This window comes from Martinezella sp. CNPSo 3964 (assembly GCF_057784375.1).
Genome location: NZ_JBXSOW010000001.1, coordinates 1304398 through 1344976 on the forward strand (window position 1 = coordinate 1304398; position 40579 = coordinate 1344976).

General features: G+C 59.9%; 39 protein-coding genes and 1 pseudogene. 9 read left to right on the forward strand and 31 right to left on the reverse strand.

Going from position 1 to position 40579, the window contains the following annotated elements:
• Positions 1 to 88 precede the first annotated feature (88 nt).
• The 3 genes from zwf (at position 89) to edd (ending at position 4270) form a co-directional block, all read left to right on the forward strand.
• The gene (gene zwf, locus AC13Q5_RS06385; RefSeq protein WP_075855727.1) at positions 89 to 1564 is read left to right on the forward strand and encodes a glucose-6-phosphate dehydrogenase; all 1476 of its coding nucleotides are present in this window, start codon (positions 89 to 91) and stop codon (positions 1562 to 1564) included.
• A gap of 15 nt (positions 1565 to 1579) precedes the next feature.
• The gene (gene pgl / locus AC13Q5_RS06390) at positions 1580 to 2278 is read left to right on the forward strand and encodes a 6-phosphogluconolactonase (protein WP_075855728.1); all 699 of its coding nucleotides are present in this window, start codon (positions 1580 to 1582) and stop codon (positions 2276 to 2278) included.
• Between the two features lie 168 nt (positions 2279 to 2446).
• Positions 2447 to 4270, forward strand: coding sequence for a phosphogluconate dehydratase (edd, locus tag AC13Q5_RS06395; protein WP_488501128.1), 1824 nt, complete (start codon positions 2447 to 2449; stop codon positions 4268 to 4270).
• Between the two features lie 41 nt (positions 4271 to 4311).
• Here edd and AC13Q5_RS06400 read toward each other — a convergent pair whose 3' ends face one another.
• A complete protein-coding gene (locus tag AC13Q5_RS06400; protein WP_244557948.1) occupies positions 4312 to 5142 on the reverse strand; it encodes a DUF3313 domain-containing protein in 831 nt (276 codons plus the stop codon).
• Between the two features lie 79 nt (positions 5143 to 5221).
• On the opposite strand from AC13Q5_RS06400, the gene AC13Q5_RS06405 reads away from it, so the two are divergent.
• The 3 genes and pseudogenes from AC13Q5_RS06405 (at position 5222) to AC13Q5_RS06415 (ending at position 6035) form a co-directional block, all read left to right on the forward strand.
• Positions 5222 to 5407 carry a hypothetical protein gene (locus AC13Q5_RS06405; RefSeq protein WP_488501129.1) on the forward strand — a complete coding sequence of 62 codons (186 nt, stop codon included), beginning with the start codon at positions 5222 to 5224 and terminating at the stop codon, positions 5405 to 5407.
• 31 nt (positions 5408 to 5438) lie between these two features.
• Positions 5439 to 5630 (forward strand): annotated as a pseudogene (locus tag AC13Q5_RS06410) (TetR/AcrR family transcriptional regulator); the annotation flags it as partial.
• A gap of 51 nt (positions 5631 to 5681) precedes the next feature.
• Positions 5682 to 6035 (forward strand): hypothetical protein, encoded by a 354-nt coding sequence (locus AC13Q5_RS06415; RefSeq protein ID WP_488501179.1) that lies wholly within the window; start codon positions 5682 to 5684, stop codon positions 6033 to 6035.
• Between the two features lie 46 nt (positions 6036 to 6081).
• On the opposite strand, the gene AC13Q5_RS06420 is transcribed toward AC13Q5_RS06415, so the two are convergent.
• From AC13Q5_RS06420 to AC13Q5_RS06445, 6 genes are all read right to left on the reverse strand, one after another.
• Entirely contained in the window at positions 6082 to 6435 is a 354-nt protein-coding gene (locus AC13Q5_RS06420) for a hypothetical protein (protein WP_075855754.1), read from the reverse strand.
• A 191-nt stretch (positions 6436 to 6626) separates the two neighbouring features.
• Positions 6627 to 7715, reverse strand: a complete 1089-nt coding sequence (locus AC13Q5_RS06425) for an ABC transporter ATP-binding protein (RefSeq protein ID WP_075855732.1) — start codon at positions 7713 to 7715, stop codon at positions 6627 to 6629.
• 21 nt (positions 7716 to 7736) lie between these two features.
• A complete protein-coding gene (bglA, locus tag AC13Q5_RS06430; RefSeq protein WP_488501130.1) occupies positions 7737 to 9389 on the reverse strand; it encodes a beta-galactosidase BglA in 1653 nt (550 codons plus the stop codon).
• A gap of 37 nt (positions 9390 to 9426) precedes the next feature.
• Complete coding sequence (locus AC13Q5_RS06435; RefSeq protein ID WP_488501131.1) at positions 9427 to 10581, reverse strand: carbohydrate ABC transporter permease; 1155 nt, start codon at positions 10579 to 10581, stop codon at positions 9427 to 9429.
• Between the two features lies 1 nt (position 10582).
• Positions 10583 to 11599, reverse strand: a complete 1017-nt coding sequence (locus AC13Q5_RS06440; RefSeq protein ID WP_488501132.1) for a carbohydrate ABC transporter permease — start codon at positions 11597 to 11599, stop codon at positions 10583 to 10585.
• Positions 11600 to 11723: 124 nt separating this feature from the next.
• Positions 11724 to 13085 carry an ABC transporter substrate-binding protein gene (locus AC13Q5_RS06445; RefSeq protein WP_457877682.1) on the reverse strand — a complete coding sequence of 454 codons (1362 nt, stop codon included), beginning with the start codon at positions 13083 to 13085 and terminating at the stop codon, positions 11724 to 11726.
• Between the two features lie 311 nt (positions 13086 to 13396).
• Here AC13Q5_RS06445 and AC13Q5_RS06450 point away from each other — a divergent pair, with 311 nt between their 5' ends.
• Positions 13397 to 14425: a substrate-binding domain-containing protein gene (locus tag AC13Q5_RS06450; RefSeq protein WP_488501133.1), complete on the forward strand. Its 1029-nt coding sequence runs from the start codon at positions 13397 to 13399 to the stop codon at positions 14423 to 14425.
• On the opposite strand, the gene folD is transcribed toward AC13Q5_RS06450, so the two are convergent.
• From folD to AC13Q5_RS06570, 24 genes are all read right to left on the reverse strand, one after another.
• Positions 14422 to 15321 carry a bifunctional methylenetetrahydrofolate dehydrogenase/methenyltetrahydrofolate cyclohydrolase FolD gene (gene folD, locus AC13Q5_RS06455; protein WP_488501134.1) on the reverse strand — a complete coding sequence of 300 codons (900 nt, stop codon included), beginning with the start codon at positions 15319 to 15321 and terminating at the stop codon, positions 14422 to 14424. The genes AC13Q5_RS06450 and folD overlap by 4 nt on opposite strands.
• Positions 15322 to 15438: 117 nt before the next feature.
• On the reverse strand, positions 15439 to 17355 hold the full coding sequence (locus tag AC13Q5_RS06460; RefSeq protein ID WP_488501135.1) for a GumC family protein: 1917 nt from the start codon (positions 17353 to 17355) through the stop codon (positions 15439 to 15441).
• 99 nt (positions 17356 to 17454) lie between these two features.
• Positions 17455 to 18294: a WecB/TagA/CpsF family glycosyltransferase gene (locus tag AC13Q5_RS06465; protein ID WP_488501136.1), complete on the reverse strand. Its 840-nt coding sequence runs from the start codon at positions 18292 to 18294 to the stop codon at positions 17455 to 17457.
• 252 nt (positions 18295 to 18546) lie between these two features.
• Entirely contained in the window at positions 18547 to 19074 is a 528-nt protein-coding gene (locus tag AC13Q5_RS06470) for a hypothetical protein (RefSeq protein WP_075855143.1), read from the reverse strand.
• Positions 19071 to 19439 (reverse strand): hypothetical protein, encoded by a 369-nt coding sequence (locus AC13Q5_RS06475; RefSeq protein ID WP_075855144.1) that lies wholly within the window; start codon positions 19437 to 19439, stop codon positions 19071 to 19073. Before AC13Q5_RS06475 ends, AC13Q5_RS06470 begins: the two co-directional genes overlap by 4 nt.
• Before the next feature lie 14 nt (positions 19440 to 19453).
• On the reverse strand, positions 19454 to 20050 hold the full coding sequence (locus tag AC13Q5_RS06480; protein WP_075855145.1) for a rod-binding protein: 597 nt from the start codon (positions 20048 to 20050) through the stop codon (positions 19454 to 19456).
• Between the two features lie 134 nt (positions 20051 to 20184).
• The gene (locus AC13Q5_RS06485; RefSeq protein WP_488501137.1) at positions 20185 to 20601 is read right to left on the reverse strand and encodes a hypothetical protein; all 417 of its coding nucleotides are present in this window, start codon (positions 20599 to 20601) and stop codon (positions 20185 to 20187) included.
• 130 nt (positions 20602 to 20731) lie between these two features.
• Positions 20732 to 21484, reverse strand: coding sequence for a flagellar biosynthetic protein FliR (fliR, locus tag AC13Q5_RS06490; protein WP_075855149.1), 753 nt, complete (start codon positions 21482 to 21484; stop codon positions 20732 to 20734).
• Positions 21481 to 23568, reverse strand: coding sequence for a flagellar biosynthesis protein FlhA (gene flhA, locus AC13Q5_RS06495; RefSeq protein WP_075855151.1), 2088 nt, complete (start codon positions 23566 to 23568; stop codon positions 21481 to 21483). Before flhA ends, fliR begins: the two co-directional genes overlap by 4 nt.
• Before the next feature lie 148 nt (positions 23569 to 23716).
• Positions 23717 to 23983 (reverse strand): flagellar biosynthesis protein FliQ, encoded by a 267-nt coding sequence (fliQ, locus tag AC13Q5_RS06500; protein WP_075855152.1) that lies wholly within the window; start codon positions 23981 to 23983, stop codon positions 23717 to 23719.
• A gap of 29 nt (positions 23984 to 24012) precedes the next feature.
• A complete protein-coding gene (flgD, locus tag AC13Q5_RS06505; RefSeq protein ID WP_075855154.1) occupies positions 24013 to 24519 on the reverse strand; it encodes a flagellar hook assembly protein FlgD in 507 nt (168 codons plus the stop codon).
• A complete protein-coding gene (flbT, locus tag AC13Q5_RS06510; RefSeq protein WP_075855156.1) occupies positions 24507 to 24959 on the reverse strand; it encodes a flagellar biosynthesis repressor FlbT in 453 nt (150 codons plus the stop codon). The genes flgD and flbT overlap by 13 nt, the downstream gene beginning before the upstream one ends.
• Positions 24956 to 25303 carry a flagellar biosynthesis regulator FlaF gene (gene flaF / locus AC13Q5_RS06515; RefSeq protein WP_075855158.1) on the reverse strand — a complete coding sequence of 116 codons (348 nt, stop codon included), beginning with the start codon at positions 25301 to 25303 and terminating at the stop codon, positions 24956 to 24958. The genes flbT and flaF overlap by 4 nt, the downstream gene beginning before the upstream one ends.
• A 37-nt stretch (positions 25304 to 25340) precedes the next feature.
• On the reverse strand, positions 25341 to 26390 hold the full coding sequence (locus tag AC13Q5_RS06520; RefSeq protein WP_488501138.1) for a flagellar hook-associated family protein: 1050 nt from the start codon (positions 26388 to 26390) through the stop codon (positions 25341 to 25343).
• A 3-nt stretch (positions 26391 to 26393) separates the two neighbouring features.
• Positions 26394 to 27884, reverse strand: a complete 1491-nt coding sequence (flgK, locus tag AC13Q5_RS06525; RefSeq protein ID WP_075855161.1) for a flagellar hook-associated protein FlgK — start codon at positions 27882 to 27884, stop codon at positions 26394 to 26396.
• Between the two features lie 24 nt (positions 27885 to 27908).
• The gene (locus AC13Q5_RS06530) at positions 27909 to 28106 is read right to left on the reverse strand and encodes a hypothetical protein (protein ID WP_488501139.1); all 198 of its coding nucleotides are present in this window, start codon (positions 28104 to 28106) and stop codon (positions 27909 to 27911) included.
• Between the two features lie 290 nt (positions 28107 to 28396).
• Positions 28397 to 29068 carry a transcriptional activator Rem gene (gene rem / locus AC13Q5_RS06535; protein WP_075855164.1) on the reverse strand — a complete coding sequence of 224 codons (672 nt, stop codon included), beginning with the start codon at positions 29066 to 29068 and terminating at the stop codon, positions 28397 to 28399.
• A 279-nt stretch (positions 29069 to 29347) separates the two neighbouring features.
• The gene (locus AC13Q5_RS06540) at positions 29348 to 29971 is read right to left on the reverse strand and encodes a lytic transglycosylase domain-containing protein (RefSeq protein ID WP_425298701.1); all 624 of its coding nucleotides are present in this window, start codon (positions 29969 to 29971) and stop codon (positions 29348 to 29350) included.
• The gene (gene fliK / locus AC13Q5_RS06545; protein ID WP_488501140.1) at positions 29883 to 31511 is read right to left on the reverse strand and encodes a flagellar hook-length control protein FliK; all 1629 of its coding nucleotides are present in this window, start codon (positions 31509 to 31511) and stop codon (positions 29883 to 29885) included. The genes AC13Q5_RS06540 and fliK overlap by 89 nt, the downstream gene beginning before the upstream one ends.
• Position 31512: 1 nt before the next feature.
• Positions 31513 to 32817, reverse strand: a complete 1305-nt coding sequence (gene motC, locus AC13Q5_RS06550) for a chemotaxis protein MotC (RefSeq protein ID WP_075855170.1) — start codon at positions 32815 to 32817, stop codon at positions 31513 to 31515.
• A gap of 3 nt (positions 32818 to 32820) precedes the next feature.
• Entirely contained in the window at positions 32821 to 34251 is a 1431-nt protein-coding gene (locus tag AC13Q5_RS06555) for a MotB family protein (RefSeq protein WP_457878290.1), read from the reverse strand.
• Entirely contained in the window at positions 34248 to 34880 is a 633-nt protein-coding gene (locus tag AC13Q5_RS06560) for a hypothetical protein (protein WP_488501141.1), read from the reverse strand. Before AC13Q5_RS06560 ends, AC13Q5_RS06555 begins: the two co-directional genes overlap by 4 nt.
• A gap of 243 nt (positions 34881 to 35123) precedes the next feature.
• Positions 35124 to 36104, reverse strand: coding sequence for a flagellin N-terminal helical domain-containing protein (locus tag AC13Q5_RS06565; protein ID WP_075855176.1), 981 nt, complete (start codon positions 36102 to 36104; stop codon positions 35124 to 35126).
• A gap of 256 nt (positions 36105 to 36360) precedes the next feature.
• Positions 36361 to 37281 carry a flagellin N-terminal helical domain-containing protein gene (locus AC13Q5_RS06570; RefSeq protein ID WP_488501142.1) on the reverse strand — a complete coding sequence of 307 codons (921 nt, stop codon included), beginning with the start codon at positions 37279 to 37281 and terminating at the stop codon, positions 36361 to 36363.
• A gap of 454 nt (positions 37282 to 37735) precedes the next feature.
• Between AC13Q5_RS06570 and AC13Q5_RS06575 the strand changes: the two genes are divergently transcribed.
• Positions 37736 to 39223, forward strand: coding sequence for a pyridoxal phosphate-dependent decarboxylase family protein (locus tag AC13Q5_RS06575; RefSeq protein WP_488501143.1), 1488 nt, complete (start codon positions 37736 to 37738; stop codon positions 39221 to 39223).
• Positions 39217 to 40467 carry a tetratricopeptide repeat-containing protein gene (locus AC13Q5_RS06580; protein ID WP_488501144.1) on the forward strand — a complete coding sequence of 417 codons (1251 nt, stop codon included), beginning with the start codon at positions 39217 to 39219 and terminating at the stop codon, positions 40465 to 40467. Before AC13Q5_RS06575 ends, AC13Q5_RS06580 begins: the two co-directional genes overlap by 7 nt.
• The last annotated feature ends 112 nt before the right edge of the window (positions 40468 to 40579 follow it).

Genomic DNA, 40579 nt, shown 5'->3' on the forward strand with positions numbered 1-40579 from the left:
CCGAGTCTGAATTTTGCGATGCACACTGGCCTTTTTAAATCGATTAGATTAAAAGGGGCCTCAACCAAGACCGATTGAGAGATAGCTCATGAGCAGCCAAATCATTCCCGTTGAACCATTTGATTATGTCGTTTTCGGCGGCAGCGGTGACCTTGCAGAGCGCAAGCTCCTTCCCGCTCTTTACCATCGTCAGGTCGAAGGTCAGTTTTCCGAACCGACCCGCATCATCGGCGCTTCGCGCAGCGCGCTTTCCAACGAAGAATACCGTAAGTTTGCCGACGCCGCTCTCAAGGAACACCTGAAGAAGGGCGAATATGACGACGCCGAAGTCAAGAAGTTCCTCGCTCGCCTGTTCTATGTGCCGGTCGACGCCCGCAGCGATGCCGGCTGGGATCAACTGAAGAAGCTCCTGGACGAAGGCAAGGAGCGCGTGCGCGCCTTCTACCTCGCCGTCGCGCCGGGCATTTTCGGTGATATCTCGCAGAAGATCCACGATCACAAGCTGATCACCAAACAGACCCGCATCGTCGTCGAAAAGCCGATCGGCCGCGACCTCGCATCCGCCCTGCAGCTCAACGACACGATCGGCAAGGTCTTCAAGGAAGAGCAGATCTTCCGCATCGACCACTATCTCGGCAAGGAAACCGTGCAGAACTTGATGGCGCTGCGCTTTGCCAATGCCCTCTATGAGCCGCTCTGGAACGCCAACCATATCGACCACGTGCAGATCACGGTGGCGGAATCGGTCGGTCTCGAAGGCCGTGCCGGCTATTACGACACCGCCGGCGCGCTCCGCGACATGGTGCAGAACCATATCCTGCAGCTGCTTTGCTTGACGGCGATGGAAATCCCCTCCTCCATGGATTCGGAAGCCGTTCGCGACGAGAAGCTGAAGGTTCTGCGCGCGCTGAAGCCGATCGACGCTTCGAACGTCGAGCAGGCGACGGTTCGCGGCCAGTACCGCGCCGGCGCTTCGGCCGGCGGCCCGGTCAAGGGCTACCTCGACGAGCTGGAAGGCGGCGTTTCCAACACCGAGACCTTCGTCGCCATCAAGGCCGAGATCGGCAACTGGCGCTGGGCCGGCGTTCCCTTCTACATCCGCACCGGCAAGCGTCTTGCCGGCCGCGTGTCGGAGATCGTCATCACCTTCAAGCCGATCCCGCACAACATCTTCGATCAGGCCGCCGGCCGCATCGTCGCCAACCAGCTCATCATCCGCCTGCAGCCGGACGAAGGCGTCAAGCAGTCGCTGATGATCAAGGACCCAGGCCCGGGCGGCATGCGCCTGCGCAACGTCTCGCTCGACATGAGCTTCGCGTCCGCCTTCAACGTCCGCAATCCGGACGCCTACGAGCGCCTGCTGATGGACGTCGTCCGCTCCAACCAGACGCTGTTCATGCGCCGCGACGAAGTGGAAGCGGCATGGGAATGGGTAGACCCTATCCTCAAGGGTTGGGAAGCAACCGGACAGCAGGTACAGGGCTACACCGCCGGCACCTGGGGTCCGAGCCAGGCCATCGCGCTCATCGAGCGTGACGGCCGCACCTGGCACGACGATATCTAATCTGGGACGATAATGATGACAGCGAACATGCATGCTTTTGCCAATGGTGCCGAACTCGCCGGCAAGCTCGCGGACAAGGTAGCCGAGACCCTCTCGGCCGCCATCGCGACACGCGGCTCCGCAAGCATCGCGGTCTCCGGCGGCTCGACGCCGAAGGCCTTCTTCCAGGCGCTGTCATCGCGCTCGATCGACTGGGGCAAGGTAACGGTCACCCTCGTCGACGAACGGTTCGTGCCGGCTGACAATCCGCGCTCGAACCATCTGCTCGTTCAGGAAAACCTGCTGAGGGACAAGGCGGCAGCCGCCAAGTTCCTCCCGCTCTATCAGGCTGCGGCTTCCGTCGAGGAAGCCGCAGTCATCGCCACGGAAGAAACCAAGGCTGTCGGCCATCCCTTCGATGTCGCCATCCTCGGCATGGGCAATGACGGCCACACGGCGTCGTTCTTTCCGGGCGGCAGCAACCTCAAGACCGCACTCGATCCGAACACCCCGCGCGGCATCATCACGATGGAAGCGGAAGGTGCCGGTGAGCCGCGGCTGACATTCACCTTCTCCAGTCTTCAGGATGCCCGATTGCTGGTGCTCCATATCGAGGGAGAAGGAAAGAAGGATGTTTTGGCCAAGGCCGAAGCGTCCGGCGAAGAAACCGAGATGCCGATCCGCGCCATGCTGCGCCGGGCGGCTTCGCAGGTCGAAATTTATTGGGCTCCGTGACACGGCCGTCGGGCCTCGTCATCGAACCCTGAATGACACAGCAACATGTGCTGCGCCATGTGCCCTAGCGGGCGCAACGGCAGAGCATTGACTTTTGGACCCCGCGCCACGCCCGCTACCGAGACAGATCTTCGGGCATTGCGCAGAACAGACGGAGGCAGATCGACCATGGCCGCTGACGCCCGCATTTCCAAGATTACCGCACGCATCGTCGAGCGCTCGAAGCCGACGCGCGAACGCTATCTGGACCGCCTGCGCAATGCCGCAACCAAGGGCGCGCAACGTTCCGTGCTCGGCTGCGCCAACCTTGCGCACGGCTTCGCCATCTGTTCCCCCTCCGAGAAAGACGCACTGGCGGGAGACCAGGTACCCAATCTCGGGATCATCACCTCCTATAACGACATGCTCTCGGCGCATCAGCCCTTCGAGACCTATCCGGCCATTATTCGCCAGGCGGCGGCAGAAGCGGGTGGCATCGCCCAGGTTGCCGGCGGTGTGCCGGCCATGTGTGACGGTGTCACGCAAGGACAGCCGGGCATGGAACTCTCACTCTTTTCGCGCGACCTGATCGCTATGTCGGCAGCCGTCGGCCTGTCGCACAACATGTTCGATGCTGCCGTCTTCCTCGGCGTCTGCGACAAGATCGTGCCGGGCCTTGTGATCGCCGCCCTCTCCTTCGGCCATCTGCCCGCCGTCTTCATTCCTGCCGGTCCGATGACCTCGGGCCTGCCAAACGACGAGAAATCGCGCGTGCGGCAGCTCTATGCCGAGGGCAAGGTCGGCCGCGCCGAGTTGCTCGAGGCGGAATCGAAGTCCTATCACGGCCCCGGCACCTGCACCTTCTACGGCACGGCGAATTCGAACCAGATGCTGATGGAAATCATGGGCTTCCACATGCCCGGCGCTTCCTTCGTCAATCCCGGCACGCCACTGCGCGAAGCCCTGACCCGCGAAGCGACCAAGCGTGCACTTGCGATTACCGCCATGGGCAATGAATTCACGCCGGCCGGCGAGATGATCGACGAGCGCTCGATCGTCAACGGCGTCGTCGGCCTGCATGCGACCGGTGGCTCGACGAACCACACGATGCACATCGTCGCCATGGCGCGCGCCGCCGGCATCGTGCTCACCTGGCAGGATATTTCCGAGCTTTCCGACATCATCCCGCTGCTCGCCCGCGTCTATCCGAACGGGCTTGCCGACGTGAACCATTTCCATGCCGCCGGCGGCATGGGCTTCCTCATCAAGGAACTGTTGAAGAAGGGGCTGCTGCACGACGACGTGCGCACCGTCTACGGCCAGGGCCTCAACGGCTATTCCATCGACATCAAGCTCGGCGCCGATGGCAATGTCGTGCGCGAGCCGGCACCGGACAAGAGCCACGACCCGAAGGTGCTGGCAAGCATCGACGCGCCGTTCCAGAGCAATGGCGGCCTGAAGATGCTGCGCGGCAATATCGGCAAGGCAGTCATCAAGATCTCCGCCGTCAAGCCGGAGCGCCACATCATCGAAGCGCCCGCCGTGATCTTCCACGACCAGCTGGAGATGCAGCAGGCCTTCAAGGACGGCAAGCTGAACCGCGATTTCGTCGCCGTCGTCCGCTTCCAGGGACCGAAGGCCAACGGTATGCCGGAGCTGCACAAGCTGACGCCGGCGCTCGGTGTGCTGCAGGATCGCGGCTTCCGCGTGGCGCTTCTGACCGACGGGCGCATGTCTGGCGCATCGGGCAAGGTTCCGGCCGCAATCCATGTGACGCCGGAAGCTGTTGACGGCGGCCCGATCGCTCGTATCAGGGAAGGTGACATGATCCGCATCGACGCGATCGCCGGCACGCTTGAGGTACTGGTCGATGCTGCCGATATGGCCGAGCGCGAGCCTGTGGTCGTCGATCTCTCGGAGAACGAGTTCGGCATGGGACGCGAGCTCTTTGTTCCTTTCCGCCACGCGGCAGGGCCGGCGGATCAGGGCGCGAGCGTCCTGTTCCGCCACTGAGGTTGCCCGCCGAATACTGGCAAGGCTGCATCGAAGGCTGATTAAGGAGCCTTCGATGCCATTGTTTCTGCATTTGCCGGAGCCTTGTCCGTCCATGCCGGCGGGAGGCCGAGGCGTGCTCCCACGAAGCCCTTCACGCCCGGTGACTTCCCGAATACCTTGCAGGCATCATACTTGGGTGCGCGGCCGACGAGCGCGGCCAGCTTCGCCCGGGAAGGGAACGAGGGCGTCGCTCCGAACGGTGTCTTGCCCTTGACCAGCATCTTGCTGAAATCGCCTCCGAATTTGGCGGCGAGGCTATAGGCATCCCCTTCCTTGGAGATGGTGCCCGAATCAAGAAATGCGTTTGCACCGCGTCCCCAGATCATGACAGCCCTCTGCACGCCTTGGGGATTGAGCGCCTCCGCCTCGAGGGAGAGGCTGCCCATGCCGATGGGAATGCGGGGAACAGGAACGGGTACACCCGGCAACAACACACTCTTGCCCACGGATGCGACCTTCGAGACACCGACAGCCGTCGCATTCGTCGCCTTGACCTGCGTCACCACGGCGCGAACGGTCAGATCGGCCGGCTCGGACAGGCCGACGACGACGAAGCGTTCACTCAATCCGGAGCAAAGCGCCCTGTCGACGGCATTGGTCACGAGGTTACGCTGCTCCGGCGTGAAAGCGGCACTTTCAGCTCGCATCGAAAAAGCCGTCGGAATGATCTTCACCGTCTTCGCCGCAAGAACATCGTCCCTGCTCACCCGAAGAAGTGAATGCGCGACCAGCCCGTCCGATCGGGTCAAGCCGTCATAGGAGCGCAAGGACCCTGCCCGATCCAGCGGCGCCGCGGCGCAGCCCGTCAACAGGCTCAGCAGAAGAGCCATCGACCAAATATTGGGCCTTAAGCGGCTTTCGGCAGCATATGAACCATATGTCCTACTTTCATCGTGATTTGAGATTGTATTGGCTGGCATTGATATTTGTGCTCCTGCACCGGGTTACGAACATTCAGCATCAACATTAAATATCGCACTTAGTGTAAAAATTAATATTGGCTACTTTGCGGCAACCGATGGGCGAGACGAACAAATTGTTTCGCTGGGAATAGAGGTCGCCGGAAAGGAACCCCAGGGCATGCTCATGATTTGAGTGGCGGTACGACTCGTGCCACAATGGACTGATGCAAGATGCACCCCCAAAGCCGGAAGGCCTGCGCGAGCAAAAGCGGCGCCTGACATTTCAACGCATTGCGGAAGCCGGAATGAGATCCTTTCTGACGAAGGGATATCAGGAAACGACGATCGACGAGATTGCGTCAGCGGCTGGAATTTCCCGGCGAACCTTCTTCTATTACTTCAAAAGCAAGGATGACATTCTTCTGGCGCATCAGCGCAGATACATGGACGCGCTTCGGGCGAGCATCATGGAAAATGCATCAGCCGGGCGACCGGTCGCGGTTGTTCATCAAGCGATCCGGGGACTTGTGGCCCGTCTTGAGGTGGAAGCACCGCGGCTTCTTGAGACAGCCAAGCTGCTCCGTCAAAGCGAAATCCTGCGGTCCCGCTCGCGAGGCAACTCTCTGCAACTCGAACAAATCGCCTATCAAGCCCTGTGCGAGCTGTTCCCGACGAAGGACCAGGACGGGCTGCGGCTGGTTTCGATGATTGCAGTGAGCCCTTTGCGCCTGTCGGTCGACAAATGGCTGCAGGAAGATGGCAGGCTGTCGCTGATTGAGTATCTTGAGGATGCGCTCGAAAAATGGCGGACGGAAATTTGATCCGTCAGCCGAGTGATCGCTCCAACATGTTTCCTGTGGCCGTTGATCAGGCCCTGATATCAAGCACGCGGTTCTTGTGGGCCGGATGCGTGCTGTAGACGAAGATCTTGTTCATTTCCTTCTCCGTGAGGAGACGCAGGAAACGGACCTCGACCGTATTGTTGGAGAAGACCTTCATCAGCACGCAGCCGACTTTGGTGATGCGGGCGTCGGGAATATCCAGATAGAACTGCTTCGGCAGATTATACTGGGTGAGGATCGCGAGAACCGCACTGCTCTGCGAGATGCGGATAATATCGCAGCGGCGGGACGCAAGGTTCATCACGCCTTTCTCGGTGTATTCAAGGCGCGCCGCGTTCATCGTATCTTCCATGCGGAACCGCACTTCGCGGTCATACATGAAGGATTCTTCTTTGTTGAGAAAATGCTGACCTGAATTAGCTCTGCCGAACGCGGCCATCTTAGTAAACCCCTGGGGTATATTATGATGGTAAGACTAGCAGCGGGTCTTTAACAGAAGGTTTGAACGCGCCGGCCCAAGATGAATTTTATTGTTCATTTTTACTTGAGCCGGCGACATCCCGTAAGCGGCTACTTGCGATAGGAATGACCGCTGGCGTCGAAGAGATGCAGCTTCTGCCGGTCGGCCGTAAAGCGCATCTTCTGGCCGCGATGGATATCGGCAATACCGGGGATCTTGACGATGATCGGCTCGCCATCGACCAGGCCTTCGATATAGAGCTGCGTCACCTCGCCGAGCGCCTCGACGATGGAGACCTCGCCTTCGAAGAGATAATCGTCACCGGTCGCAAGACGCAGGTCTTCCGGACGCACGCCAAAGCTCGCCGTCTTGCCCTTTTCGGAGGTCTCGGTCGGCACATCCAGCGTCACGGCCTTGCCACCCGTCAGCGTCACGGTCGTCGTCGCGCCTGTCTCGGTCACTGTCGCCGGAATGATGTTCATGGCCGGCGAGCCGATGAATTTTGCGACGAAGAGATTGGCCGGGCGCTCGTAGAGCTCAAGCGGCGCACCGACTTGCTCGACACGGCCGGCCGACAGCACGACGATGCGGTCGGCGAGCGTCATGGCCTCCACCTGGTCGTGGGTGACGTAGATCATCGTCGTCTCGGGCATCGAGTCGCTGAGCTTGGCGATCTCGATGCGGGTCGCGACACGCAGGGCTGCATCGAGGTTCGACAGCGGCTCGTCGAACAGGAAGACCTTCGGGTTGCGGCAGATGGCGCGGCCGATGGCGACGCGCTGGCGCTGACCACCCGAGAGCGCCTTTGGCAGGCGCTCCAGATATTGGGTGAGCTGCAGGCTTGCCGCCGCCGCGCGGACACGACGGTCGATCTCCTGCTTGCTTTCGCCTGCAATGCGCATGCCGAAGGCCATGTTGTCGTAGACGGTCATATGCGGATAGAGCGCGTAGGACTGGAAGACCATGGCGATGCCGCGCCGCGACGGCGGCACTTCATTCACCTTCTGCCCGGCGATCATCATATCGCCGGCCGTGATGCTTTCCAGTCCGGCAATCATCCTGAGCAAGGTGGACTTGCCGCAGCCGGAGGGGCCGACGAAGACGATGAACTCGCCCTCGTTGATCTCCAGATCGATGCCGTGCAGCACATGCACGCTGCCGTAGGATTTCTTGATATCCTTCAGAACAAGTCCCGTCATTATGCTCCCTCCTCCCAAAGGTCAGGCAAGACGCGCGAAGTAAGCGCCCCAGGCCGGAATATCGATCTTGTTGCCATAGTTGTTGCTGGTAAAGCCGTGCCCCGTCAACGCCTGCCAATTGCCTTCCGGCAGGGTCGCAAGCGCCTCGACCGGGCTCATGTTGAAGACGCAGAGAATGGTCTCGCCGGCGTAAGTGCGGGCATAGATCAGAACATCGCCTTGCGGCTCCGAAAATGCGATCTCGCCTTTGGCGAAGGCCGGATGCTGCTTGCGGAAGGCGAGGAAGCGGCGGTACTGCTCCAGCACCGAATTTTCATCGCCCTGCTGGACGCTGACGGCGCGCAGGATGTGTTCGACCGGCACCGGCAGCCATGGCTTCACCGTCGAGAAGCCGCCCTGTGCGACCTGGCTATCCCAGACCATCGGCGTGCGGCAACCATCGCGTCCCTTGAACTCCGGCCAGAACTGGATGCCGTAGGGGTCCTGCAGATCCTGATAGGCAAGATCGGCTTCCGTCAGCGCCAGTTCCTCGCCCTGATAGATGCATACGGAGCCGCGCAGGGTGAGCAGCAACGCCGCATAGAGCTTGGCGAAGGCATCGCGGTCGGCGACCAGATTGCCCCAGCGGCTGACATGGCGCACGACGTCGTGGTTGGAGAAGGCCCAGCAGGCCCAGCCTTCCGGCGCGGCGACGGCGAAATCCTTCATGACCTCTTCGACGCGATCGGGCGAAAGCGCATCCGGAGCCAGGAATTCGAAGGCGTAGCACATATGCATCTTGTCGCCGCCGGAGGTATATTCGCCGACAATTTCGAGGCCACGCTGACTGTCGCCGACTTCGCCGACGGCGGCAATGGCCGGATATTCGTCGAGCACGGCGCGGAAACGCTTGAGGAACGCCAGGTTCTCGGGACGGTTCTTGTCGTAGAGGTGTTCCTGGAAGTTATAGGGATTGACCGCCGGCGCGGTGGAGGCATTGCGGCGCGACGGGTCCAGCGCCGGATTGTCGCGCAGTTCCTTGTCGTGGAAATAGAAGTTGATGGTGTCGAGACGGAAGCCGTCGACGCCGCGGTCGAGCCAGAAGCGCACGACGTCAAGCAGCCGGTCCTGCACTTCCGGATTGTGCAGGTTCATATCCGGCTGCGAGGTCAGGAAGTTGTGCAGGTAATATTGCATGCGGGTCGGATCCCAGGCCCAGGCCGAGCCACCGAAGATCGACAGCCAGTTGTTGGGCGGCGTGCCATCCGGCTTGGCGTCGGCCCAGACGTACCAGTCCGCCTTCGGATTGTCCTTGCTTGAGCGGCTTTCGACGAACCAGGGATGACGATCGGAACTATGCGACAGCACGAGATCGATCATCACCTTGATGCCGAGGCGATGGGCTTCCGTCATCATGGCATCGAAATCGGCCAACGAGCCGAAAATCGGATCGACATCCTCGTAGTTCGAAACGTCATAGCCGAAATCGCGCATCGGCGAGGTGAAGAACGGCGATATCCAGATCGCATCGACACCGAGCGCGGCGACATGCGGCAGGCGGGCGGCGATCCCCTTGAGATCGCCGATGCCGTCACCGTTGGAGTCCTGATAGGAGCGCGGATAGATCTGATAGATCACGGCGCCGCGCCACCAATCCTTGTCAACTGCCGATACCGATTGAGGAGCAATGCTCATGCTGAGTGGGTCCTGTGTATAAGTGCGTGTTCTTGAATCAGCCCCCCTTCACCGACCCGGCGAGCAGACCACGCACGAGATAGCGCTGCAGACCGAAGAAGACGAGGAGCGGAATAATAATGGTGACGAAGGCCGAGGCCGTCAGGATTTCCCAGTTGCCGCCGCGCGAGCCGAGCAATGCGTTCAGCGCCGCCGTGAGCACGAGGTGATCCTTGTCCGTGCCGAGGAAGACCATCGCGATCAGGAGGTCATTCCACACCCAGAGGAACTGGAAGATCGCGAAGGAGGCCAGCGCCGGGAAGGACAGCGGCAGGATGATCTTGACGAAGATGTCGAAATCGCTGGCGCCATCGACGCGGGCGGATTCGATGATCTCCTTGGGCAGACCGGCAATGTAGTTGCGCAGGAGATAGATGGCGAGCGGCAGGCCGAAGGCGGTGTGCGCCAGCCAGATGCCGGGATAGGTCTTCGACGGCACGCCGAAGATCTGGCCGATCTCGTTATAGATGCGCAGAAGCGGGATGAGAGACATCTGCAGCGGCACGACAATCAGGCCGACGACGAGCGCAATCAGGATCGCACGGCCGGGGAATTCCATCCAGGCCAGCGCATAGGCCGCAAAAGCTGCGATCAGGATCGGAATGACGGTCGCCGGGATCGTCACCGTCAGCGAATTGATGAAGGACTGGCCGATGCCCTCGCCGCCCAACACGCTGCGGTAATTATCGAAAGTGAATTGCGGTGGCGTGGCAACTGTGAGGTAGACGCGCTTGGCGCGGGCATCGGATTCGAACGCGCCGTTCTTCTGATAGCGATAGCTGCCATCGGAATTGATCGTCAGCGTTTCGCCGTTCTCCAGCGCGGCGGGAGAACCGGCCTTGTAGGCGGCCGGTTCTTGCACGCGCAGACCGAAGGACTGGATCTGGCCGCCGCCTTCGACGGCAAGCGTGCCTGAAATCACGAAATTTGCGCCGTCCGGCTTGGCCTTGTCCGGGCCATCGAGACGGGCAGCCGTCGTGCGCGAGGAGCCGGCGAATGCCGTCCACCAGCCGGAAACGACGATCTGGTCCTTGTCCCGCAGCGCGGTGACGAAGATGCCGAGCGTCGGCAAGAGCCAGAGGAGAACGATGAGCAGCACCGCGGCATGAACGAAGATGCGGGCGGGACCGATGCGACCGAGATTTCCAATCATGTCAGCGTCCCTTCGTCTCAGCGTTTGCACGACGGATGTTCCAGATCATGATCGGCGTCACCGCGACCATGATGACGAGCGCGATGACGGCGCTTCGACCGCTGTCGCCGCCGCCGCGGAACATCCAGTTGAACATCAGGTTGGCGAGCACCATCGTGTTCCACTGGCCATTGGTCATGGTGAGCACGATGTCGAACACCTTGAGCACGAGGATCGTGATCGTGGTCCAGACTGTGGCGATCGTGCCCCAGACCTGCGGCACCATGATCTTCCAGAAGATCTGCCAGCCGTTGGCGCCGTCGATGACGGCAGCTTCGATGGTTTCTTCCGGAATGCCGCGCAGTGCCGCCGACAGGATGACCATGGCAAAGCCGGTCTGGATCCAGATCAGCATGACCATCAGGAAGAAGTTGTTCCAGAAGGGAATGGTGATCCAGACTTCCGGCGTGCCACCGAAGAGCTGGACGACCGCATTCAGAAGGCCGATCTGCGCATCCGTGCCGCCGCGATATTCATAGATGAACTTCCAGATGACCGAGGCGCCAACGAAGGAGATCGCCATCGGCATGAAGATGACGGCTTTGGCGATATTGCCCCACCAGATGCGATCGGTCATGACGGCAATCACGAGGCCGAAGAAGGTGCAGGCTGCCGGCACGACGGCGAGCCAGAGGATGTTGTTGAAGATCGACTGGCGGAATTCGGTATCGTTGAAGGCCCAAACATAGTTCGCGCCGCCGACGAACTGATTGCCGTCAGGTCCGTAGAAAGACAGGATGAGCGTCGCGACCACGGGATAGACGAGGTAGACGACAAGCAGGAAAAGAGCAGGCCCGAGGAACAGCCAGGGGCGGATCAGGCCGCGGCGACGAAGGTTGACGGCCGCCCGATGGACGTCGTCGCCCTCCCTTGCCGGGAAAATCAAATCCAAGAGCTTGTTGGAGAACCAGAAATAAGCGGCGCAAACGGCGACGCCGAATATCATGGCGCCAATCGCCGACACGATCTGCGAAATCATTCATTCCTCCCCGAATTTACCTGCTTTGGTCCACCAGTCCGACATCGGCCACGCATGAGGGCGGGCCGTCATATGCTGTGTGGCGCCGCCGGCGAGCTGCCGGCGACGCTCAGGCTATGATGTCTTACTTGATGGCGTCCCAGGACTTCTGGATTCCGTCGGCAACATCCTGTGCGGACTTGCCGCCGACGAAGTCCACCATGCCGGTCCAGAACGAGCCTGCGCCGATCTTGCCGGGCATCAGATCCGAACCGTCGAAGCGGAAGGTGGTGGCCGTGGTCAGGATTTCGCCTTCCTTGCGCAGCGTGTCATTGGCGTAGGCCGCCGTGTTGACACCCTTGTACGGCGTCAGGAAGCCGGACTGCGCCATCCAGACTTCCTGGGCGATCGGCGTCTGCAGGAACTGGACGAAAGCGCGAGCGGCCTTGGAGTCCTTGGTAATGGCGGCCAGCGTACCTGCGCCCTCTACCGGCTTGCCGAGTTCAGGATGCGCTGCATAGGGCGGGAAGTAGAAGAAGTCCGCATCCTGACCAAGCTTCGTGCCTTCCGGGAAGAAGGACGGGATGAAGGATGCCTGCTTGTGCATGTAGCACTTCGGCGGAACCGAGAAGAGACCCTTCGGGCTGTCGCGGAAGTCCGTCGAGGCAACAGCCGCGACACCGCCAGCAACATATTTCGGGTTCTTCGCGAACTTGCCGAATTCCTCGATGGCGGCAACGACCTTCGGATCGTTGAACTTCAGCGAGTTATCGACCCAGTGATCGTAATCCTGCGGCGTGTTCAGGCGCAGCATCAGATCTTCGACCCAATCGGTCGCCGGCCAACCGGTGGCGCCACCCGAACCGAGGCCGATGCACCAGGGGGTGCCGCCGTCCTTGACGATCTGATCCGAAAGCTTGATCAGGTCCTCCATGGTCGTCGGAACCTTGTAGCCGGCTTCCTCGAAGTTTTCCGGAACGTACCAGACCAGCGACTTCAGGTCGGCCTTGTAGGGGAAGGCATAGAAGGCGTCCTTGCCGTCCTTGCCCTTGTAGGTGCCGTAGCCGACCCAGCTGTCGCCGGCGCCGTAATTCGTCTTGACCCAGCTCGCGAGATCATCGCCGAGCGGCGTGAGGTAGCCCTTGCTGGCGAGATTCGCGAAAAGGCCCGGCTGCGGCAGGATGGCAACGTTCGGTGGCGAGCCGGCCTGCGTGTCGATGACGATCTGCTGCTCGTAATTTTCCGAGGACGAATATTTGGCGTTCACGCCGGTCGCTTCGGTGAAGTAGTTGAGGACGCTGGTGAAGAGAGCCTCGTCCTCGCCACGCCAGGGGCCGAAGATGGTCAGCGTCTCGCCCTTCAGGTCGGCATGCGCCGCCTTGAAGTCGTCGTAGCTCTTCCAGTTGAACTTGGAGTCCTGACCGGGCTGGAACTTCAGATCGGCGGCCATTGCCGTGCCGGCCATCAGAGCGGCGGCAGCGACGGTCATCAAAAACATTTTTTTCATGCGGTTGTCCTCCCAAATAACGAAACCCATGAGCCCAGGCACCGTTTTGTGCTGTGCGCCCCATTCCTCAAAGCGCTTTGGCTACTTCTCTCATCCATTGAGAGCGGGATAAAGTCAAGCGATTTTCAGATTCTGGCGGGTATACACAGCAATTCTCGCATTGCAGCATAGAATGCGTGTCGATTTTTTGCTAATTATCTTGTCTCTCGCACTTCTCCTGCTACATAATTGAAAGCGCTTTGAAAGCCTGAGACTTTTCGGGAGGTTGTCTCGGCATCGTAGCGGCGTGCAGTTGGAGGAGCCGAAATACCGTGAATCTGAAACAGCTATCGCAAATGCTCGGGCTGTCGCAGACGACAGTCAGCCGGGCTTTGAACGGATATCCGGAGGTCAATCGCGAGACCCGCGAGCGTGTTCTCAAAGCGGTTCGGGAAACCGGCTATCGACCGAACAAGGCAGCCCAAAGACTTGCAACCGGCAAGGCCGGCTCGATCGGGCTTGTGATGCCGACCTCCCCCGGCACCTCCTCGGACGTGCATTTTTCGGAGTTCCTAACGGGGCTGGGGGAAGAAGCCCTGCGGCACGACTTTCATTTCGTCCTGACGCCGGCGGATCCGAACGATGAGGTCGGCGCCTTGCGGCGGCTGGCAGCCAGCGGCAATGTCGATGCGCTGTTCGTCAACTATATGCGCGGCCACGACCCGCGCCTGGAGATGCTGAAGACGCTCTCCATGCCGTTTCTCGTCCACGGACGTTCGATCGGCTCGGAGCCGGACTATCCCTTCCTCGACCTCGACAATGAAGCCGCTTTCTACGACGCCACGAAGCTGCTGCTGCAGCTCGGACATCGGCGCTTCGCTCTGCTGAACGGCCCGATCTACCTCGATTTCGCGATTCGCCGGAAGAACGGCGTGGATGCAGCCCTTGCCGAACGCGGCCTGGCGCTCGACGAGGCCTGCACCAGCCATACGCCGATGACGGACGAACAGGGCCTGCTCGTCATGGAACGCATCCTGCAGATGGACAGGGACAAGCGGCCGACGGCAGTGCTCTGCTCCAGTACCGTGCTGGCGCTCGGTGCCGTTCGCGCCATCAATCAGGCAAAGCTCAGACTAGGCGAGGACATCTCGATGATCGCCCACGACGACGTGTTGACATTGCTCAAGCCGGAAAACTTCACCGTGCCGCTGACGACCACCCGCTCGTCGCTGCGGGCGGCGGGTGGTCGCATCGCCGAGCGGCTGATCGGCGAAATCAAGCATACGGAGACGTATCCAGCCCAGGAATTGTGGAAGGCCGAATTGATCGTGCGTGCTTCGACCGGCGTGGCTCCGGCTTAAAACTTCGGCGGCTTTCTGCCAGCTGAGCGATGGGCGGCGATGACGGTATTGGCCATCAGCATGGCGATGGTCATCGGACCGACACCGCCCGGGACCGGCGTGATGGCTGCGGCGATGTCTGAGACCTCAGCATAGGCGACATCGCCGACAAGACGGCTCTTGCCCTCGCCCCGCTCCGGCGCATCGATCCGGTTGATGCCGACATCGATGACGGTGGCACCTAACTTCACCCAGTCCGCCTTCACCATCTCCGGACGTCCCACAGCCGCCACCAGGATATCGGCGCCCCTTGCCACCGAGGCGAGATCCTTCGTCCGCGAATGCGCCGTCGTAACAGTCGCATTGGCATTGAGCAGCAATTGCGCCATCGGCTTGCCGAACAGGTTCGAGCGGCCGATGACCACGGCATTGAGCCCCGACAGGTCCTCGCCATGGATGGAGCGTACCAGCAGCATGGCGCCGGCCGGCGTACACGAGATCAGTCCGGTTTCGAGATCGCCGGTTGCCAGCTTGCCGGCATTGACGACGTGCAACCCGTCGACATCCTTGTCCGGCCGGATCGACTGGATGATCGGATCCGAATTGAGATGCTTCGGCAGCGGCAGCTGCACCAGAATGCCATGGATCGACGGATCTTCGTTCAGCGACTGCACCAGGCTGGCGAGCGCTTCCTGCGTCGTCTCGGCCGGCAGCGTGTGCTGCACCGACTTGAAGCCGCATTCCTTGGCCATCTTGCTCTTGGAGTTCACATAGGCGTGGCTGGCCGGATCGTCGCCGGCGATGACAACCGCAAGCCCGGTCTTCACGCCGGTCTCACTCTCAAGCCCTGCCGCCGCCACCTTCACAGCCTCGATCACCGAAGCCGCTGCAACCTTGCCGTCGATCACTGTCGTCACGCTGGTCTCCCGATCATGAATTCGGTGGCAATCTACAGGCCATCAGCCCGACGGAATTGCCTGCCAACGCCCTATGGTGTCTGAAAGCGGTAATTGCAAGGGAAAAGGATGAGGCGATCAGCCACGGTCTTGATGCCGGCGCACCGCGTAGGTTTCGACCTTGGCGCGCAGTGATGCGAGTTCCTGGTGGATACGGCCCCACTCATCCACAATATCGAGCTGACTTGCATCATCAGCAACAAGAGCAGCCAACGGTTCAGGCGCGGTCGCCGGCAATGACGGGAGCTCCATAGCATCGCCATGATGCAACGCGCGGGCTGCCGGCATGATGCTTTCGTCGGCCTCCTGGTCTTCTGCCATCTCGACACCAGCAAACCATTTGCGCAGGAATACGACGCAAGATGCCAGGCCGATGCCTGCGAGGAAGCCGGCTGCCTGATTGCTCGCGAGATGATCGTCCAGCGGCGCGGCGGATGCGACGGCCTGGGACAGTACCGTCAGCGGCGGCCTGGCTTCAGACACCGTCATGGCAGCATTCTGCTGGTCAGCCTCATAGCGGCTCTGTGCTGTCGCGACAGCATCCTGCAGCTGTGCGAGACGGCCGAGGTCGACATCGCTCCCCACCTGGCTGGCGGCAGTCATTCGCGCCGAGAAAGAGGCCTGTTTCTCAAGCGCTGCTTTCACGTCCGCTTCGCTGCTGACGGCCAGCCTCTGCAACTGGCTGCGCATATTGGCTGCGAGATCATCGACGGTGGCCTGTTGCGCAAGCAGGCGAGGATGGCGCGGGCCGAGCTGCACGGAAAGTTGCGTAAGCTGTGACTTGGCGGCGTTGTAGCGGTTGCGCAGATCATCAAGCCCTGGCGACGAAAGATCGCCTGACAATGCGCCGGTCAGTACCGATGCCGGCGTAGCCGATTTGACGGCTGCGAGACGGGCCTTGGCGGTGCGTACCGCCAGATCGGCTGCCTTTATCTGCACATCCAGCTGCTGACGCTGCTGTCGGAGTTCCTCCGCCGCCGCAATCTTGTCTTCGCCATAGCGTGCCTTGAATTCGGCAAGGGCGGCAGAGGCGCGATCGAGTTCCTTGCGGCTACGATCAGCCGCCGTTTCGACCCCAAGCGACGTACCGGCCGCCTTAGCAACAGCGGGATCATAGAGGGTGGCGAGAACAAGCCGGTTGGCAATATCGGCCGATCTGGCGGGATCGCCCGACGTAACGATCAGGCGCAGCAGACCCGTCTGACTATCGATATCGACGGCGACGTCTTTGCGCAGCGTTGCCTGTGCGCGCGACGGCGCGTCGGATGCGTTGCCGCTGCCGGAGAGCAGCTCGACGGCAACCCCGAGGGCGCCTGCGCGACTGCCGGTAAATTCCGGATCGCGGTCAAGCTTCATCCTGGCGACAATGTCGGACAATACGGACGGAGCAATGACACGCTTCGCCGCGACATCCAACAGCGCCTGACGCCCGTGACCTTCGCCGTCCGCATGGAGAATAGCCTGCGACACATAGAGCGGCGGCGGGGCAAGCAAGGTTGGAATAGCCGCTCCCGTCAGCGCGGTTGCGGCAATAAAACAGAGAGCGCCGAGGCTGACGGACCAACGTCGGGCTCGAGATGTGTATTCAACGACGACGGGGGCGGCAACCCGTCGCGGAAGCTCCGGCATGCCTTCAAGCAGATCGGGCACGAATTCCAGCAGATCGGGCGTGGCCTCCGATGCCAGCTCCGGCATCCCGCGGCGTTCTGGGCGGTAGACATGTGGGGCATCTTCCGCCTGGTCCGCCGCCGTCCCGATCTCCAGCGGTCTTCTGCGACCAGACACCGGATAGGGATCGCCATTCAACCGTCTGCGCAGAATGTCACGCAGTTCCGTATCACGCGGGTCGTCGGAATTGGCAGCGCGTAGGTCGACTGCGCTACCCAGGCCATCATCTTCGCCGTAGGTGGGGACATGCCGACCAGATCGCCGCGAAACCTTTGGGGTTTCCGCGTCGTCGAGGTGGAATCCGGTCCTGGCTTTGCTTTCAAACATGGCGGGTTATCTCGCGCACATGGTCTAAGACCAATGCAAATGGTTAACCCACTCTAAAATTTCATGCCAAAGAAAGAGTTAACGCCGCACCCGCAAATGCTAGCTTGCTAATTTGTCCGGCGGCGCGATGCGTCGCTGCGGCAACGGATGCGGCTCGGCGCGAAGGACACGCCCCTTGCGACCGAACTGATGCCTGAGGACCTGATAGAAGAATAGCGGTATGCCCAGCATGTAACGCCGCCAGAGCCTATTCGGCTCAAGTACCAGACGGAACAACCACTCGCTGCGTATCGCGCGCACGAGCCTTGGCGCCCGCGGCACCGTCTCGGAAATGAAATCGAACAAGGCGCCAACGGTCAGGACGAGGCGCGCATGCTGCGGGCCGACATGTTCGGCAACCCATTTTTCCTGCAGCGGCGTGCCCATGCCGACGATCAGCACATCGATCTTCTGGCGGCTGATTTCCGCAGTCACGGCATTGCTCCGCACCGGATCGAAGAAACCGTCCGATACGACGACAAACTGGTGCCACGGCGCATGCTGGCGCAATTTCTCCGCTGCCTTTTCGACGACAGAGCGCTTGCCCCCTAAGAGACCGATCCGCCTCGGCCGCTCCATGAATGTCAGCAGCGCGGGCACGAAATCCGTACCATTCAGATTGGCAGGGAAGGGTTCTCCATGAGCGACGCGCGAGGCGATGTCGAGGCCAACACCATCGGGAAGGACCAGATTGCGCTCAAGGACATTGCGGTAGCTGTCGTCGCGCAGCATGACCAGCATGTTGTGAGCATTGACGAAGGAGATCGAGGTCTGTCCGACCGGCAGGGAAGCAAGCTCGTTGACGAAAGTCAGCGCGTCATCCCAGCCGAGATCGCACACCGGCAGATCGAAGATCATGCGGCGTGACGCGACGACGGCAAAATCGGCTACCTGGTTCAATCCAACACCTCCTGCCCGGCATCGCTGACGCGTATGATGCCGGTACGCACAAAGCTCATGCCCCTCACCGTTCATCGGTGCGGCGACTGGGAGGCATGATCTGGAGGTCTTTATAGCAAGACAAATCCAACTTTCCGTTAGGAAGGAAGATTGGATTTGCTGGAAGTTGTCAGAGATCCGTTAAGCATATCGGGAAACGTAAGATATAACTTACGTTACCATATGAATCGGAATCTTGCGGCAGGAGCGATATTACTCGACCGGCACTTTGTCCTTGGCCGCATCCTGCACGATCTTGACGGGCTTGACCGTTCTCTTGCCCACGCTTTCCCCACCATGGGTTTCTTCCTTGGAAAGGTAGTCAAGCTGTTCGATCAGCACGTCGGCGACATAGTCCCCACCGAGCCGCTCGTTCATCCGTTTCTTGAGATCGCTGCGGAAGGCGGCAACATCGAAATTCTGCGTGTGGGCGATATCGATCGTCTTGTTGCCGACCAACAGCGAAAAGAGTTCGTCTGTCGTCAGCTCCGGCAGAGGTATCTGAAACGTATTCGCCTTGCCCTTTTCCATCATGAAGGAAATGCGCGTCAGGAAATAGCCGGTCACCTGGCCGTTGGCGATGACGGGAACGTTGATGGACTCGCCCTTGACCAGCTCCTGCTGCGCCTTCTTGGCGTCATCAGGACTGATCGCGGGCGCCGTCGCCACTTGCACCGAAAAATAGACCGAGGCCAATGTTACAGCGCAGACCCACAGGCCGGTGATAACGAGCTTGATCATCCGGCCTCACGGACGCGGAATTGCTCCTGCGAATAGGTGCCGTCGGCATCGGCGTTCTGCACGGCATTCTTCAGGATTTCGGCAACGGCGCGCACGGCCTCGAGATGCGCCTCGACGCGGCGGGCATTCAGAACCAACTTCTTCTTCAGGTCATGCAGCTGCTCGATATGGGTAGCGGCGAGATCGGCCGGATCGGTATCGCGAAACAGCATCGACAATTCGTAGAGGCAGCGGCTCTTGTGCGCGTTCGATACCTTGAGATCGAATTCCGGGTCGGTGCCGATCCGGTTGTTCTCATTGTCGATGATCATCTCCAGGCGGCCAAGGACAGACTTGATCCGATAGTCCTGCGACATCATTTCCATGTTTGTTACCTCGCTCATGCTTTCTGGGACGTCAACGAATTCTGGTTGGTGATGCTGGTGTTGCCGTCATTATCGGCATCGGCGGCGGCCAGCGTCTTGCGCTGGAAATCGGTAATCGCGCTGAGCGCCATCTTCTTGTCGTTCTCATCGGTCGCGGAGTTGATGGCGCCGGTATTGCGCATCTTGTCGACCTGTTCCTTGTACATTTTTTCGGCGATGCCCACGCCGCCGTTCTTGGAGATCGTGTCGCCCAGCTGCTCGGCCATCATGCCCTTCCAGATCTCGCCGGCGGAGCCCTTGCCGTAGAGCGTCTCGCTGCTCGGCAACATGTTCTTCACGAAGTTCTGCAGCACCATGGACTCGAACTTGCGATAGGCCTGCGGGACCTTGGTCCCGGCCACATGCGTATTGGCATTGGCGAGGCCCGCCTGTGTAGCGGCGCTGTTCATCGCATCCACCGTCGCGCCGAAACCATTGCCGTTTTCGGCCAGGCTGGTGGCGGCGAAAGCGGCTCGATTGGCGGCAAGCTTGGCCTGTGCGACCTCGACATCGGCGGGATTGGCCGCTTTGACGACATCGAGGACCAGGTCACTCGGAGGCGAAATAGCCACGTCACGTCTCCTTCTGCTCTCGCATATCCCGAAACCGCGCGGTTCAGCGCTGATATTGGGGCATGGCGAATCAAACTGTCAGAGCAGATCGGCAACCCAACGATGCGAATCCTGCTCCATGATCGCGATGATTATTATTTTTGAACCTTGCTGGAGGCTGGCGTTGCGCCGGCGAAGTGCTGATCGATGATATCGTAGACGGCATTGTCGTCCGATTCTCGCAATTCGAGCTCGCGGGCATCCTTCATGTGCTCCTCCAGCCTGTCGGCCTTGGTGCGCTCCTGCTGGACCTTCATCTGAATGAGCGTCTGGATGCTTTCCAGCTGCTGGTCGCGGATCATCAGGCGGCCGTAGCGTTCGGCGTAGTGGATCGAGAATGCCATGTGCACGGGGTCGACTGAGCCGATGGCAACCATGACCCGCTCCATCGCTTCCGTCACTTCCGAGCGCTGCCGGGTCGTATCGGCAAGCTCGTTTTCCGCCATCCGTTCCAGGTGGCGCTGCACCACGACCAGGCGCTTCAGTTTTTCGGACCGGTTTTTCTCCACCATCGCCTACCTACCCGCCGGCTGCTTTCGCCGGCTCTGCCCGAACCGGGCTTCGTCATCTGTCCGCCCGCGGATCCCTTTGTTTCCTCGCATTCCCGACGGAAAACCGCTGCGCACTTTTCCTGGAATTGCCCTAATGCCCATTGAAGACCGTGAGGAACGCACTGGAAAACTGACTGACCAGGGCCGCGATGCTGAGATAGAGCATGAACAACCCTCCCATCAGCAGATACGGCGTGGAAATGAAATAGATCGGGATCTGCGGCGCCAGCTTGTTGATGAAGCCGATCGAAATCTGGAACATCAGGCCGTAAAGCACGAAGGGGCTTGCCAGCCGCAGCATGATGAAGAAGGTCGTCTCCAGCGTATCCGTGATCGAGATCAGCGCGGCGCGCGGTTCGATATGGCCGCCGAAGGGAATGACCGAATAGGAATCGACCAGCGCCTGCAGGACATAATGGTGAAAATCCATAATGAAGAGAATCATCAGCCCGCAAAAGCTGATGAGGCTGGTAAGCGACGTTTCGTTCGATTCCTCGATGATATCGGCACCGCCAGGCGCATTGAAGCCGATCATCATCGATATGACCGTGCCGGTGAATTGCAGGCCCAGCGTATAGATCCTGGCCATCATCCCATACATCAATCCGATGACGGTTTCCGTGAAGATGAGGCCGATATAGGTCGCATCGCCCTTCGATACCTGCGGGTAGATCGTGTTCCAGAGCAACGGCAGGATCGCCATCGTCAGAGCCGCGGAAAGCAGCAGCCTGAATTGCGTGGGAACACGGCCGGAGGAAAATCCCGGGAGGACCATCATGCAGCCGCCGATGCGGCAGAAGGCGACGAACAGCGCCAGAATGGTCCCCTGGGGGTCAGTTATCATGAAATCGAACCTAGAATCTTGATCTCGATCCCCTTGGCCAATTCCACATGCGACAGGACCGGAAGGGTCGCGAACAGGCGTTCGATGATCATGCGCACATAGGAGCGCGTTTCCGGCGACGTGACAAGAACGAAGGGCATGCCCCGGTCCATGTATTCACGGATAACTTTGCCCGCCTGCTCGCTGAACTCTTCGAGGCTGCGCGGATCGATATCGAATTCGACGATTTCGCCCTTCTGGTCGCGCTTGAGTGCCTGGTGGAAGATGAGGTCCCATTTGCTGCCGAGTCGCAGCACGCGCAGCACGCCGTTGTCGGCGAGATCGCCGCAGAGTTGCTGCGCCATGCGTACGCGCACATGCTCGACGATCTGCTCGGTCTTGCGCACATGCGGCGCGAGCTCGGCGACCGCTTCGAGAATGAGATGCAGGTTGCGGATCGAGACGCGCTCGGCGAGCAGCAGCTTCAATACCGCCTGCAGGCCGGAATAGGACATGTGCGACGAGCAGATTTCGTCGGCGAGCTTCTTGTATTCCGGGTCGAGCCGCTCGATCAGGATCTTCACGTCCTTATAGGACAGCAGCGCCGGCAGGTTGTTGCGAATGACTTCGCTCATATGGGTGAGCACGACCGAGACGTTGTCGATCGGCTGGAAGCCCTCGCGCTTCAGATCTTCGGTGAAGGCTTCGAGGACGGAAACAGCCGGCATGCCGAAAGCGGGTTCGCGAATCTCGTCGCCCGGAACCGTCGGCTTGCGGCCGGAGCCGGTAACGACGAGCACTTCGCCGACGCGCAGCATATTGGAAGCGATCGTCGTACCGTGGATGCGGATCTGATACGACTTGTCGGCAATCGCCATGTCGTCGATCACCTTGATTTCCGGCACGACGAAACCGTATTGCGTCGCGAACTTCTTGCGCATCTTGCCGACGCGGAAGGCCAGCTCCTGGTGGGCGCCGAGCAAGCGGGTGGAAACGATCTTGCCGAGGGCCAGCTCGATCTCGGCGGTCTTCAGAACCGACTTGACCGAATCCTTTTCCATTTCCTTCGTCTGCATCACCTTCTGCTCTTCGGCATCGCGGCGAAGCTTGTTCTCGGCTTCGATCTGGCGCGGAATGAACCAGGCGCCGGCGGCCATGAGGGTGCCAAGGAGGAGGAAGGGAAAGAAAGGCATGCCTGGCATGATGGCCAGGATGCCCATGAGGACCGCCGAGACGGCGAGCGCGCGGGGATAGCCACTCAGCTGATTGACGACGGCCTGGTCGGTGGAGCCCGAGGTGCCGCCGCGCGAAACGAGAAGGCCGGCAGCGAGAGAGACGATGAGCGCCGGCATCTGCGAAACCAGACCGTCGCCGACGGAAAGCTTCACGAAAACGTCCGCGGCCTGGCCGATCGGCATGCCGTGACGGAAATAGCCGATGATGATGCCGCCGAAGACATTGATGCAGGTGATCAAAAGGCCTGCAACTGCGTCACCGCGCACGAACTTCGAGGCGCCGTCCATCGCGCCGAAGAAGGAGCTTTCCTCTTCCAATTCGCGGCGGCGGCGCTGCGCCTCCTTCTCATCGATCAGGCCGGCAGAAAGATCGGCGTCGATTGCCATCTGCTTGCCGGGGATGGCGTCCAGGGTGAAACGCGCGCCGACTTCCGCGATACGCGTTGCACCCTTGGTGATGACGATGAAGTTGATGGTGATCAGGATCAGGAAGACGATCAGACCGATGACGAAGTCGCCCGACATGACCAGGCTGGAGAACCCGGCGATGACGCCGCCGGCCGCATCGTGCCCTTCATAACCGTGCGAAAGGATGACGCGGGTCGTGGCGATGTTCAGCGCCAGACGCGTCATCGTGGCGATCAGCAGGATCGTCGGGAAGGACGAGAATTCCAGTGGTTTCTTGATCCAGAGCGCCACCATGAGGATCAGCACGGAGAAGGCGATCGAGAACGCCAGACCAAGGTCGATCAGGAACGGCGGGATCGGCAGGAACAGCACGCACAGGATGACCATGATACCGAGGGCAAACCCGATATCGCGTATGCTGGGATTGGCTTTGGGAAGTGCTATTGCGGGTGGTTGTGCCATCGACCGGTTCCGTCTCTTCATGAGAGGAGGCAAACGGCTGACCCGCCTGCCCTATTGGAACCGACCTCTAAAGGTCGAAGCTTGCGCGAGCATGGCCGTTGCCATCGATGCGCATGATCCGGAGGCCAGAACGACCTTCGGATCTATTTTAGAAACCCGATTGGATGCGGGAGAAAACGAGATTGGTGAAGATCGAAATCTGTGCGCCGACGAACGGCGCCGAGATTCCGATCGTGACCATGACGGCGACGATCTTTGGCACGAAGGTTAATGTGGCCTCCTGCACCTGGGTCAGCGCCTGGATCAAGGCAATGACCAGACCGACGACCATGGCGGCAACGACTGCCGGTCCGGAAGCCACAAGCACTGTCCAGATCGCAGCCTGGAAAATATCCAATGCATCGGCTTCATTCATGGCATGTCCACTCCCGGTTCAGCAGCTCCTCATGAGCTGCTGGTCGAATTCGTGCTCGACGAATCGCTGCTGGTGCTACTATCGCTCGACGTGGTCGGCTGATCAATGGTCGTGCCCGCCGGAGCGATCGTTACGCCGGCCTGGATCAGAATCTTGTCGCCGGCATCGGTCTGGGCAATGATACCGTCCGTGTAGACGGTCACTTCCTTGATCGTTCCCGTCGTCTTGCCGTCGGCGCTCATGATCTGCTTGCCGATATAGTCGGAAGCCTGCGAGATCCACTGGTTCTGCAGCACCGTTTCCAGATGCGCGTTCGTCTGGATCTGCTGCTCGACCTGGGAGAAGCTCGCCAGCTGCGAAATCTGCTGGCTGGCGTCCATCGGTGACGTCGGGTCCTGGTTCTGCATCTGCGCGATGAGAAGCTGCAGGAAGTCGTTATAGTTCAGGCTTGCGCTCGCCGACGCAGCCGCAGCACTTTGCGAGGAGCTGGTGCTGCTGGTGCTGGTGCTGCTGTTGACGGCACTTACCGTTGCCATGGAGCAATCTCCCGACGAATGTGCTCGATCGTCGCGGCAGGCATTTCCTGGTTGTTCAGAATATTGTCCTCAACCGGGTAGAGGCCACGGATCGCCTTCAGCGCATCGAAGGCGCGGCCGGTGGCGACGAGGCCGTCGATGCGCTTCAGCTCGGCCAGCACTTCCTCGTTGTGGAAGCACGACAGCAGCATGACGATCGACTTGCGGAACATCACCGTCGACTGTTCCTTACCTTCCGGATTGATGAGAATCATCTGCGCGATGAAATAGAGCTGACGCAAGGGCGTCGTCGCGTCCTCGGGCTGGAGCACGTGGTTCTCGAGCAGGAATGTCACATCATTCAGGAATTCCAGAGCAACCTTGCGATCGACGCGCAGGACGGCTCCGTTGATAAAGATCTTTTCCCCGGCTTTAAGCGATATGCGAAGCGTACTTTTCATTTAAGTCCATCCCTGATGATGGTGGTGACATCGATGATGCCTTGATAGTTTTCCGACTGGCGCCGCCTGATCCGTTCGCATTCCTTCAATATCCAGATGGCGATCGAAATCAGATTGGCGCGCAGTTCGACGTTCAGCTGGTTCTCCGGGCTTTTGAGGTCCTCGACAAAGCTTACCCATAGGCGTCGCGTATAGAAGAGAGCCTCGATCGCTTCACGGCCGTATTTCCCCGCATCACGGGCCGCAGAGAGAAGAGCTACCGACCGGTCCAGAACTTGTCGTTCTCGTTCCTTGGCGTCGGCCACTGCATCCTGCATGACTTCCGCATATGAGAACTGATACATTCATGCATCCTTCCTGGTCATTACTTCCCTTTGATCATCAAAGGTAATTTACAAGGCTTAACTGTTGGATCTTGGAAACAATCGTGTAAGCCGTTTCGAGCTGTGTTTGGAGACTGTTGACCTTGGTCGATGCCTCATAAGGGTCAACTCCGGTCAAGTCGCCGATACTGGTATTGAGAATGGTCTTCTGAGAGTTCAGCGTCGTATTCGCATCCGACAGCCGTGACTGAGAGAGACCAAGCTGGCTTGCCTGGCTGTTCAATCCGTCGATCGACTGACGCGTATAGCTGATGGCCTGCTGCGTGACGACATTTACCGCGCTTTGATTGAGGCCGGGTGGCGTACCCATCAGTGCGTTGGTCACGCTGGTCGCCAGCGCCAGATACCGCATGCCGGATGAATTCGAGTTCGTCGAGGTTTCGATGACTTCCGAATTATTGATGCGGCTCGTCATGTTCTGATCAGACGCACTCGACCAGCTCGACCAACTGCTATCGGACGTGAACATTGGCGCGACGGTATTGGTGATGAAATCCGTCATCTGGTCCGCGGATATGGTATCTGCGGTTACAGGCGGCGACTGACTTGCCATGTAGGTCGCAAGCTGTGACTGAATGCCCGCGTTCGTTGTCGAGGAATTGTCCGTCATCGGCTGGACGTCGGTATTGGTTCCGGCAAAGAGATACTCGCCATTCACCATCGTATTGGCCGATGCAATGACGCTCGACAGGGTCGATGTCGCGGTCTGCTGCGCCAGGGCGACGCTGCTACCATCGGTGTTGCCGCTCAGCGCCACAAGCTGATCCATCAGGTTCTGCGCCTGTGTGCCCATGCCCGTCAGGGCGGTTTGGGACGTCGTCATACGCTGGTTCGCGATGGAATTGCTGCTGAGAATGGAATCGATGCGCGACACTTCCCGCGTCAAATTCACGTTCAGCGACGTGCTGCTGCCAAGCGCGACCCCGATGTCAGCATAGACACCCGTGGTCGCCTCCGTCGAAGCGCTCGTCATCTCATTCTGCGCCTGACGAATCGTCTGGCGCATGGCGTTCTGAATGGCCGTGCTCGAAATGAAAGAAAGTTTCATGGCTTAGCTCGCAATATCCAATACCGCTTGAAGCATTTCATTGACTGCGTTCAATATCTTCGTTCCAGCCTTGTAGGACTGTTCGATATCCATCATCAGCGTCAGTTCTTCGTCGAGATTGACGCCCGTCGCGTTCGAATAGGCGCTCGAGGAGCGCGAAAGAGCAGCAGAGGTATTTTCCCCTGCGGTCGTTGCCGTGCTGCGCTGACCCTCGAGCCAACCGATGGAGCTCGCTGAATAATCCATGAGCGTGGCACTGGTGTCGGAGCCGGCCGTAGGATCGAACGCCATTTTCGTATTCATGCCAGTGATGTAGGCATCAAGCTGGGTGGAATATCCACTGTCACCGCTGGTATTCTTGGTGTAACCGGTTTCGCCGGTAGTACTATCGTTGTTAATACCACCATCACGCAGCAGTGTTGGATCACCACCTTGGGACGTGATTAATTTCGAATTAACGGTTATCGAACCAGCCAAACCCGTAACCGCGGTGGCATCAGTCGGAACAGTGCCGCCGCTCCAGGTAAACAGACCGGGCAGGGTCGGTTTTGAAGAATCGCTATTCGTTTCAGCGAAGACCGTAACCAGCCCTCGAGCCATTTCATCCAGCTGCTTCTGATAGGTCGGCGCGACATCATCTCGGACCTGGAGCGATGCCTGAAGAGTGCCCTGTGCGGTCGTATTCGCACCCTGGCCCGGGGTCAGCGCAACGCCATCAATGTAAACGCTGTTGCCTGTCGTGTCTGCCGTATAAGTCGTCGTCGGCTGAAACGTCACCGTGCGCGGAATGGTCTCGAACAGGGTCGTCCCGCTCGTGGTGTAAAGCGCCATATCGTTGTTGCCGCGCGTCACGGTTGTCACGCCGACAATCTTCGAAATCTGGTTCAGGATCGAATCGCGCTGATCCATCGCGTCGGCAAGGGCGCTTGATGTCGGGCCAGCCGTGGTCGTTGCCGATTTCACCGCGTCGTTGGCGGTCTGAAACTGCTTCAGCAGGCTGTTCAGCGTATCGACATCGGAGCTGATCTGTTTGTCGGCGGCGGTACGGGCGCTCTGTACTGCCGTCGTGGCATTGTTGAGCGATGTGGCCAGGCTCTGGGCAGCATTGATCGCAGATTGCGCCGCCGTAGCGTTGGACGGCGATCCCGCATAATTCTGCATCGCATCCTGGAATGCCGACAGATAGGTCGCCGGCGCGATCTCGTTGTCGTTGCCGCCAAGCGTGGCCGACTGAAGATTGGTGTAGGCGTTCAACAACAGTTGTTGTGCCGAATCCGACGATGCCGAGCTGAGGTAGGCTTTCTGTAGCGCCGGTTCGCTGCTGCGGGCAATCTGCACCACCTGGGCGCCAGCCATGTTGGTGGTCACCACCGCCTGACGACGCGAATAATTCGTGTTGTTGGCGTTGGCGATATTGTTCGACACGACGCTGCTCTGCGTGCCGGTATTGTTGAATATTGCCTGCGCGTTATTGAGAGCTGTTGTGAGCGACATGACTGACTCGATACCCTATTCGTTTTAGCGCGGCAGATTGGCCGAAGGCGCGCCGGAAGTGTCGGAATAGCCTGTCAGAGCAAGGCCGGCGAAATAGACCAGATTGTCATTGGCAGCGGATGGACGATCACCGGAGCGAACCGCCGTCGCATCGATGCCACCGCCAAAAGCGACGCTGAGGCAAGCTGCCCGCGCATCCGCTTCCGCAAGTGTGGTCTTCAAGCTGCCGAAATTCCTCATCTGGAATCCTCGTTATCCTTCATACGACTGAGAGTAGGTGGCGGGCCTTGCGTGAAGCTGTCTGAGAGGACGAAAAACTAATCATCGCGAAAAGCTTCGCTGAGAGCGCCATCAAGCCGCATGACCGCCGACCGCCGCACGCTGAAATGGTAAGGACTAACGTACCTTTCAGTGCATGACGATCCGGTAGCCGAAAAAGGAACAGGCCCGAGAATCAACTGATTCTCGGGCCTGTTTATGAGTTTGTTATCGGGGATGTGCGACCGGGCGTGTCAGCTCCAGTCGATGCAGTAACCGAGGAAGCGCTTGGAATCGACCGGATCGAAGCCGAGCTTCTTGCGCAGCTTCTTGCGCAGCTTGGAGATATGGCTTTCGACGACGTTCTCTTCGACTTCCTCGTCGAAGATGCCGTAGATGGCGTTGAAGATCTGGGTCTTCGTCACACGGCGACCGCGATTGGCGATCAAATATTCGAGGATGCGGCGCTCGCGGCGCGGCAAGGCAAATACGGAACCGTTGATTTCCGGGTCACGGCCATCTGCGAAGACGCGAATGGGACCGATATCGGTATAGTTGTTGATCGCCTTCAACCGACGGCGGATCGCCGCCGCCCTGGCAAGGATTTCGCGAGGATGTACCGGCTTGCGCACGACATCGTCGACGCCACAATCGAAAAGTGCAAGCGTGGCTTCCAGCGAGGGCTGGTCGCTCACCGCGATGACAGGTGCTGCCGTCCGGTCGCGAATGGCCCTCGGGAGCTCGTGCACCTGCTGGCCCTGCCCGATCAGAAAGGCTTCGACCGCAGCAATATCGCCCTCTGCTGCCGTCGTGACCCATTCTCCGAATTCACGCGGATCAAATCCCGTCGAAGGGATGCCCTCGCGTCCAAACAGTGATGTATATCCGTCCTTAACGAGCTCTCGCTCATCAACCACTACGATCATTCGTCCGCCTCCGAATCAGTGTGGTGTTTCGATGACCTATGGGTACGAATCGGGCGAATCACGAACAACTGTCGGAAATGAGTGACGGAAATTAATAATTGATTAACTTTGTAGGTGCGATTTGCACTAGATATAGTAGGCGGTCGGCGTTTTACACCGATAAAAAAGTTGTTAGCGGGCGTATTGTTAACATGCGCATTTTGGGCAAATCCACGGCAGTCAACCGCTTCAATTGGGTTAGCGCCGGCTAACCGGAAGCGATATGCAACCTAAGGGTGTTTAGTCCCGACAGAACGTCGCCGCATTGGGCGTCCATTTTCCGTAGCCGGTGGCGACCAGATTGGCGATCACACGGCAGACATAGACCTTCTGGGCGGGGTCATTGTTCGGACCAGCATGGTATCTAGCTACCGCCATCGTCCAGGTCTCATGCCTGTCGTGCAGATTGCGGAGAAACTTTGCGGCATACTCGACATTACTACGCGGATCGAACATGGCGGCGACAGATGTAAAGTTTTCGCCGTGGAAATACTGATTGATCTGCATGCAGCCGACATCGATAAGCTTTGCCCCATTCTGCCGTGCTGCAGCGAATATCTGCAGGGCGGCACCCTCCGATGGCGGAAAGATCGGCCGCCCCTCGACATTGAGAGCGTAGGGATAGAGCGACCCCTTGCGTCCCGTCTCCGTCAGACCGACCGAATAAAGGATCCCTTCCGGTATTCCGTATTTCGCTGCGGCGGACTGGATCTCGCGTTCGCAAAGCCCGGCTGCGCCATTGTCAGGCGGCGCCGGATTGCCCGATGCATGCGCTTCAGAGGTAAACCGCCCCAGAGCGAGAACGCTGCACGCCACCAGCAGCGCCGTCCTCAACACCGCGCTCACCCGAACTGCGATTGCCATCGTTTCCATTTGCCTGCTGCCCTGAATAGTTCTGGCCCCTGGAGCGTGCGTCGCCCCCCTGTCCCTGGTTCAACAGGGACTGCTGCTGTGGCTGGTTCGATCCGGAATTGCGGCCGCTATCCGACTGCTGGTCGGCATTGGACGCCATGGAGACGGTGATGTTGTCGACCTGATAGCCCTGCGCGCGCAGCGCATCGACCATGCGGCTTTGATCGGCGTGAAGCTGCCTGTAGGCTTCGCTCGTCTGAACCTTCAGGTCGACGCTCAGCTGGTCTCCGGAGAGCCGCATGGTTGCCGTCACGTCGCCGAGATTGTCGGGGCGCAGCTGGATCTTCAGCGTATTGACGACCTTGCCCGTGCTCGTTAGGTTCGCGGCGTTGGAGAGCGCCGAACCCGGCTGCATCGCCGCCGACCATTCATGGTCGCCCGCCAGGGTTCCAGCAACGAGCGCCGAGTTGGAATTGGCGGCGAGCCCGAGATAACGGCGCGAATCCAGCACGGTAACCGCTACCGCATCGCCGCCCGCGGCGGCACCGACTTGGACATCGGCAACGTCATCGCCGCCTTTGCTGATCGACAAGTCGAGCGCGCCGCCGCGACCGTCTGCCCGCGTCAGGCGGAAAGTCTGCGATACATCCGTCCCCTTGCCATCATCCGGCAACGTCAAGGCGGTGTCCGAAGCATCGCCCGCAAGTATCGCTTTGCCTGATGGCAATGACTGGACCTTGGCATCGTCTGCCGTCTTGCCCGCTTGCGCCGTACCGACCTGACTCGTGCTAACCTGCGTCGCAACGATGGGCTGCGCAACATTCAGCAGCGACAGGGCATCGGAAATCGTATTGGCCGGTTGGCTGCCTTGTGTCGATGCAGACTTACCATCATCCGTGGACTGGACATTCTTTCCATCCTTCACGGCAGGCGTTTTACCGTCACCCTTGACTGGCGCCGTCTGACCATCCGTGGTCGCAACCTCGCTCAATTGCTGCGCGATCTCGGCCAACTGGTCGAGCGCCGTCGGCTGCACCTGCACCTTGCCGGCGTCGGGCGTCGGCATGGTCGGATCGGCAGCGGCGGCCGGCTGATCGCCTTCAACGGGGAGTGCATCACCTTCGGCAGCGCTCGAGGCTGCTTTCTGCAGCTCTATAAGCGATTTCGAGAGCGATGCGGTGCCGGCAGTCTGAGAGGCTTTCGCGCCCTTGGCGAGGCCAGCGGGGTTGGCGAGATTGGCTCCGGAGGTATCAATCATTCCAACTCCGGCATTGGCGCTTTCATCGATGGTGAGGGTTATCGACGCGAGATTGCTCGCTGGCGCTTTCACCGTGCCCGTGCCGTCATCCGCATTGTCACCGGATGTCGTGTTCGCATTCGTCGGCACGTCGGTCCCGGTATTCGAACCGGCGGATTTGCGACCGTTGCCGAGCGAACTGGTCAGCGCATCGATAAAGCCCTTGCCATCATCCTGCTTTGTCGAGCGGGCACCTTTGGCAACAGCAAGAATATCCGCCCCTGATGAGGCGCCAGACACACCGATGTCGTTCATATCAATGACTTTCCTGCTTCAACAGGCCGTCGATGGCATCCAGCTTCGAGCGGCTCGTCGTGACGAATGCGTTGAACGAAGAGTCGGCCTCCTGCCGCCCTCCCTTCGGGGCGGGAGCCGCGTTTGCCGAGGCTCCCTGCTCAACACCCGCCGTGCCGGGAGATTGGCCTCCCGCTTGATTCGTCACAGCAGCATCGTGTTCAGTCTTCTGTTGGTTGGGCAGGTTAGGAACATTGCCTTGCCCGAGGCTTGCAGCGTCGGGCGTGCGCAATATCTCTTGCGCCACCGCCTTTGCGGCGTCGCGCAGAGCCCGGTCGCGCGCATTCAGTTCGCCCGCCGGCATCTGGTTCACATCGTTGATAGCCGACTTCAATTCAGGCGTGGATATGCCCGCCACGCCGCCATAGAAGTTCGCCAGCGCGCCAAAGGCATCGCTGCCGTCATTGGAGATCGCCTGGGCACGATTGGCCGCAAGCGCGGCAAGATCGGCCTTGCCGGCGATTGCGGCACGGCGCGCCATGCGCAGATAGATCTCCCGCTGTCTCGGCGGGTCCATGAAAGACAGGATATCGACGATGTCCTGTTGCTTGACGTCGGAATCATGATCCACCACCAGCTGCACGAAAAGATCGGCAAACTGGCTTGCGTAGGGCGAATGCAGGAAACGCCGCGTATAACGCCGCGCATAATCGAGCCCTTGCGGCACCATGCCCGCATCGGCGCATAGAGCCAGGGAGCGACGCAGCGCCGATTCCTCGACGATCGTGCCGGGCGCCATCAGCCGCGCCCAGTCGTAAAGCGGCAGGGCTGCCTTGGCGTTCTTGCCCGACATGACGTTGCCGGCAACCAGCGAAAGATAGGGGCCGATCGGCTTGTCGCGATATTCCTTGGAGATATCGACAAGCGTGTTGACGACGAGCAGACCCTTGCCGTTCAGATATTTCCTGAGAACATCCGCAACGCGATTGTCGAAATTGCCGTTGACGTCGCGCGACATCAGATATTCGAGCGTTTCGGGATTGCCGCCGCTCATGGCGTAGATCAGGGCCGCATCAACATTGCGGTTGTCCTCGAAGACAGATTTATCCGCGTTGCGCAGGCGTTCGTCTATGGTGGCGAGCAGAAAGCGCTGCATTTCTCCGGCGGAACTATCGCCCGCAACAACGGAATCCTGGACGAATTCGAGCGAGCGCAGCATCTTGTAGAGCGGCAGGCTGTCCTGCCCCTCGGCGCTTGCAATCCCCGGCATCAACATGCCGAGGGTGAGCGTTAGCGCAAGGTGATGACGATGCTGTTTGCGCGCCATGAACTATCCCTGCTTGCCTTGGCTAGACTTGCCCTTGCCTGAAGCAGGCTTCGCGGGAGCTTGCGTTCCTGAAGCCGCAGGGTCCGTCGCCGCCTGGTTCGAGGGACTAGCGATCAGGATCTCGATACGGCGGTTAGCATCGTTGAATGGATCGTTCGGCAACTTCAGACGCCGGTCCGCAAAGCCGGAAACTTGAACGATCCGCTTCTCGTCCAGGCCACCGCTCGTCAGCATGTAATAGGCACTTTGGGCGCGATCGAGCGACAGGCGCCAGTTGTCATTGCGGCCGCCGACCATATAGGGACGTCCGTCGGTGTGGCCACGGATCAGGATCGATCCCCTCTGGTCCGCCAGGATCTTGCCGATCTTTTCCATCGCCAGCACCATCTCGCGCCGGGGAACCGCCGAACCGATGTTGAACATCGGGTCATTGGTCTGGTCGGAGATGGTGACGAGCACGCCGCCTTCCGCCGCGCTGACCTGCAGCCCTTCGGCCAGCTGACCGGCAACCCCCTTGATCTCGGCCTGGATTGCCTGCTGCAGATCCTTGGCCTCCTGCTGCTGTGCCTTTGTCGGCTGAATATCCTTGCCCGCAGACAGAGCGGCATTGTCCTCAGGCGCGGAGGCATCGCTCTGCGCCGTGGCCTTGGCAATCTGCTGAGCCTGCGTCTGCTTGTCCTGCTGTTTGCCGGTCGTCTGCTGCTCGCTTACCGTCGGCTGCTGTTCGGGCGTTTGCGGCTGATCCGCGGATTGGCCGACATCGGCCGCCGTTGCCTTCGACAAGGCGATGACTTCGCCCTTGGGCGATTGATCCGACTTGGCAGACTGTTCCTCGTTCGCCTTCTTCGAGGCACTGGAAACCTGCACCTGCTTGGTCCAGAAATCCGGATCGAATGGATCGCGATAGGCCTGACCACCATCCGCACCGGTCGCCGGACCTGATTGGGCGGCTCCACCCTCGCCCTTGGCGCTGACATTGGCCTGCTGGCCGACTTCCTGTGCAATCTCGGCCAGGACCGAATAAGGATTCTCGAAGAAATCCGCTTCGGAATAGTTCGTCTGATCGCCTGATGTGGAGGTCAGATCCTCACCAGTCTTGGCCGATTTGCCGTCATTCGGCTTTTCCTGCGGCTTGTCGGACTTCTGCTGATTCTTTTCGCCTTGAGCCTGATCGACAGGCTTCTTGAGGCCCTTTTCCGTCGGCTTCTCGTCGGCGAGCTTGATAGGGTTGAAATAGGAAGCGACCGAGGCCTTCGTCTCTTCGTTGGCGGCGTTCACCAGCCACATGACAAGGAAGAAGGCCATCATGGCCGTCATGAAATCGGCATAAGCGATTTTCCACGCGCCGCCATGGCCGCCTTCGTGATCGCCGCCGCCGTGGCGCTTGACGATGATGATCTCGTGCTTGCCGTGATTTTGATCGCCGTCGCTCATTTCAGGATCTCTTTCAAGCTAGCGGCCCAGGCGGACATACGGGTCACGAGAACGCTCTCGCCGATCGTGACGGTGAGATCGACATCGTCAGCGTCGACATGGCGCAACAGCGCGCCGTCATCGCCGAGGTGGCTGTAGAGAACCTCGAAGAGATGGTGCGGACCGCTGACCGAGATCGGCCCGACGCTACCATCGAGGATCGCAGCCCTGACCAGCTCGGCAAGATCGGCGACGGCCTTGACCGTCAGGGTCTCGGTCATGATTGGCGCAAGAATGGCGGCAGCTTCCGTGCTGATTGCCTGCCCGAGCATCGTGGCAATGCGTGTCATGTCCGCAGCGATCTTTTCCGCCGCCTGCTCTTCGTAGCGTATCCGCAGCGCATCCATTTCGGCGCGAAACGACCGGGCCATGCCATCGATCTCGGCCTGGTGCCTTTGCGTCAGTTCCCTGGTCGCAGCCTCATGCCCCTCCGCATAGGCGACGCGGCGCTCGGCCTCGATATCGACGGGCGGCTCCATCGGGCTTTCGGCAAATTCGACCGGTTCCGCAAAGGCCATATCCTCGACATGGGGCGGCGGAACCTGTTCGGCGCTGAAATCCTTGAGATATCGAGACAGTGTCAAGCTCACGCGCGCATCTCCCCATTCGCGTCGCAGAGACGCTGCAAGTCGATGCCGACAGCCGGCCGATCCATTCCCATTCTCAAAACGTCGATCATCACGCTTCCGGTTTCCGTCCTCAGGCAGCACCCTCCGGGACCAACGTCACCGACACATGGCGCAGCCAAGCCACTGCGAAGGACCGTAGGCAGTCAAACTTGTGCGAGGATGAATGCGATGCGGTATTGCCGATCGGACGCCGCCGCCCGGCAATCATTTCGCCTGTAGGATAATCAACACCTTGCTCGCCATGCTATTGGCGATCGACAATGCCTGCACACCCATCTGCTGCGCCGTCTGCAAGGCACTCTGCCGCGCAGAAGCCTCTTCCATATTCGTGTCGACGAGATCGCCGACGCTGCTCTTGATGGCATCGCTGAGCTTGGAAATATAATCCGACTGGGCGTCGATATTCGACTTCATCAGACCCAATGTCGAATCCGCCGATGTTGCCGATTTCAGAAGCGAGTTGGTGACATTGATCATATCGGTCAGTTCGGCATCGGTCGTGCTGCTCGATAACGCGATCTCGGTTCCGTCCGTCGGCGTCGTGCCGCCGGTGGCGGAGAGAAGGTAATAGTTGCGAGCCGTGCTGCTGCCGCTGCTCGAAGTATCGAATGTGCTTGCATCGACATTCTTCGTCAACAAACCGCGCTCGGGTTTGACAGTATCGACCATCAAGGTCTGAGAACTGTCATAGCTGATCGTCGTGAAGCTAATCTGGCCGCTCGTTCCACGCGTGAAGTTGCTGATTACCGACTGCTGCGTCGAGGGCTGCTGCTCCGTATTATAAAGCCAGTTCTCGCCGGAAAAGGATGCCGACTGCGTGACGGATTGCAGCTGATTCTTGAGCTGTTGAATGTCCGAATTGATAGCAGTCTTGTCGGTGCCTGACTCCTTTGCCGAAACCAGCTTGGACTGGATCTGGGTCAGCAGGCCGACGACCGTATCCATGGCGGTGGATGCGGTATCGACCTTGGAGGCGCCGAGGCCCAACGCATCCGTAATCGTGGAAAGGCTGCTCTGGTCCGAGCGCATGGTGGTCGCCATCGACCAATAGGTGGGATCGTCGCTCGCCGTCTGGATGCGGTAGCCGGACGAGACCTGCTGCTGCACGACATTGAGATCTTTGTTGATACCGCGCAACACGGTCAAAGCCGCCGACGTGCTGGGATTCGTCGTCACATTGCTCATCTGAAAATCCGTAGTTCCATTGGGACTGGCAAGCCGGACCGATCCGGCAGCAACGATTGGCCTCATGCCCACCAGCGGGAGATATCCCAGCGCGGCCCGTCGCTAAAGCGCGATCCGGCAATCGCTTGGAAGGAGAACGGCGGCCGGATCTGCGCAGAGACTGCAAATCAATTAGCGGCAACGTTAACAAAAGCTTATACGCGGCGACAAGAGGGAAATGCCGCCGCGCCATTTCAACGCAAGCTCCAGTCAAGGCTCACTTGAAGAGAGCAAGAACATTCTGCGCGCTGGTGTTGGCAATCTGCAGCGACTGGATAGCCAGCTGCTGCTGGGTCTGTAGCGCCGAAAGCCTGCTCGACTCCTCTTCCATATCCGCGTCGACGAGCTTGCCGACACCGGAATCGATCGTGTCGCGCAGGGTGGAGACGAAGCTTGTCTGCAGATCGATGCGGGTCGAGAGAGAGCCGAGCTGCGAAGCCGTGCTGTTCATGGCGTTGAGGGCGCCCTGCACCAGGTTCATCGCCGAACCGATATCGCCGCTTGTCATGTTGGTGATGTCGAGGCTGAAGACGGAATAGTCGTTGCCGCTGATGGTCTGCGTGCTGCCGAGAATGCCCGAGCTCGTATCGATCGTCCCGCTGCTGTTCGCGCCGAACAGGACGTTGCCCTGCGAGCTGGTATCGAAGGCGTAGCTGGTGCTGTTGACGGAAACCGTACCGTCATTGTTGCGCACGAAGGAGGAGACGACGGAGGCCGAGGCACCACTGGCGGCATACATCCAGTTCTGTCCGGAGAAGGAAGCGGATTGCGCAATGCTTTCCAGCTGCTGTTGCAGCTGCGTAACCTCTTCCTGGACATCAGCCTTCGACACGCTGTTTTCGGTTGCCGCGACGAGCTTGTCCTTGATCTGCTGAACGACGGTGATGGCGTTGTCCATCGCCGTATAGGCCGTATCGACCTTGGCGGCGCCCAGGCCCAAAGCGTCCGAAACGGCTGAAAGCGCGCTATTGTCGGATCGCATGGTTGTCGCGATGGACCAATAGGCGGCGTTGTCAGCTGCCTTGGCCACCTTGTAGCCCGAGGAAACGCGGCTCTGCGTATCCTGCAGGTTCGTGTTGATGCTGCGCAGGGTCTGGAGGGCGGACATCGCCGCGTCGTTGGTGAGGATGCTGGTCATCGAAAAGTGCCCCTTATGGCTGAATTTGGAAGGGACATTCCGGTCTGCGGCCGGGAACGGCAATCAGCCTCATGCTTGTTAACCGCCTCTTAGGAGAGGTTAACCAACCGTTGCGCTAGCTGCAACTGACAGGAATACGGTTAATAAAAGGTTAATCCCGGCCACAAAAGTTAACGGAATCATCCTTTCCGTAAAAAGGCCATTGGGCAACATGCCATCGCCTACGCTACCTTTCATTGAACCCGAAAGAGACCTATCCGCCCAGCGTGCGCCGATATGCCACTTCCGCCCGGATCTCATCGTTTGACGCGCAGCAAGAGACCACAAGTCAGCCTCGCGCCACCTTCGGCGTCGTAGATAGCCGCTATCCGTCCCATGTCGGACGAAGACGGCCGTCATTTCCAGCGGCGTTCCGGCGATGATGTCGGCACCGGCGGCCATATGCGAGGTTGAGATGTTCAGTTTGCAGGACGCCGGACGGGCGGCGGTTGATCGCCAGGAGCGAACAAGCCTCGACCCAGACGACTGGCAGGCTCTGCGCAGGCAGGGTCACCAGATGCTCGACGACATGTTCGATCATCTCCAGACGCTCGGAACAAAGCCGGTCTGGCAACATGCCCCCTCCTCCGCTCGCGCCTTGTTCGACGCACCGTTGCCAATCGAAGCCAGCGATCTGGCCGAAGTCCACGCCATCTTTCGGGAAAAAGTCCTCCCCTATGGCAGTGGCAACATCCATCCCGGCTTCATGGGCTGGGTCCAGGGCGGCGGCACCGTTACCGGCATGCTGGCCGAAATGCTCGCCGGCGGGCTGAATGCCAATCTCGGCGGACGCGATCATATGCCGATCGAAGTCGAGCGCCAGATCATTCGCTGGACGCGTGAGATCTTCTCCTTTCCGGAAACGGCGGGCGGCATCTTCCTTACCGGCGCATCGCAAGCCAATTTCGTCGCGGTGCAGATCGCCAGATGCCGCAAGCTCGGCCGCGATGTGCGCGCAACCGGTCTGTCCGACGAGTCCCGGCTCGTGGCGTATGCCTCGAACGAGGTTCATGGCTGTGTTCCCCGCGCTTTCGAAATGTCCGGCATCGGCAGCGATCAGCTGCGGCGCATTGCCGTCAATAACCTTGGCCAGATCGATATCGATGCGCTGGAACAGGCGATCCTTCGCGACAGGCGGGAAGGCCTTGTGCCGTTCCTCATCATCGGCAGTGCCGGAACGGTCAATACCGGCGCCGTCGACGATCTCGCCGCCTTGCGGCATATCGCCGACAGCTACGATCTTCATTTTCACATCGACGGCGCGCTGGGTGCTCTCGGCGTATTGAGCCCTGACCTCGCACATCTGTTCGCCGGTATCGACAGCTGCGATTCGCTCGCATTCGATTTCCACAAATGGGGCCAGGTTCCCTACGATGCCGGCTTCCTGCTCGTGCGGGACAGCGAATGGCAGCGGCAGACCTTTGCTTCGGACGCCGCCTATCTCAGCCGCGCGGCCAGCGGACTTGCAGGCGGAGACTGGTGGCCCTGCGATTACGGTCCGGATCTGTCGCGCGGCTTCAGGGCGCTGAAGACCTGGTTCACGCTGAAAACCTACGGCGCCAAGGCTCTGGGAGACGCAATGAGCGCCAACTGCAGGCTGGCTCGCAGGCTGGCCGAACGCATCGACCGGGAACCTCAGCTGAAATTGCTTGCACCGGTTGCACTCAATATCGTCTGCTTTGCCTATGTCGGCGCAGACGGAGCGATACCTGCCTCCATCAATTCCCATATCGTCGAGCGGCTGCATGCCGAAGGCCGCGTCGCTCCATCCCTGACCCATCTGAATGGGCAGCCGGCAATCCGCGCCGCGATCGTGAACCATCGCACGCGACAGGCGGATGTCGACCAGCTCGTTCATAGCGTTTTGACGATCGGCTCCCGACAGGATCTCCCCCAATGCTGATGACCAAAGCCCCAACCATCGATCCAGCGCTCTCCAACACACCGGACGCTTCCCGAATTCTCGGCATGCAGAGAATCGTCTCGCTCGTCTATGCCGGCCGCGACGTGACGCCGCTATGGAACGAGCTCATGCAGCGGGTGACAGCCGATTCGACCGATGCGGCCGCACTCATGGACCTGGCGATCATCCTGCAAACGCTTGGCCGTTCCGAAGAGGCACGCCAGATCCTGAAGAACGCCGTGCAACTGCGGCGTGACTTCCGCGTGGTCCACGGCAACGGAAGCGGACCGCGCCTTTTGGCCTTCGTCACCGAAGGCGATTTCATGGCCAATACGCCGCTGGATTTTCTATTGGCGGGCAGCGATTGCGTGCTGTGGCTGCGCTATGTCGACCTGCAGACCTCCGCGCTCTTCGGCTTGCCGGATCATGACGTCGCCTTCATGGCGATCGGAGAATCGACCGAGAACACCCCGCTGCTCGCCCATATGCAGGGGCTGCTTGCCAGGTTCGATGGTCTGGTGATGAACCGCAATCCGGAAATGATCGCGAGATTGACGCGCGACGGGGTGAGCGGAATGCTGGCAAACGAGCCGTCGATCCTCTCGCCCATCACCCATCGCGTATCGCGCGAGGATCTCGCAGCCGTCGGCGCGGGCGCCAAACAGCTGAAAGACTGCGCCCCTGGCCTGGCCTTCCCGCTGGTCGTGCGCCCGATCAGCACACATGCCGGCAACGGAATGGAACGCATCTCCGACCCAGCGGAGCTGGCGGCCTTTCTCGCGACGCAGCCGGCGCCCGAGCTTTATGTGGCACCCTTCATCGATTTCCGTGGAGCCGACGGCTACTACAACAAGCAGCGTGTCGTATTCATCGACGGCAAGGCCTTTGCCAGCCACATGGCGCTCTCGGACCACTGGATCGTGCACTATCTCAGTGCCGGCATGGGCCAGAGCGCGGCTAAACGAGCGGTCGAGCAAGCGTGGATGGAGGATTTCGATCGCGATTTCGCCGTTCGCCACGAAGAGAGCTTTGCCGCGCTCTGCCGTTGTATCAAACTCGACTATTTCGGCATCGACTGCGCGGAGCTTCCTGACGGTCGTTTGCTGGTATTCGAGCTCGATGTTGCGATGGTGGTCCACAACATGGATGACCCCATAGTCTATCCCTATAAGCAGGTCGCCATGCGCAAGCTGTTCGATGGCTTCGTCGATGCGATCAGGCGAAAGGCGGACGGCGCGCTTTAGGCGCACGGCTGGATTACGGCGTTGCGCCAAAACGAAAACCGCGCCCTCCGAGGAAGGCGCGGCGATATTGTTTTCCTGTGTAAGTCGACCAACGCGTGGCGTCGGCGCTTCT

Bases quoted from the DNA above. Each gene is read 5' to 3' on its own strand.
- flaF (WP_075855158.1), bottom strand. From the start codon at position 25,303: ATGTATCAGTTCTCATATGCGGAAGTCATGCAGGATGCAGTGGCCGAC.
- AC13Q5_RS06475 (WP_075855144.1), bottom strand. From the start codon at position 19,439: ATGGAAATGATGTCGCAGGACTATCGGATCAAGTCTGTCCTTGGCCGC.
- fliK (WP_488501140.1), bottom strand. From the start codon at position 31,511: ATGAACGACATCGGTGTGTCTGGCGCCTCATCAGGGGCGGATATTCTT.
- AC13Q5_RS06520 (WP_488501138.1), bottom strand. From the start codon at position 26,390: ATGAAACTTTCTTTCATTTCGAGCACGGCCATTCAGAACGCCATGCGC.
- flgK (WP_075855161.1), bottom strand. From the start codon at position 27,884: ATGTCGCTCACAACAGCTCTCAATAACGCGCAGGCAATATTCAACAAT.
- fliQ (WP_075855152.1), bottom strand. From the start codon at position 23,983: ATGAATGAAGCCGATGCATTGGATATTTTCCAGGCTGCGATCTGGACA.
- flgD (WP_075855154.1), bottom strand. From the start codon at position 24,519: ATGGCAACGGTAAGTGCCGTCAACAGCAGCACCAGCACCAGCAGCACC.
- fliR (WP_075855149.1), bottom strand. From the start codon at position 21,484: ATGATAACTGACCCCCAGGGGACCATTCTGGCGCTGTTCGTCGCCTTC.
- AC13Q5_RS06435 (WP_488501131.1), bottom strand. From the start codon at position 10,581: ATGATTGGAAATCTCGGTCGCATCGGTCCCGCCCGCATCTTCGTTCAT.
- AC13Q5_RS06470 (WP_075855143.1), bottom strand. From the start codon at position 19,074: ATGATCAAGCTCGTTATCACCGGCCTGTGGGTCTGCGCTGTAACATTG.
- AC13Q5_RS06485 (WP_488501137.1), bottom strand. From the start codon at position 20,601: ATGGTGGAGAAAAACCGGTCCGAAAAACTGAAGCGCCTGGTCGTGGTG.
- AC13Q5_RS06440 (WP_488501132.1), bottom strand. From the start codon at position 11,599: ATGATTTCGCAGATCGTGTCGGCGATTGGCGCCATGATATTCGGCGTC.
- AC13Q5_RS06445 (WP_457877682.1), bottom strand. From the start codon at position 13,085: ATGAAAAAAATGTTTTTGATGACCGTCGCTGCCGCCGCTCTGATGGCC.
- AC13Q5_RS06420 (WP_075855754.1), bottom strand. From the start codon at position 6,435: ATGTATGACCGCGAAGTGCGGTTCCGCATGGAAGATACGATGAACGCG.
- flhA (WP_075855151.1), bottom strand. From the start codon at position 23,568: ATGGCACAACCACCCGCAATAGCACTTCCCAAAGCCAATCCCAGCATA.
- AC13Q5_RS06575 (WP_488501143.1), top strand. From the start codon at position 37,736: ATGTTCAGTTTGCAGGACGCCGGACGGGCGGCGGTTGATCGCCAGGAG.
- flbT (WP_075855156.1), bottom strand. From the start codon at position 24,959: ATGAAAAGTACGCTTCGCATATCGCTTAAAGCCGGGGAAAAGATCTTT.
- AC13Q5_RS06460 (WP_488501135.1), bottom strand. From the start codon at position 17,355: ATGTTTGAAAGCAAAGCCAGGACCGGATTCCACCTCGACGACGCGGAA.
- pgl (WP_075855728.1), top strand. From the start codon at position 1,580: ATGACAGCGAACATGCATGCTTTTGCCAATGGTGCCGAACTCGCCGGC.
- AC13Q5_RS06565 (WP_075855176.1), bottom strand. From the start codon at position 36,104: ATGAGCAATGTGACGACGAATCCCAGCACGTCGGCGGCTTTGACCGTG.
- rem (WP_075855164.1), bottom strand. From the start codon at position 29,068: ATGATCGTAGTGGTTGATGAGCGAGAGCTCGTTAAGGACGGATATACA.
- bglA (WP_488501130.1), bottom strand. From the start codon at position 9,389: ATGAGCATTGCTCCTCAATCGGTATCGGCAGTTGACAAGGATTGGTGG.
- AC13Q5_RS06570 (WP_488501142.1), bottom strand. From the start codon at position 37,281: ATGACCAGCATCCTCACCAACGACGCGGCGATGTCCGCCCTCCAGACC.
- edd (WP_488501128.1), top strand. From the start codon at position 2,447: ATGGCCGCTGACGCCCGCATTTCCAAGATTACCGCACGCATCGTCGAG.
- motC (WP_075855170.1), bottom strand. From the start codon at position 32,817: ATGGCGCGCAAACAGCATCGTCATCACCTTGCGCTAACGCTCACCCTC.
- AC13Q5_RS06400 (WP_244557948.1), bottom strand. From the start codon at position 5,142: ATGGCTCTTCTGCTGAGCCTGTTGACGGGCTGCGCCGCGGCGCCGCTG.
- AC13Q5_RS06580 (WP_488501144.1), top strand. From the start codon at position 39,217: ATGCTGATGACCAAAGCCCCAACCATCGATCCAGCGCTCTCCAACACA.
- AC13Q5_RS06540 (WP_425298701.1), bottom strand. From the start codon at position 29,971: ATGGCAATCGCAGTTCGGGTGAGCGCGGTGTTGAGGACGGCGCTGCTG.
- zwf (WP_075855727.1), top strand. From the start codon at position 89: ATGAGCAGCCAAATCATTCCCGTTGAACCATTTGATTATGTCGTTTTC.
- AC13Q5_RS06425 (WP_075855732.1), bottom strand. From the start codon at position 7,715: ATGACGGGACTTGTTCTGAAGGATATCAAGAAATCCTACGGCAGCGTG.
- AC13Q5_RS06415 (WP_488501179.1), top strand. From the start codon at position 5,682: ATGGAAAATGCATCAGCCGGGCGACCGGTCGCGGTTGTTCATCAAGCG.
- AC13Q5_RS06555 (WP_457878290.1), bottom strand. From the start codon at position 34,251: ATGAGCGACGGCGATCAAAATCACGGCAAGCACGAGATCATCATCGTC.